The organism is Lachnoclostridium sp. Marseille-P6806 (assembly GCF_964238185.1).
GTDB lineage: Bacteria > Bacillota > Clostridia > Lachnospirales > Lachnospiraceae > Brotaphodocola.
The window spans coordinates 57,672-104,098 of record NZ_CAXSLG010000011.1 but is presented as its reverse complement, the minus strand read 5'-3'; the positions used below and the strand labels follow the sequence as shown (position 1 = coordinate 104,098).

Genomic DNA, 46,427 nt, shown 5'->3' with positions numbered 1-46,427 from the left:
GCAGAGGTGGAAGTGTGGTAACACATGGAGCTGACTGTTACTAATCGGTCGAGGGCTTAACCAATAAGGTTTAGGGAGCGGTTCAGGATTGAAAGAGAAGGCCGTCGAAAGCTTGCTTTCGTAAGGACTTATCTGAAAAGACTGAAACATTGGCGAAGCCAATGTTATGAAATAGACCGAAGGTCTATGAATAACCGCAAAAAGGAAAAGTTACAAACGGATGAAGATTCAATGTGTAGTTTTGAGAGTAAATGGAAACATAAAAAAGAAATGCAGGCTGAAACAGTTGTTTCAGTCTTTTTTGCATCATAAAAATAAGAATTTTATAGCAAATGAGGAAAATTGAAACATGAAGCAAGAAACAAACATACCCTTTTGTCTCCTTTCTGTACTGGGAATTATTTTTGTAGTAGACGGACATTTGAATCACAGCTTTTTTGACATAGAGGGGTTAATACCTTATTATGCATTTCATATGCCCCTGTTTGTTTTTATATCTGGATATTTTTTCCGTATGAAAGAGGGCGAAAGTTTGTGGAGGTTTGCAAAAAGAAAATTCCTCCGTTTGATGATTCCATATTATCTCTGGAATTTGATTTATGGGCTCCTTGCGGCATTTCTTCGAAGGAACGGTTTTCTCTTTGGGGAACCAATAACTCTGGATACTCTGCTTCTGGAACCTTTTTGTTTAGGCTATCAGTTTATTTTGAACCATGCGGCCTGGTTTGTTCCTTCCCTTTTTCTTATAGAGCTTGCTTACAGAACTCTGATCTCGAATCGGTTCTGGAAAAAGGCAGAAAAAGCATGCAGATTCCTTTTTTTCCTGACCCTTGTGGGAGGAATTGTCGGTATTTTTATGTCCAGAAATGCAGGAAATGAAGGTTTTTTCCTGACTGTAGAAAAAATGCTGTTTTTGCTTCCTTTTTATAGTGCAGGAGTTTTATATCGCAGAGAGCTGGAGGATAAGGACTGTCTGGGAAATGGACTTTATTTTTCTGCAATTTTGGGGGCAGCGGTGATTCTGTGGTTCAGCAGAAGGCCTCTGATTTATTCAGTCAGCACCTGCAGAGATTTTTCTGGTTACTTTCTTCCCTATATTACTGGATTTCTCGGAATTGCTTTCTGGCTTCGTGTCAGCAAAATACTTGCTCCTGCATTTCAGAATAGCCGGTTTCTTGAGTTTTTTGGAAGAAATACCTTCTCAATTATGATGCATCACATGATGATATTTTTCCTTTTGACAACCTGCTTTGCATTTGGGGCAAAATATATGGGGATGTTTGGAGATTTTGATTTTGCCCGGTATAAAAGTGATATTTATTATTGTTACCGGCCGGGAGGAGAAGCGCAGTGGATTGTGATTTATCTGCTGGCTGGACTTTTGGTTCCTTTGGGAATCCAGAAGATGCTGATAATATGCCGGGAAAAAGTAAAAATTACATATTTCACTCAAATAAGGCAATGGCTTCACAGAGAAAAAGCAGGTATAATCAGGCAAGAGTCGTTAAATGCTTCAGAGGAAAGCGGCAGAGAAAAGACTCTGAAATAAGAAGCTTGATGAACAGAATGAGAGAAGAGAGGATAAATGATGAACAGCAGAATACCGCAGCTGACATGGCTGGAGAATCCGGAGGTGTTTGCCGTAAATCGGCTGCCGGCACATTCAGATCACCGGTTTTATGAAAGTGAAGAAACGATGGAGCCAGGAGAGAGGGCAGGAGGAGTGATGCCTCTTCGCCAGTGCTTAAACGGAGTATGGAAGTTTTCCTATGCAGAAAATCCATCCCTTAGAAGGGCAGAATTTTATCAGGAAAACTTTGACGATACTTGCTTTGATGAGATTCAGGTGCCGGGGCATATTCAGCTTCAGGGATATGATAAATGTCAGTATATTAATACGATGTATCCATGGGACGGACATTCGGAACTGCGTCCACCCAAAATAGACTGGGATTACAATCCGGTGGGAAGCTATGTCCGGGAATTTGATCTGGAGAAGCCTCTTTCAGGAAAGCGGGTAATTCTTTCTTTCCAGGGGGTAGAGACAGCCATGTATGTATGGCTGAATGGAGCCTTTGTTGGATATGCAGAGGACAGCTTTACGCCGTCTGAGTTTGATGTGACTCCATGGATTCGGGAGAAAGGAAACCGTCTGGCTGTTGAGGTTTATAAGAGAAGCAGCGCAAGCTGGATCGAGGATCAGGACTTTTTCCGTTTTTCCGGAATTTTTCGTGATGTATATCTTTATGGGATACCTGATGTCCATCTCCAGGACTTATTTGTAAATGCAGGGCTGGAGCATGATTACCAGGATGGACGTCTGACAGCAGAGCTTTCTTTATCAGAGAAAAACTGTGAAAATCAGTTTTCTGGCTGCCGCGTGGCAGCGGTTTTAAAAGACAGAGAAGGCAGAGTGATATGGACTTGCGAAGACTGTGTTCCAGATAAAAATGGCATGATAAGAATTGAAGCATCCATTTCCTCAGTTCATGCCTGGAGCGGTGAGGATCCTTATTGTTATACGCTGTATATCGAGATAAGAGACGGAGAGAGACGCCGGACAGAGCTTGTGCCGCAGAAAGTCGGATTCCGAACTTTTGAAATGAAGAATCAAATTATGTGTCTGAACGGAAAACGTCTGGTATGGAAGGGGATTAACCGTCATGAGTTTGATGTCCGTCTGGGACGGGCAATTACAGAGAAAGAAATGCTCTGGGATATCCGTTTTTTGAAGCAGCATAATCTGAATGCCGTGCGCACCTGCCATTACCCTAATCAAAGCCGGTGGTATGAGCTGTGTGATGAGTACGGGATTTACCTGATTGATGAGGCAAATCTGGAAAGTCACGGCTCCTGGCAGAAAATGGGAGTCTGTGAGCCGTCCTGGAATGTGCCGGGAAGCCTGCCTCAGTGGAAAGCCTGTGTAATCGATCGGGCCAGATCCATGCTGGAGCGAGACAAAAATCATCCTTCTGTTCTTATTTGGTCCTGTGGAAATGAATCTTATGCAGGGGAAGATATTCTGGCGATGTCCCAGTATTTTAAAGAGCGGGACAGCTCCCGGCTGGTTCATTATGAGGGAGTCTTCTGGAACCGGGAATTTGACGAAATCAGCGATATGGAAAGCCGGATGTATGCAAAACCTCAGGAGGTGGAGGAATACCTGAAGAAGGATCCAAGAAAGCCTTTCATTCTCTGCGAATATATGCATGCCATGGGGAATTCTCTGGGAGGCATGGAGGAATACACCAGACTGGCAGATCGTTATCCCATGTATCAGGGCGGTTTTATCTGGGACTATATTGATCAGGCTCTGATAAAAAAGGACGGAGAAAAAGAGGTTTTGGGCTATGGCGGCGATTTTACCGATCGCCCGACAGATTATAATTTCTGTGGAAACGGAATTGTGTATGGAAACAGAACAGCATCTCCCAAGGCAGCTGAAGCAAAGGCCCTGTATCAGAATCTGAAGCTGACACCGGGATTGGGGCAGGTTCTTGTGAAAAATGAAAATCTGTTTACGGATACCTCTGATCGGGAGTTTGTGTACCGTATTTTGAAAAATGGACACCAGGTATATGAAACACGTTTTGATGCAGTGGTAAAAGAAGGAGAAGAGAGGCTGATTTCTGTAGATTTACCAGATGAATTTCAGGAATTGAAGGCTGTTTCTCACAGCGTGGCTCAGAAAAATGGTGTTCAGGATGAATATGTCTATCAGGTTTCTGCCCATTTAAAAGAGGATACCTTATGGGCTGAAAAGGGCTTTGAGACGGATTTTGGGGAAACTCTGGAGCTGGCAGCTTCGGAACCAGTTTCCGACTCTGGAAAAGCCTGTGAGGAGGAAATGGATTCAAAGGAAGAGAAAATCCTGCTGGCGGAGAAGGAAAAGCCTTTTACAGTGATTCACGGAGATGTGAATCTGGGAGTAAAGGGAAAGGGCTTTTCTGTTCTGTTTTCCAGAACCGAGGGGGGAATCGTTTCTCTCAGATACGGCAAAAAAGAATGGATTGCGAGAGCGCCGATGCCTGCTTACTGGAGAGCGTCTACGGACAATGACAGAGGAAATCATTTTGCGGCAGACAGCGCTGCATGGATGGCGGCAGATCAGTTCTGCCGGTATGACAATACCCGAATTCAGGTGGAGGAGTCTGAAAATCAGGTTACGGTAACCTATCGCTATGGGGTTCTGGTTCATCCGGAAACAGAAACCAGAGTAACGTATACAGTAGGAGCAGACGGAAGAATTCAGACGGAAGTTCATTTCTATGGAAAAGAAGGACTTCCCCAGCTGCCGCTGTTTGGGATGCGTTTCCGCCTTCTGCCGGATGTAAGCCGGTTTATTTATTACGGATACGGCCCGGAGGAAAGCTATCCGGATCGAAAGCATGGAGTACGTCTGGGGATTTTTGATGGAACACCGGAGGAAAATATGGCTTCGTATCTGATTCCGCAGGAATGCGGAAACAGAAGTGGAGTGAGGTGGATGAAGATTCTGGATGCACAGGGAAATGGGCTGAAATTTACTGCAGTGGGAAGGCCGCTGGATATGAATGTGCTTCCTTATACAGCGCTGGAGCTGGAACAGGCCCTTCACCGGGAGGAGCTTCCCCTGTCCCATAATACGATTGTCACAGTACTGGGAGCCCAGAGAGGCGTTGGAGGAGATGACAGCTGGGGAGCTCCTGTGCATCAGGCCTATGAAATCAGCGGGGAAGAGGATATAGAATTTCATTTTGTAATAGAAGGCTGCAGCTGATAACCGGAGCCAGTCAAACAGGACATTTGCTCAGATTTCTGACACAGGAAAGCCGGGCAAATGTCCCTGAAATGCGTTTCCAAAGTCTTTCGAAATATTTTGTAACAGTTCATCCTTGCGGGGATTCAGTCAGGAAAACTCGTTGAAAGTTTGCTTTCATAAGAGTTTTAATGCCTGAATCTACATAAGGCGAACGCCCAAGGCTTCTTGTCCGCTGTAAGCGGGCAAGAAGATGCAAGGCTGAACTGTTACAATATTTTTAAAAACTTTTTTAAAAACTTTTTGAAAAAAGTGTTGACAAACGCATAGATATATCATATAATACCCTTGTTGCTCGTTGAGAGACAGCTAATCCTCGATAGCTCAGTCGGTAGAGCACGCGGCTGTTAACCGCGCTGTCGTAGGTTCAAGTCCTACTCGGGGAGTTTAGGTCCATGGAGACCAGATTATCCGGCCCCATGGTCAAGCGGTTAAGACATCGCCCTTTCACGGCGGTAACACGAGTTCGAATCTCGTTGGGGTCATTTGTTTCACAAGCTTTTGGACCTTTAGCTCAGTTGGTTAGAGCAACCGGCTCATAACCGGTCGGTCCCGGGTTCGAGTCCCCGAAGGTCCACTCAAAACCGCAATTTACAATTTTATATCTGGCCCGGTGGCTCAGCTGGTTAGAGCGCCGCCCTGTCACGGCGGAGGTCGTGGGTTCGAATCCCATCCGGGTCGCTTCATTGATTCATAGGTATTCCTGTGAATCAATGGTTTTTAATGGGATCTTAGCTCAGCTGGGAGAGCATCTGCCTTACAAGCAGAGGGTCATAGGTTCGAGCCCTATAGGTCCCATTTTGGCAAGTTTGCCAGATGCCGCAGTGGCGGAACAGGCAGACGCACAGGACTTAAAATCCTGCGGGACTAATCTCCCGTGCCGGTTCGATTCCGGCCTGCGGCATTGAGCGAGAGTCTTAGACTTCTGAAGAGAGGTTTAGGGCTTTTTTTGTTTCATAGGAAAGTACATCCTATGAAGCAAAAACGCTCCGCGAGGATCGCCATGCGGCGGCAGGGGATTTTGTCGCAGAAGCGACCCGCCGCAGGCGGAGAAGCTCGCGAGCGAGATTCTTATTTATTACACAGGAAAATTCTGTTCAGGATAAAATAGAGAGAAAGGGAGATGGAATATGAAAAATAGAGTGTTTGAAACAGTGTTATACTATACACCAGAACCGTCAGAGAAAGCAGTGAAGCTAAAGGGTGTGCTTGTGAGAATGGGAATCCGAATTAAAAACATTTCCCCGGAACAGGCAGGAGAAACTATAGGAAGTCTTCTGGGAATTGCTGGATATGAAAAAAACAGCGAGGAGGACAGGGCGGCAGGGAACGAGGAAAAGGCTCTTCCTGTGATGGCTCAGGAAATGCTGGTAATGCACCGTTTTTCAGAGAGGCGTTTGGATGAGCTTTTGATGAATCTGCGGAAAGCCGGTGTCCCCAAAATTGCTCTGAAGGCAATTGTAACAGAAAGCAATGCAGGCTGGAGTTTTGGTCATTTATATGAGGAGCTTTTAGAGGAGCACCAGAGAATGTCCGGGATGGAACAGTAGAAAGCAGCAGAGAAGTATGAATCTCCTCAGAACGGTTATGCTTATGGTATATTCAAGTAAGCATAAAGGAGGTTTCAAAAAAGGTTATGAGTGAGATGAATATTTCTCTGAAAGGTCCGGAGGATGCGCTGGAATTTGTGCGGCGGGTGGAAAAATATCCTTATACGATGGATTTATGCTGTGGAAGTATTGTAGTAGATGCAAAATCGATTCTGGGGATTTTGTACCTGGGATTTGATCATGTGGTTCATTTGAAGGTTCATGCCGGCGAGTGCGGTGAACTGAGAAAAGACCTGGAGAAGTTTCTTGCAGCCTGAAAATGAACTGAAAAACTTTGAAAAATCTCTTGAAAAACAGGAAATCCGTATCTTTTCCTTTCTTCAAAAGTGTGATAAACTGTCCACAACATCGTTGCAGAGGCAAAAATAAAAAGACGGAGAAGATGAGGAGAATACCAATGTATAAAATAGTTTCCAGACTGCTGATTTATGGCGACATGCCAAAGGATACGATCCTGATGGAGTTAGCGGATATTGTTCGAAAAATGGACGATAAAAGCCAGACAAAGGAGGAACTTTCCACCCGTGTTTTTACACAGATGAAGCATTTGCTGCAGGTGGCTACAGATTATGGCTTTGACAGAAATCTGTGGCACAACTATCTGACGTTTCTGCTGATTACGAATGAGAATCCGTTCAGCATTACCTGTGAAAAGGTCGGGGCAAATGAGGGAAGTGTCAATTATTTTGCCAAGGGAGATTTCAGAGCTTTTCTGGATTTATTCCATTATGACTTTTCTGCTTTGGAGGAATATCTGGGGATCGACTGTTTCAGCCGGATTTCCAATTATCAGGCTATTGGAAAAAAAGAACTGATGTATAATAAAAATGTCAGCCAGAAGGTACAGGCTCTGAGCCGGAGGCTGGAGGAAGCACAGGATGAAAACGAATTCTTTGATTGTGTAACCGGATTTTACAAGGATTACGGCGTGGGAATGTTTGGACTGAATAAAGCCTTTCGCATTCAGTCAAGAAACGACGGAAGGGTTGATTTTGTGGCAATCAATAATATGGATGCCGTTATGCTGGATGATTTGATTGGATATGAGCTGCAGAAGAAAAAGCTGGTAGAGAATACACTTGCATTTGTACAGGGAAAGAAGGCCAACAATGTTCTTCTTTTTGGAGACAGTGGTACGGGAAAATCTACAAGCATCAAGGCGATTGTCAACGAATTCTACGATCAGGGACTTCGGATGATCGAGATTTATAAACACCAGTTTAAGGATTTGTCGTCTGTGATTGCCCAGATTAAGAACAGAAATTATCGTTTTATTATTTATATGGATGATCTGTCTTTTGAGGAGTTTGAGGTTGAGTATAAGTTCCTGAAGGCAGTGATTGAAGGCGGTGTGGAGACAAGACCGGATAACATTCTGATTTATGCGACCTCCAACCGACGCCACCTGATTAAGGAGAACTGGAACGACCGCAGTGATATGGAGCACGAAAATGGAATGCACCGTTCTGATACCATGGAAGAGAAGCTGTCTTTGGTCAACCGGTTTGGCGTAACCATCTGCTACTCCAAGCCGTCTCAGAAAGAATATTTCCATATTGTAGAGGGGCTGGCCCGTCGGGCAGGTATTACCATGCCGGAGGAAATGCTGCGGGCAGAGGCCAATAAATGGGAGCTGAGCCACGGCGGCATTTCCGGACGGACGGCACAGCAGTTTATTAATTATCTGCTTGGAGCCATGGAAGGTTAAATTTGGAAAGAGGTCCCAGAAGACACATGGTAAAGGATGCGTTGGCTAAGAGGGTTCCGTCCTCACTGGTGACAGTCAGACGATTGACGGCAGTGCGTTTCCCAATATGCAGCGCGTTGGCTTCTACATAGATTCTTCCTTCGGAAATTCCATGGAGGAACTGGATGCTGCTGTCCTGGGTAACGTTCATCTGCTCTAGACAGTATGCAGCCATTCCGGATACGGTATCGCACAGGGTAAAAAGAAAGCCCCCGTGTACTTTTCCATATAAGTTCAGACAGTCGGATTGGATGTCCACAGCGATTTTTGCGTGGCCTGGTCCGACTTCTATGATTTCAGCACGTTCTGTGCCGCCCAGGCGATGAATGTGGCGGCGGATTCCTTCCTGAATTTCTGGTTTGAGACTTTCCAGCTTCATATTTTCCGGATTGAGGTTTTCCCATTTTGTATTTTCTGGTTTCATAAAATCACACAGACACTCCTTTTCTTCAGGCAGAAGCAGGAATGTATTTCTCCTTTCCCACAATTTGTTGCCCTGCGAGGGCTGAACGGTTACCAGAAACCTGGTTTTACTTCGTAGGACATAATTTCCTATGGAACAAAAAAGGCAGGTCATCGACCTGCCCTTTCCATACGTGCGCGAGAAGATTCGAACTCCCGACACCTTGGTCCGTAGCCAAGTGCTCTATCCAGCTGAGCTACGCACACATATTTGATTGGCTGCTGCTTTGTTATCGCTGCAACATGTTATATATTAAATGATAACTGCAAATTTGTCAAGCATTATTTGAAAAAAATTTTAAATTTTTGATCCATTGACAAAGAGGGATATTTTGGCTACCATTTGACTGTGTGTAACAGCCATATTTCTTCTTGCCTGCTTACAGCAGACAAGAAACATTGGGCGTCTGCTTTATGAAGCTTCGCATGGCTGAACTGTTATGATTGTATTGCAGGAGAATACGGCAGGGAACTGTCAGACAGAAAAAGGAAATGGACTATGCTATATCAGATTACAGACGGCAGTATCTCGGCTGGAGGCACGCCGGTACTGTCGCATTTTAATTTTGAGATAAAGGGAAATGAAAAAGTGGCTCTGGTAGGGCGCAACGGAACAGGGAAAACAACGCTGCTGCGGCTGATTGCAGGAGAGCTGGAGCTGGATCGAGATGACAGAAGACAGGGTCCGGGGATTGTAACCTCAAGGCGGCTGACTGTGGGAATGCTGAGGCAGCAGGCCTTTGAAAACGGGGAGAGGACCGTAGAGGAGGAAATCCTGCAGGGATGTCCGGCAAAGGATCGTTTTGATCGAGAACGTTTTGAGTATGAGCTGGAGTATGACCGGCTGTTTACAGGCTTTGGATTTTCCAGAGAAGAGAAAAGAAAAAGGCTGAAAGATTTTTCCGGCGGACAGCAGACAAAAATTGCTCTGATTCGCCTTCTGCTGCAGAAGCCGGACATTCTTCTTCTGGATGAGCCGACCAATCACCTGGATATTGATTCTGCCCGGTGGCTGGAGCGGTATTTAAAGGAATACAGCCATGCAGTGGTCATGGTGTCCCATGACCGTTTTTTTCTGGATCAGACGGCAGATGCAGTGTATGAAGTGGAGGCAGGGCATCTGACGCGGTATTCGGGAAATTATACTCAGTATCGGGCAGAGAAGCGCAAGAGACTGGAGCTGCAGCGAAAGGCTTATGAACGGCAGCAGGAGGAAATCAGGCGGCTGGAGGAGGTTATCAGTCGCTTTAAAAATAAACCGGCAAAGGCGGCTTTTGCCAGAGCGAAGAAAAAGCAGATTGAGCGGATGCAGAAGGTGGAAAAACCGCTGGAGGAGGATACCTGCCTTTTTCCTGGTCCATTAGAGCCGCTGTTTCCTGGAAGCAAATGGGTGCTGGAGGCAGAGCATCTGAAAATAGGGTATGAAAGGCCTCTTATGGAGCTTTCTCTCCGAGTGCGCCGGGGGCAGAAGATTGGAATTCTGGGAGCAAATGGCGTGGGGAAGAGTACCTTTTTAAAAACAGCCGCAGGGCTTCTGGAGCCGAAGGAAGGGCGGCTCTCTCTGGGAAATCAGGTGATGATCGGATATTTTGATCAGCATTCGGCGGAAATTGAATCAGAAAAGACTGTGCTGGAGCATTTTCATGATCTGTTTCCTTCGATGACAGAAAAGGAGGTGCGCAGTACTCTGGGGGCATATCTTTTCGGCGGGCGGGAGGCAGCGAAAAAAGTAAACAGCCTGTCCGGGGGAGAACGGGCCCGCCTGGTTCTGGCAGAGCTTCTTCAGGGAAGGCCAAATCTCCTGATTTTGGATGAACCGACGAACCATATGGATGTGCAGGCAAAGGAGGTGCTGGAATCGGCCTTTCAGGCCTACCAGGGTACCATTCTTTTTGTTTCTCATGATCGATATTTTATCAGGCAGGTAGCAGAGGCTGTGCTGATTTTTGAGGAACAGGGAGCATTTTATTATCCCTTTGGATATGAACATTATCTGGAGAGACTGGAAAAATGTCAGGCAGAGGGCAATGGAGCAGCGATGGCCGGTCAGATGAAGGCTGAGGATGCGGCGCTGATTGCAGGAATGCGGGCTGTACCGAAGGCAGAACGCCACAGACTTCGTGAGCTTCCGACAGAGGAACTGTATCTGGAATGGAAGCTGGGGCTGGTGATGGAACGTCTGGAACCGGCAGGAGAGCGGTATGGGACGCTTGAGGCCCGGTGCCGGGAGCTGGAGCAGAGGCTTATGCAGTCCCGGGAGTACTGGGAGGATATAGTGGCCGGAGAATGGGGAGGCGGTCTGATATCGAAGGCAGACGACCCAGATTCGGACAGGGGAGCGGCAGAGGAATGGGAAAAACTGCGGCAGCTGAAAGCAGAGCGGGAATTGGCGTGGGAAGCATGGCACGCCTGCTGTCTGGAATGGCTGGATGTGCTGGAGGAACTCTGACTCTTTATAGGACAGACGTCAGGAACTTCTTGTCCGCTGTAAGCGGGCAGGAATCTGCATGGCTGGACGGTTGCATTCTGTCTGCTTCCGCTCAGAAAAACAGTTGAAAAACTGATAGCGGTATGGTATGATGGAAACCATTAAAGCAGAATTTTGAAAAACAGATTCCGTATGCGAAGGTGCATCCCCGCGGAGGGAATGCACCTTTTTCTATCTTAACTTACCTTGCCTGTTTCCACAAAAAATTCTATTTTGGAGAGGCTATGTAAAACGGACAGAAGAAAGAGAGAATCCTGTTTTTCAGAATGGAAGAGGAGGAGCATTATGAAAAAAAGCATCCGTTTGATAACTGCGGCAACTTTGGCTCTCGGTCTGCTGCTGACCGGCTGCGGCGGAGAAAGCAGCAGCACGCCTGAGGAAAATGCTGCGGCAGGCAGCACATCTGCAGAAGGAACCTCCGGAGAAAGCACCGGTTCGGATGCGGATACTTCCGGATATCTGGTATCTGTACTGAATGCAGATATTCAGACAGCTGATGTACAGAAGACGTCTAAGGATTACGAAATTCCATGGAATATTTATGATCGCCTGGTTGAGATTCAGGTGGCGGAGGACGGGACCTCCAGTATTCAGCCAAGTCTGGCAGAATCCTGGGAGATTTCTCCAGATGGAACCGAGTATACGTTTCATCTCCGTCAGGGAGTAAAATTTCACAATGGCAATGATTTTACAGCAGAGGATGTGGTTTATACCTTTAACCGTATGCTGACAGAAAAGGGAACCGTAAATACAGAATCAGTGGATCAGATTCTGGGAGCGGCAGAGGTGCTGGAAGGAACAGCAGAGACACTGGCCGGTGTAGAGGCGACAGATGATTATACCTTGAAGATTACCTTAAAAGAACCGTTTGCTGCTTTTCTGGCCTGTCTGTCTACTCCGGGAGCTTCCATTTATGACAGTGAGGCCACAGCGGCAGCTGGTGACCAGTTCGGCATGGATCCGTCTGTAACTGTAGGCACCGGAGCATTCCAGTTTACTTCCTGGACTCTGAATGACCGTCTGGTGCTGACCAGAAATGAGAATTACTGGAGAGGCGCTTCTAAGCTTCCCGGTGTTGTGATTCGGATTATTCCGGATACAGAGACGCAGACAATGATGTTTGAAAGCGGAGAACTGGATCTGCTTGATTTGGATTATGTAACAGATGCAGTTGACCGTTTTGAGGCCTCTTATCCAGATCGGATTGTATCCGGTCCGAGAGTAGGCATCACTTATTTGACCTTTAATTTTAATATAGAACCTTTCCAGGACGTTCGTGTACGCAAGGCTGTTCAGATGGCTATTGACAGACAGGCGATTCTGGATGCCCTTTATGGCGGCCGGGGACAGGCAGAGCATGGAATCTTCCCTCACGGACTGATTGGCTTCCAGAAGGATCAGACCCAGATCGTCTATGATCCGGAGGGAGCAAAAGCGCTTCTGGCAGAGGCCGGATACGGTGATGGATTCACTATGGAGCTGGCAGCAGACAGCTCTGCATCCGATACCATGACCATGGCTCTGGAGATTATTAAGGAGCAGCTGTCAGCAGTGGGGATTCAGGCAGAGATTCGGAATTATGACGAGTCTACCTGGCTGGAAACCAGAAAGGCCGGGGAACTTCCGTCGTTTATGTCCACATGGACGGCAGATTACAACGATCCGGATAACTTTATTTATACCTTCTTTGGAAATGAGGAGAAGACAAAGATTCGTTCCATCAATTATCCGGATACGGCAGTAATGGAGCGTGTGGCAGCAGCCCGCGCCATGGTAAATGAGGATGAGCGTCTGGCAGAGTACCAGGCACTGGAGGAAAAGCTGATTCACGAGGATGCCGCATGGGTTCCCATGTATTCCAGACTTCATCTGTTTGCTGTCAGCAAGCGGGTGCAGAACTTTAAGCCGCTTTGGAGCGGAGTCAGCGATAAGATCTATTATGAGGTTTCTTTAAGCGAATAAGAGAAAGAAGCCGGAAGAATTAAAGTGAAACGAATGCCGCAGAATGGAGCAATCGATTTTGCGGCATTTTTTAAGCAAAAGAAGGGGGAAGGGAAGCCCAGTGTTAAAAAAAGTAGTAAAACGTATTCTGATATCCATACCGGTGCTGATTGGGGTGGTGCTGGCTATTTTTGTTATGCTTCGCATTGTACCGGGAAATCCGGTTACCACTATGATGGGAGAGCATGTAAATCCGGCGGTGATTGAGAAAATCAGCAAAGAGATGGGGCTGGATCAGCCGTATTATATCCAGTTCCTGAAATACATAGCCAATGCGCTGCGGGGAGATTTTGGCACGTCCTACCGGCTGAATCGGAATGTGACTCAGATTATTATTGAGGCTTTTCCCAACACGGTAAAGCTGTCCCTTCTTGCAGCAGCAGTATCCTGGCTGATAGGGATTGTAGCCGGGATTGTGGCGGCAATCCGGCAGAACCGTCTTCTGGATCGGCTTTTTATGGGATGCGCGCTGATGGGAGTTTCCATGCCGGTATTTATGACGGCGTTGGTGCTTCAGTATGTATTTGCCTTTAAATTAAAATGGTTTCCTGTATCCGGATTTGATTCCTTCCGCGCTATGATTCTTCCGGCTATTGTGCTGGGGTGGAATTCAGCAGGAAGCATTGCCCGTATGACCCGCTCCAATCTGGTGGAGATTATGCAGGAGGATTATATCAGGACAGCCCGTGCAAAGGGGCTGCGGGAATATGCGGTGATTATTTTCCATGCGCTGAAAAATGCTATGCTGCCGGTTGTAACCATGATGGCGCTGCAGATTTCCAGTATGCTGTCCGGCGCTGTGCTGACAGAGAGTGTATTCGGCGTTCCGGGAATTGGACGCCTGGCAGTCAATGCCATTGAAACAAGAGACATGCCGCTTCTTCAGGGAACGGTTGTATTTACTACGGTTCTGATCATTGTTGGCAATCTGATAGCAGATCTGCTTTATAATGTATTGGATCCGAGAATCCGGGAGGGTGCGTAACATGAGGAATTCTGGAGAAAACGGTTCTGAGATGACGGTGAAGCATTTATGGAAAGAGGGAGCTGTGCCTGTTTCTGGCGTCAGTGATCCCATGAGCGAAATTGGAGAGTCAGATACCTGGATGGATCAGGTGAAAACTCTGATTCGCCAGAACAAGCTGGCAGCGGCTTCGGCAGTTTTGATTCTTTTGATTATTCTGGCAGCGGTATTTGCGCCACTTGTGGCGCCTTATGATCATCTGGCTCAGAGTCTGACGGATCGCCTTCAGACACCCAGTATGGCTCACTGGCTGGGAACAGACGAGCTGGGACGAGATGTGCTGAGCCGGATTATTTTCGGAGCGCGGATATCCCTTACGATCGGCCTTGTTCCTACGCTGATTTCCATGGCTATTGGTACGGTTCTGGGGCTTTGTGCAGGCGTATATGGAGGAAAGGTGGACTTTGTAATTATGCGTCTGGCTGACGTTATGCTGGCCTTTCCGTCTCTTTTGCTGGCTATGGTGGTCATGTATACCATGGGCGGAGGACTGATTAATATTTTTATTGCCCTGAGCCTGATTAACTGGGCCAGTACAGCAAGAGTGGTCCGTTCCCAGACGCTGTCTCTGAAGGAAAAGGAGTATGTGGAAGCGGCAAGATCGATTGGCGTCAGCCGGTGGAAGATTATGTTTCGTCATATTCTGCCAAACTGCCTGCCGTCTCTGATCGTTTTATTTACCCTGAATATTCCCTCTGCAATTCTGTCAGAGGCATCTTTAAGCTTTCTGGGCGTGGGAGCTCAGCCGCCCAGCGCCAGCTGGGGCCTGATGGCAGTGCGGGGGAAAAAGTATCTTTTTTCTGAGCCATGGCTGTGCATTGCGCCCAGCGTGGCAATTATGATTGTAGTGCTTGCATTTAATTTTCTGGGAGACGGTCTGCGGGATGTGCTGGATCCCTATTTGAAAGAGCAGTAAGGAGGGAATCAGAATGAGTGAATCAATCGTACTGGATATCCGGAATCTGAAATCCCATTTCTTTACAGCAAAGGGAGAGGTTCCGGCAGTGGACGGCGTAACCATTCAGGTTCCGCCAGGAAAAATTATTGGAATTGTAGGTGAATCCGGATGCGGAAAGAGTATGACAGCCATGTCGGTTATGGGACTTTTGCGGTATCCGGGACGGGTGGTAGAGGGAAGTATTACCCTGGACGGACGGGATATTACCCATTTAAGCCCCAGAGAGCTGGCAAAGGTGCGGGGAAATGAGATTTCCATGATTTTCCAGGAGCCTATGACCTCTCTGAACCCGGTTTATCCTGTGGGACGCCAGGTTCGGGAGGCAATTCTTCAGCATCAGAAGATATCAAAGGAAGAGGCCAGAAAGCGGGTGCTGGAGATTTTTCAGGCAGTGGGAATTCCGGAGCCGGAGAAGCGGTACAACAGCTATCCCCACCAGCTTTCCGGCGGACTGCGCCAGAGAGTGATGATTGGAATGGCTATGGTATGTCGGCCAAAAGTAATGATTGCTGATGAGCCGACGACAGCTCTGGATGTGACGATTGAGGCCCAGATTCTGCAGCTGATGAAAAAGCTTTGCAGAGAACAGGGAACTTCAATTATTCTGATCACCCATAATATGGGAGTTGTGGCGGAAATCTGCGATTATGTGTATGTAATGTATGCAGGAAAGGTGATGGAACAGGCAGAAACCTTTGAGCTGTTTGAACATACAGAGCATCCTTATACAGCAGGACTTTTAAAATCCATTCCCCGTCTGGATGAGAAGGTGGATCGTCTGTACACGATTGAGGGTGTGGTGCCTAATCTGCTGCATTTGCCAGCTGGATGTAATTTCTGCACCAGGTGCAAAGAGGCTTCTGAGCGGTGCTTTATGGAGAAGCCATGTCTTTATCAGACAAGGGACGGACACGGGGTTCGCTGCTTTAAGTATGAAAGCGAGGTGCAGTTAGATGGAAGATAAAAAAGTCCTTCTGGAAGCAAGGCATCTTGTAAAGGAATTTCCCATTGGAGGAACGAAGAAAAGGCCGCAGGTGGTTCATGCGGTTTCTGATGTGAATCTGGAGATTTATGGAGGAGAAACACTGGCTCTGGTTGGGGAGTCCGGATGCGGAAAGAGTACGCTGGGCCGGACATTGATCCGTCTTCTGGAGGCTACGTCAGGAGAAATCTATTTTGACGGAGAGGAAATTATCTCCATGAAGCCAGGGGAATTTGCAGCCCTCCGGCGTCAGATGCAGATTATTTTTCAGGATCCCTATGCGTCCTTGAATCCGCGGATGAGGGTTCGCGAGATTATCGGAGAGCCGCTGATTACTTACGGCATGAAGGATAAGCAGGAGCTGGAAAAAAGGGTCAGAGAGCTGATGAAGGAGGTGGGAATTCCAGATGAATTCTATAATCGTTATCCCCATCAGTTTTCCGGCGGGCAGCGTCAGCGTATCGGTATTGCCCGGGCAATTGCCTTAAATCCCAGACTGATTATCTGTGATGAGCCGGTGTCAGCTCTGGACGTTTCAATCCAGTCCCAGGTGCTGAACCTTTTGAAGGATCTGCAGGCGCAGTATCACCTGACCTACCTGTTTATTTCTCATGATTTAAGCGTAGTGAAGTTTATTGCAGATCGGGTCTGCGTGATGTTTCTGGGAACGATATGTGAATTGGGGCCTACGGAGGAGCTGTATGATAAGCCGCTCCACCCCTATACCAGATTTTTGCTGAATGCGATTCCAAAAGCAGATCCGCGGCTGCGGGGAGAAACAAAAGAACTGTTGTCGGGAGAGATTCCTTCGCCGGTAAATCCGCCGTCCGGCTGCCGTTTCCACACCCGGTGTCCTTATGCAAGAGAAATCTGCAGCCAGGAGACACCAGGGTGTACTGAGATTGGCGAGAGAAAGGTGTTCTGCCATTTTCCACTGAGATAACAGAAGCATAACTGTTCAGGACAGGACATCTTCTGGTATCTCGCGAAAACAGGTGTGAGAGTTGGTCCGGGCTGTTATCTGGCCTGGAACAGGCGATTGGCAGTCCGGTCAAACAGTCCGCCCAGAACAGCTGTATAGACGGCAGCAGCTGCATTGGTGCTGATACGCAGGATTACAGCGCCGACGGCTCCAAAGATGCCGGAGGCGTTGGAAAGGGCACCAAAGGTATTAAAGACTGTCTGCCAGGGATATTTTGCAGAATATCCTACGCCAATTCCGCCGATAATCCCAATCATGGAGTGAAGACTTTTTGGGAGTATGGTGTAAATAACCAGGAAAATCAGGCATCCTGCAATGTTATAAATACCTCTTGATTTGGCACGGACTTCCAGATCCTTTTGAAAGGGAAGACATACGGACATACAGGCAATGCCTACCCACATTACACGGGGAATTCCGAGGAGAGAGGCAAGAAGCATGGCTGTGGATACGCATACAGTCAGCTTAAAATACCACCGGTTTCGCAGGGAACGAGGATCAAATTCATGAAAGAGATCTTCAAATTTCCGTTTGTGAGGCCGGTTTTTCTGTTTTATGTAAAATACAATCATACAGAGGATCATGCCGAAAAACAGACCGGCTGTCCGCAGAGCCAGGGAACGCCCGTTTACGTCATAGCCCTGAAGAATCAAATAGGACAGTACAAAGGTAGAGTGATTGGACATAATCACATTGTGACAGCCTAAAAACATGAGAGTCAGGATACAGATAAAATTAATGATAAAACCGGAAAACGGTGATACCAGATTAGACAGATGAGGACCAGTCATCAGTATGGAAAAAATTCCCATAATACACAACAGGCCATGGGTGGTTTGAATTCCAAAATCGGCCTGACGAAGAACCAATAGGGCAAGAAGAATGGCTACGCCGGCAATGCTGTTTTCATTTCCAAAAATCAGGCTGAAAAGGGTAACAGCGGCAAAGCAGAAGGCAACCACCAGATATACCTTAAAATTGTAAATAAGCACATGGCGTTTTCGCTCTTTCTTATCTTCTGTAATTCGGATCAAAGCTTTAGAACCGGCGGCATTCAGCTGCAGTTCCTGGTAAAATGTCATAAACAATAACCTCCTGTAAATCATAGTTTGAAACCATCAGGTTCCGTGAAATAAAAAAAGCAGGTTTTTCTTTAGAGAAAAAGGCAATACAGAAGATTGTAACCTGTTTTTAGAAAGAATACAAGAGGAAAATTTACAGCGTTCCGGCGTATTTTCGGAACGCTGTATGTGATGGAAGAGATTGATTGATAGGAATCAGCTCAGATAATTCCGCATATTTTTTAATGCATTTTTTTCCAGTCTGGACACCTGTGCCTGGCTGATATGGATTTCTTCCGCCACCTCTGTCTGTGTTTTTCCTTCAAAAAAGCGAAGATCAATGATGTGGCGCTCCCTCTGAGGCAAACGGTTCATGGCTTCCCGCAGTGAGATTTCCTCCACCCAGTTTTCCTCAAGATTTTTCTTGTCGCTGATCTGATCCATGACATAAAGGGGATCTCCGCCGTCTGTGTAAATGGGTTCATACAGACTGACCGGGCTTTGAATGGCGTCTAACGCATAGGTAATGTCTTCCTTGCTGACGCCGATTTCCTCGGCAATTTCCATGAGAGTAGGTTCTCTGGAAGCAGTTCGCGTAAGTTTTTCTTTGGCGTACAGGGCTTTATAGGCCGTGTCCCTTAGAGAACGGCTGACTCGGATGGAATTATTATCTCTGAGATAGCGGCGCACTTCTCCTATAATCATAGGGACAGCATAAGTGGAAAAACGTACATTCTGGGTAATATCAAAATTATCAATGGCTTTGATCAGGCCGATGCAGCCAATCTGGAAAAGGTCATCTATATTTTCGCTGCTGCTGGAAAAACGCTGGATGACGCTGAGTACCAGCCGCAGATTTCCCCGGATGTATTCCTCTCTGGCTTCGGGATCTCCTTCCAGAATCCGTTTAAACAGGGCATCCTTCTCCTCGTTCGTAAGAAGCGGCAGCTTCGCCGTATTTACTCCGCAGATTTCAACCTTATATCCTGCCATGTTCTAACCTCCGCTTATGAATTTTCTGTGGCGCATGATACATAGAAAATGATTTACGAAAAAGGGAGGGTTTATACTTCCATTTTTTGTCACAGGGCACAAATGGAGGAGGAAGGGAAAGGAACAGGGGAAAAAGAGCAGAGGAAAAAGAGCAGAGGAAAAGAACAGAAGCCGGGAATCTTGCAGGCGGAGAAAATGGCTGTTATAATGGACAGCAGAAAATGAGAAAAAGATTTGGGAGGCAGAATACTGTATGTTATATACCATACCTCATTATTATAAAAAATTTCAGTGTATTGCAGGGGAATGTCCAGATACCTGCTGCGCCGGATGGCAGATTGTGATCGATGACCGGACCAGGGAGAAATACAGAAGGGCAGAAGGGGCTTTTGGAAACCGGCTGCATAATTCCATTGACTGGAAGGAGTCCTGCTTTCAGCAGTATGAAGGACGGTGCGCTTTTTTGAATGACGAAAATCTGTGCGATATTTACCAGGAGTCAGGAAAAGAAATGCTGTGCAGAACCTGCCGGAATTATCCGCGCCATATCGAGGAGTTTGAGGGCAGCAGGGAGATTTCCCTGTCTTTGTCCTGTCCGGAGGCGGTGCGGTTGATTCTGAGCAGCAGGGAGCCGGTACAGTTTCTGACTGCAGAAAAAGCGGGAGAAGAGGAGTATGAGGATTTTGATTTTTTCCTTTATACGAAGCTGACGGATGCCAGAGATTTGATGATTCGCCTGCTTCAGGAGAGGCGGGAGCCGGTGTCGCTGCGAATTGCCATGGTGTTGTCGCTGGGCCATGATCTGCAGAGAAGAATCCGGAGCGGGCAGCTGTTTTTGGTGGATCAGCTTCTGGAACGTTATGGGAAAGAAGACGCTTTTCGGAGGATGGAAGAGCGGATAAAGCCGTACCGGGTGGATAAGAAAAGCAGAAGCAGGCTGGTGCGGGAGCTGTTTGATATTTTCGGGGAGCTGGAACTTTTAAAAGCTGACTGGCCCCAGTATGTAAAAAGAGCGGAGCAGGGGCTGGCGCAGGAGGAGGAACAGTTTGCGGCGGGAGAAGAAGCTGCACAGGTGACGGCAGGGGAAGAAACTGCGGCAGAATGGAAGAAGGAGACTCAGGATGAGACGTCGTGGGAGATCTGGATGGAGCAGCTGATGGTATATTTTGTATTTACCTATTTCTGCGGAGCTGTGTATGATGAAAATGCCTATGGAAAGATAAAGCTGGCTGTGGTCAGTACCCTTCTGATCTGTGAGATAACCAGAGGAATTTTTGCAGATCCATCTGAGAGATCGGGAAAGAATTTGTTTTCTATACTGACAGAGTCTGCCTGGAAATACTCCAAAGAAATTGAGCATTCGGATGTAAATCTGGGGCATCTGGAAAGGCTTTTCCGGGAAAAATCCTGCTGTGGCCTGGAAAATCTTCTGCGGGTGGTGCTGTCTTAAGAAAGACGAAAAGGCAGTTGGGGGAAGACGAAAAGCAGTCGGAGAAGCGCGTTTATGAGTGTGTGGGGGGGGAGAAGCTTGTAGGGACCGGATAAATACAGTATAATAGCAAAGGATACAGAACATGAAAGAAACTGACATGAAAGCGTTAACAGGGAGGAAGCGGATTCTGGCAGGAATCACGCTTTTTTCCATGTTTTTTGGAGCGGGGAATCTGATTTTTCCGCCATTTTTGGGAGCACAGGCAGGAACTCATATCTGGCAGGCATTTGCAGGCTTTGCAGTGAGCGCCGTGTTTCTTCCGGTACTGGGGGTAGTGGCTGTTACCAAATCCGGAGGTTTGGAGACTTTGGCGTCCAGGGTGCATCCCAGATTTTCTTTTTTTTACATTCTTGTTTTATACCTGGCCATTGGGCCATGTCTTGCCATTCCAAGAACGGCAAGCACCTCTTTTTCGATTGCGGTGATGCCTTTCTGGAATCAGCCGGAAGCACTGAGGCTGGTGCAGCTTGTTTATTCCCTGGCGTTTTTTCTGCTGGCAGCTCAGGTGGCTATGCATCCGGAAAAGCTGACAGAGTATCTGGGAAAATGTCTGACGCCGATTCTTCTGAGTTTGATTGTGATTATTTTTGCGTCCTCTGTTCTGCGTCCGGCAGGACCAGCGGCAGCGCCCAATGGCGCTTATGGACAGACTGCCGTGATTCGGGGATTTTTGGACGGCTATCAGACAATGGATACCCTGGCAGCGCTGAATTTCGGAATTATTATCACAATGAATATCCGGGTCATGGGGATTTCAGAGGAATCAGGAGTAATGAAAGAAACCATTCGTGCGGGATGGACTGCAGGATCGGTGCTTTTGGCAGTTTACGGAATGCTTTCTTATGTGGGAATGGTTTCTGGAACCAGGTTTGCCGGGGCGGCCGATGGAACAGAGATACTGACCGGAGTGGTGGAATTTCTTTTTGGAAAGGCTGGGACAGTGATGCTGGCATGTATTTTTATGATTGCCTGCTTTAATACCTGTGTGGGACTTCTTGTATGCTGTGGAAATTATTTTCACAGAATTTTTTCGAAGCTGTCCTATCGTGCATGGGTGTATGTGTTTGCGGCTGTGTCCATGGCCATATCCAATGCGGGCCTGGGGGCGATTTTAAGAATTTCCAAGCCGGTGCTTAATGCCATTTATCCTCTGGCAATTCTGTTGATTTTTCTTTCCTGCCTTCACCACAGAATCAAAGATTATCCGCGGATTTATCCCTGGTCAGCATTTGTGTGCGGTTTGTTCAGCCTGCTTTTTATGCTGGACGAGAACCATATTGTGATTCCGGGTGTGACTGGACTTCTTCATGGGATTCCTGGCAGCAGACAGGGCTTTGGATGGCTGATGCCTACGGCTCTGGCTATAGGCGCCGGTTTTCTGGCAGATAAGACAGGAAAGGTTTTTCAAAAGAAGCATGATGTGAGAAAAAATAAAGGAGTATAAGAGTTATGGACGTTGCGGTTTCTCTGGAAGTTCTTCAGAAAAAGGCGGCTGAGGATATACAGCTGCGGAAACGGCTTTGGGATACAAGAAAAAGTCAGAATCCATTATCAGATTTCTGCAGAATCTGCAGGGAGCAGGGAGAGGAACTTTATGAAATGGATTTGCTTCAGGCGGGGGAGGAACTTTATGCCGCTATGAAACGCAGTACCAATGGAGGCGGAGAGAATTCTCCAGTTTTAAAAGGGGAAGATGATTTGTATGAGTTGTTTTTTGCCCAGCTGCCAAAGTAAGAGCGCGGCAGAAGTGTTACAGTGAAAATGGAATAAAAGAAAGGGGAATGTGGGATGCGAAGCTTTTATGAAGCGGTTTCCCGATGTAATCCGGAAGAACAGAATTTGGCAGTGACAGTGCTGGCGGGGCCGCATTTTGGAGAAAAGGCTCTTTTTTCAGATGGGCAGCTGATATTTGATACAGAGGAAAAAGGATACCTGAGGGAACATAAGGAAGAGGTCTGGATAGCGGTTCGAGATAAGAAACAGTGCAGGGACAGCATTGCTGAGGTGGCAGGAATACCGGTTTTCTGCGACTGGCTGGGGCAGGAAAACTGTCTGGTTATCTGCGGCGGAGGTCATGTTTCCATTCCGGTTATTGAGATTGGAAGGATGCTGGGCTTTGAAGTAATTGTGCTGGAGGATCGTCCTGTATTTGCAGACAATGCAAGACGGGCAGGGGCCAGCCAGGTGATTTGTGAACCCTTTGAAGCGGGTCTGGATCAAATACCGGGCAGCAGCAGTACCTATTTCGTTCTTGTAACCAGGGGACACGTCTACGATCAGATTTGTCTGAAGAAAATCGTAGAAAAGCCTCATGCTTATATTGGAATGCTGGGAAATCGGAAACGAGTACAGATGGTGAAAGACGCTGTTTTGGAATACGGAGCAGCGCCGCAGGTAATTGAGCGCATCCACACGCCGATAGGATTGGATATTGGCTCAGAAACTCCGGCAGAACTGGGAGTTGCGATTATGGCTGAGATTATTCAGGTGAAAAACAGAGGAATTAGACAGAACGGATATTCCAGAGATATGCTTCACGCCCTTTTGAAGACTGGAAATGGGGGAAAGGCTGGTGTGATGGCAACTATTGTTGGAAAAAAGGGATCTACGCCTCGTGAGGCGGGAACGAAAATGCTGGTACAGCCAGACGGCTATTGCATTGGAACCATAGGAGGCGGCCGTGCGGAGGCAGTTATGATGAACCGCGCGCTTGAACTTCTGAAGTCCGGAGCTGAGTACTCAATGCTGTGTTATGTGAATATGGCAGGAGAGGAGTCGGAAGAGGAAGGAAGCTGCGGAGGCGGAGTGATTTATGTGCTTTTGGAGATGGTTTTAGGGGAAAAGGAGCTTAAATGAAGACAGCAGGCATAATGCCTGCTGTCGATTATGAGGGAACAAATTCTCTTTTCTTTTTTATATATAATACACTTCCGGCTGCTATCATAACAATGATAGTAACAATTGTAGATACAGTGTCATTTTGTTCTTTTTGCAAACATAATTGAATTTCCTGAAGATCTGCAATTTCACTGGATTCGGTACGTAATTCAAGAAATATCGGGGAATTGTTTTTTGATTCAAATAATGAAAAATTAAAAATTCCGCCGATATTCCTCAAAAATGGGTGACCAGATTCTTCGAACGGTTGCCATTCACTCCAATAGTCATCTTGTTTTTCGCGGGTGCGAATATAAAATGTTGGAGTTCCAAGGCTGCTCCAGTATAGTTCAGCGCGGTCAAAATCAGGAACTTCAAGCTGCACAGAACAATAGTCTTCTTCATCAGGCTTTAGTTCGGAGGGAAGAATAGAAAATGTTATTTGATTGTCTGCCTGTGCACCTTCTACATGAAGCGGAAAGAGTACAAGAAAAAGGACAATCAGAATAGCCGATAATTTTTTATTAATATCCATAAGCCAGTGTTCCGCCATCTAAAGCATAATCCTGTCCCGTAATGTAGCATCCATTTGGACCAATCAGAAACCGTGCCATGGCTCCTAAATCTTTTGTATCTCCAAAATCATGAACAGCAATTCTGTTCAGAATTTTTTCGCGCCGCTCATTGTCCATAACATCATCCAACATTTTACTGTGGAACCAGCCAGGAGCGATACTATTGACACAAATATTATCATTGGCCCATTCAACAGCGAGTCCTCGAGTCATGCCGCAGACAGCTGCCTTACTGGTGCAATATGGAACTACCTGAGAAAAACCGAGATGAGCACTCATGCTTGAAATATTAATGATACGTCCCTTGTGCGGGCTTTTTTTCAGGTATGGATAACAAATTTGGCATAAATGAAATACACAGGTGACATTGACATTTATAATTCGATTGAATTCATCGTCAGGAAAATCCTGAGCGAGACATTTATAGGTTGCTCCTGCATTATTTACCAGGAAATCCAAGCGTCCATCGTGTTTTTGTGCAAGCTCGGAACAAATTTTGCGCATACTCTCATAGTTCGTAATATCTCCTTGAATATGAATGGTTCCTGGCACACTGTTTGGATATCCTTCTTTTACTTTTCCGGTTCTGCTGATAATATATACGGTTGCACCAGCTTCAGCCAGTGAATTGGCAATAGCTAGACCGATTCCGCTGCTTGCTCCGGTAACGATACCGACATAATCTTTTAATTCAAGCATAGTTTACTCCTTGTCTATTTATAATTCCAGTTTTTTGTGGCTGCGACAGGCCTTCTGAATTAATTCCCAATCTAATTCTGCTCCTATGCCTGGTGTATCAGGAACAGTAATAATGCCATCTTTTATTGGGAGTAATCCCTTCATGGGAAGCTGATAGTTATCTTCTGGAACAAAATATTCAAAATATTCACAATTTCGGATGGCACAGCTTACATGAAGGTTGACCAGATCCATATAGTTCATGGTAGTGGTGTGGATTTCGCAATTCATGCCAAAAGCTTCTGCCATGTGAGCGATTTTTAATGTTCCGGTAACTCCGTCTTTCCAACTGACATCAGCTCTTACAATATCAGCAGCTTTTTGAGCAATAGACTGTGCAACACCCCAATGAGCGCCTCGAGTTGTTTCTGTTGCGGCAATTGGAATATCCAGAGTACGGCATAATTCTGTATATTTGTACAGTTCAAAATCACGGAAAGGTTCTTCAAGCCATTTATAATTTAGACGTTCTAGCTGACGGCCAATGGTAACAGCATCTCCCATTGTATATTCTCCAACAGGATCGCTCATGAGTACATAATCGTTTCCAACAGCGTCGCGAAGAGCCTGATGAACCTGCATATCAAATGCTGCAGGCCCTGCAGGATGAGCTTTGTATGCAGAAATACCGAGAGATTTGTAGTAAAGTGCTTCTTCTACATATTCTTCAACAGTTGCATGAAAATTACCGCTGGCGTATACGGGAAGGCTGTTCCGATATGCACCAATATATTTATAAAGTGGGAGTTTTGCCTCTTTTGCACAGATGTCCCATAAGGCAACGTCGATAGGACCTGGCAAATAAACAGGGAAAAAGGTCAGGTGCCGGTCGATATTCCATAATTCTTGCCAGATAGCCTCTCTGTCATGAGGATCTCGTCCCATAACAACAGGAGCAATATTATCATAAAGGTAATTCTCTGTTACACCTCCGCTGCGAGCAGCGAGGCAGGTAGAAATACCGTCAATTCCAGCGTCTGTACCAACGCGAATAACCATAACATCCCAATTCATAGAAGCACCGCCCTGACGTTTTGCGTCAAAGAGGCAGTGATCTCTGCTTACCCACCATGTCTCAAATGAAGTAATTTTCATAAAAGAAATCTCCTTTCTATGAGTGATAAAACGTTTTATTAACAAACCTCTTTTTACGATAGTAACATAGAAAAAAAGAAAAGTAAACACTAAAACGTTTTTTGATACATTTTTTGAAAAAAACGTTAAAATCACTATTTTTAAAGGATGAAAAAGCGAAAATAATGCGAAAAAGAGGTGAAAACAAACAAAAAAATAAGCATTAAAGTGAAACTAAACAATGAAATATACAAAATATACAATAAAAAGAGAGGGAAATATCATTATGACATCAATAATGGTCATAATAGCTAAAAATAGTTTATAATAAAAGAAAAACTTGACAAAATATACTATTTAGTGTAATCTTTAACCAGAAACAATAAAAACGTTTTAGTGAACGAAACCGTAAAGGGATTAAAACGTTAAAATTAAGTCAGGAGGACAACATTTATGAAGAAAAAATTATTGGCGTTGACACTTGCTTCTGCTATGGCAGTGAGTCTGGTGGGATGTGGCGGAGCATCTAAAAAGGAAACAACATCATCTGCAAAAGAAGCTTCTGAAACAACAGCAGCTGTTGCTTCAGAAGAAAAAACAGAGGCAGCAGGAGAGGCAAGTGTATCAGAGCCGGAGATGGTATTTAAATATGCAGAGCTGAACAGTGATGATAATATTAACACTCGCGTAGGATATGAATTTGCAAAATATGTTGATGAGATGTCCAATGGACGTATCAAAATTGAAGTTTATTCAGCTTCCACTTTGGGCGATGAGAAAACCTGCCTGAATGCACTTCAAATGGGCGGAGGTACTGTTGATATGTACCGTGCGAACACAAACTCTCTTTCTGATTATGGATTCCAGAAATTAAATATGTTTGGCCTTCCATTTATTTTCACTGGTCGTGAAGGAATGTGGAAAGTATTAGAGGATGAACAGCTTGGACGGGCATTTCTTACAGAGGGCGCAGAAGTTGGGGCAGGTATGGTTGGTCTCTTCTATATGGATGAAGGCGCCCGCAACCTGTTTACCACAAAAGAAATTACTGGTTTAAGTGATATTAAGAGCAGAAAGATCAGAGTTCCGGAAACACAGTTAATGATGGATACGATGAAAGCGCTTGGAGCAGAGCCGACTCCGATTTCTTACAGTGAATTATACAGTTCTCTGCAGTCTGGAGTTGTTGATGGCGCTGAGAACGGATATCCGGGATATGATTCTAATAAATTCTATGAAGTAGCACCTTATTACTTATTAAGCGGCCATACCTTCAGCCCTGGCGTTGTATTAATGGCAGAGGCAAAGTGGAATGCTTTAAGTCCGGAAGATCAGAAGATTTTACTGGAGGCAGGACAGAAGGCGTCTGATTGGAATAAGGGAGAAATTGAAGCTGAGGAAGTTGCGTTGCGTGCTTCTTTAGAGGAGAAGGGTGTAACAATTATTGAAATGACACCTGAGGATACTGCAGCAGCACAGACAGCATGTGAACCGGTATGGGCAGATTATACCAAGGGAATTGAAGATCTCCTGCAGAGAATGGTTGAGATTCAGAAATAAGAGGATCCGATTACCATAAAATATTATAAAAACAGGATTTCTGCAAGAACAATGGAAACATGCAGGAGTCCTGTTTTTTCTAAGACAGGAGGGCAAAGATGAAAAAGTTTTATGATATGATCTATTGGCTGTTCATGTCATTCTGCAAATGTGTGTTTATTGCATCAATTTGTATTACCAGCTACGTTGTATTTTGCCGCTATATTCTTCATTCAACTCCAAGATGGGGAGAGCAGGCGATATTGATGTGTATGGTATATATGGCTTTGATTAGTGCATCATTGGCAGTTCGGACAGATACACATATTAGAGTTATGCTGATAGATTATTTACTTCCCAAAAAAGCAATAGAAGTGCTGAAGGCTTTAAGCCATGTAATGATTTTTGGATTTAGTTTATTTATGATTATTTATGGCGTTCAGTTTACAAAACTGATGAGTAAAAGTGTAATGTCCGGGTTAGGCTGCAAACAGAGCTTTTTGTATGCGTCAGTTCCGATTGCCGGCGTATGTATGCTTTTAATGCAGAGTGAGAAATTCATTTTGTTCTTTATGCGAATGAGAGGAAAATTGCCGGCTGGATATGAGGAGGAAGGAGGAGAGGCAAATGGTTAATGAGACAGTTGCTATTGCGATATTATTAATTACTTTTTTTGGTTTTATTGCGTTTCGTATGCCAGTTGCATATGCCATTGGTGTGTCAAGTGTTTTAACAATGGCTTATCTCCGGCTTCCGCTGATGCAGGTTGTACAGCTGATGGTAAAAGGCGTATTTTCATTCTCTCTGATGGCAGTTCCTTTTTTCATCATTGCAGGTGAAATAATGGGAAAAGGAGGTATTTCTGATAAACTGATTGAGTTGTCAGATGCCTTAGTAGGATGGATTCGCGGCGGACTGGCAATGGTAAATATTGTGGCATCTATGTTTTTTGGTGGTATTTCAGGTTCATCCGCAGCAGATACGGCATCTTTAGGAACCATTTTAATTCCTATGATGTCAGAGCAGGGATATGATACAGATTTTTCAACAGATGTTACAATGGCTAGTTCTGTACAGGGAATTTTGATTCCACCTAGCCATAACATGGTTATTTACGCCACAGTGGCAGGAACAGTTTCTATTGGACGTCTGTTTCTGGCTGGATTCGGACCGGGAATCGTTTTAGGTGTGGCTTTGATGATTTACAGCTACTACATTTCTGTAAAGAAGAATTACCCCAAGGGTTCTCCTTTCAGTCTGAAAAACCTCATTAAGTCTGCAGGCAGTGCAGTTTGGGGAATGTTTACAGTTATGATAGTTGTTGTTGGTGTAGTTATTGGTATCTTCACAGCAACAGAGTCCGCTGCAATTGCAGTTGTGTGGGCATTGTTTGTATCTATATTTGTTTATAAAAAAATGACCCTTAAGGATTTTTGGCAGGTATTGGAAAATGCATTGAATACACTGGCGATTGTGTTGATTTTGATTGCTACATCTTCTGCATTTGGATGGGTATTAACTTATTTAAAGGTTCCGTCTATTATTTCCAATGCTATTTTGGGATTTACAACAAATAAGTATCTGATTTTGATTATGATGAATATTTTGATGCTGATTTTTGGAACCATGATGGACATGAGTTGTATTATCCTGGTATTAACGCCCATTTTGCTTCCAATAGCAACTAGTATTGGAATTGATCCAGTGCATTTTGGCGTTATTATGATTGTTAACTTAGGAATCGGTTTGATAACTCCGCCAGTAGGTTCTACATTATTTATTGGTGCAGCTATTTCAAAAATTCCGATTGAGAAACTCTCCAAGAGTATGCTGCCATTTTACATGGTAATGCTGATTGTGTTGCTTATAGTAACTTATATACCGGCCTTTGTTATGTTCCTTCCAAATTTACTGATGCCGGTATAAGACAGGAAATTGCAAGAAAAAAGTGTTGCTGCAGTGCCGGTAAGGCCGGTGGCAGCACTTTTTTAACAAGAATATAAGATTTTTAGGTAAGGAGACAGAAAAAATGGCAATGTGGAAAAATTATGAAGAGATGTTTCAGTTAATGAAAGAGAAGCTTTACACTCCAGTAGTGGGTGATATTTTGGATCAGATGGGATATTGTCATCAGTTTCTTCCAGCAGAAATTCGACCATTAGCTGCTATGGTTCCGACAGAGCCATTTGTGAATAAGGAAGAGTCGGACAATCGCTTGAAAATGGCTGGTTTTGCATGTACGGTTCTTGAAAATGATGTTTTTGGAGAACAGAAAAAACCTTTTGGTTATTTAACAGAGGCATTGGATCAGTTAAAACCACATGAAATTTATGTAGCGACAGGCGCTCATAATAGTGCGCTGTGGGGAGAATTGCTGACAACGACAGCGAAAACAAGAGGTGCAGCAGGTGCTGTACTGGATGGATATACAAGAGATACACCGCAGGTGCTGGGGCTGAACTGGCCGGTATTTGCGAAGGCATGCTGGGCTCAGGATTCCAGTATTCGAACGAGCGTATGCGATTTCCGTTGCACGATTGAGATTGGACAAGTGACGATTCATGATGGAGATCTGGTATTTGGTGATGTAGATGGAGTTTTGATTATTCCAAAGGAAATATATGTAGAAGTCTTGGAAAAGGCATTAGAAAAGGCTGCTGGAGAAAAGAAGGTTCGAAAAGCGATTGAAGAAGGTATGAGTGCAACAGAAGCATTTGCAACATTTGGAATTTTATAGAAGGAAAAGAGGAAATCAGTGTGACGGCATTTCAAATTGATTTTTCAGATAATGTAGCAACGGCATTGGAACCGCTTAACAGGGGAACTGTAGTTGTACGAGGCGATGCCCTGATAAAAAATATGCAGGCAGTGACAGATGTTCCGGTGGGACATAAGATTGCATTACGGGATATTAAGGCCGGGGAAGAGATTGTAAAATATGGCGTTGTGATTGGTCGGGCTACAGAGGATATTCCCAGTGGAAGCTGGGTACATCTGCACAATATAAAAAGTATTTATGATGAACGTTCCAGTCACTTAGATGCAGTAACCGGGACACCGAAGGATACCCGGTATGAGTAAGGAGGACGGAATGGATAAGAATGAAGCGAATATGAAAACTCTTCCTGAAGAATACCGTTGGATGGGGTATAAAAGAAAAGGCGGGAAAAAAGGAATCAGGAATCGCGTTTTGGTAATTTATACGGTAAAATGCAGTGAATTTGTAGCTCGGCGCATTGCAGAACTAGCGGCAGATTCAGATGTTGAGGTTTTAGGGTTTGATGGATGTACAGATAATCAGTATGCAGTAAACCTGCTGATTAGTTTAATCCGTCATCCAAATGTAGGTGGTATTTTGGCTGTAGGCTTGGGATGTGAGTACATACAGCCAGAATGGCTGAGTAACATTGCCAAAGAAGAAGAAAAAGAATCAGCATGGCTGTTTATTCAAAATGAAGGAGGAACCAGAACTGCAATCAATAAAGGAGTGGAGGAGGTTCAGCGGATATTAAAGAAATTGAAACAGACTCCACGAGTTGAAATGGGTTTTGATGATTTAGTTATTGGTGCAGAATGCGGAGGAAGCGATTACACCAGTGGATTGGCAGGAAACGTAGTTGTTGGGCGTTTTTTTGATAAGCTGGTTGATATGGGAGGAACTGCAATTTTTGAAGAAATTGTTGAGGCAATAGGGCTTGTGGATCTTCTTACAAAAAGAGCAGTTGACCAGAAGGCGAAGGAAGAAATTCAGTATACCTATGATAAGGCTTTGGAATATTGCAAAGCTGTACGACAGTATTCGGTAAGCCCTGGAAATTTTGCAGGCGGATTATCTACTATTGAAGAAAAGAGTATGGGGGCCGTAGTAAAAAGTGGAAGCAGACCGATTCAAGGAGTATTAAAAGTATCTGTCGAAGCGAATAAGCCAGGACTGTGGCTGCTTGATTCCACGCCAGATCCGCATTGGATGCAGTTTGGTATTACTAATCCTAATGACAATGAAGGCTTAATGGATTTGATTAGTTGCGGGACACATATTGTATTTTTAGTAACAGGAAGAGGCAATGTAGTTGGCAGTGCGGTAAGCCCCTGTATAAAAATTACAGGAAATCATGATACTTTTCGGAGAATGGAAGAAGATATGGATTTTGATGCGAGTCCGGTATTGGAAGGACAATGCAGTCAGGATGAATTAGCTGAATATCTGACTCATATGGTAGCAGAAATCGCTTCCGGAAAAGAAACGAAAAGCGAAATGCTGGGACATAGGGAATATTATATTCCTTATAAGTACCAGGAAAAAGAAGTAGGACGAAAATGTGTTTGTAGATAAAATTAAAGGAGATGTTAAAAATGGCAGCTTTTACAGAACAGCAAATGAAAGAATTCAGCATGGAAAAATATTATTCTTTAAATGGACAGACAGCGGTAGTAACCGGTGGATCTACGGGACTTGGATTGGCAATTACAAGATGTCTGGTGAGCGCTGGAGCAAAGGTAATCGTGCTTAGCATGGAGACACCGGAGCAGGCAGAAATGGCTATGAAGGAATTTGGTGATAAAGTGGCGTATTACCAGTTCAATATAACAGAAACGGATAAAACACAGGCTATGGCCGATCGAATTGTAAAAGAGCATGGTCCTGTTAGTATCTTGATCAATAATGCAGGAAATCATTGCAAAAAATTTATTTGGGAGATGAGTGTAGAGGAGTATGTCAGTGTATTGAATGTACATCTTGTAGGAGCTTTTGCATTAACAAAGGCTTTTGTTCCTCAAATGAAGGAATTGGGACATGGACGTATTCTATTCCAGGCAAGTATGACAAGTTATATTGGACAGCCGCAGGTTGCGGGATACTCGACAGCCAAGGCTGGCTATCTTGGATTAATCCATACACTGACAGCAGAGCTTGCTGAATATGGAATTACAGTAAATGCGATTGCTCCCGGCTGGATAGACACTCCCATGTTCCATAAAGCAACGGATAATGATGAGCAGCGCCTCAACAAAATTATGGGAAGAATTCCGGCAAAGACGGTAGGAGATCCTATGGATGTGGGAATGTGCGCAGCTTTCCTTTGCAGCGACGCAGCACGTTATATCAGTGGGACTTGTGTACCAGTAGATGGAGGAGCTTTAATCGGATTTTAAGGAGGAATGCAGAGATGAATACAAGTTTCAGTGAGGAACTTTGTCTGACCAACGAGACGGGGCGTATGTTATATCATAAATATGCGGAATCTATGCCGATTATCGATTATCATTGCCATTTGCAGCCAAGGGATATTTGGGAAAATAAGCAGTTTGAAGATATTGGCGAAATGTGGTTGTCAGGGGATCATTATAAATGGCGGGCTATGCGTACCTTCGGAATTGATGAAAAATATATTACTGGTACAGAAACCAGCTATTACGAAAAATACCTGGCATTTGCAGAAATTGTACCGCAATTGATTGGGAATCCACTCTATATATGGTGTGCATTGGAATTAAAAAGATTTTTTGATATAGATGAGCCATTATGTAAAGAGAATGCGGAAGATATTTATGTAAGGACAAAGGCGTTAATTGCCGAGAAGAATATTACACCTAGATGGTGCATGGAACATTCACATGTAGAACTGGTTAGCACAACGGAGGATCCTGTAGATGATTTAAAATATCATATTGCCATGAACGAGGATCCGACTTTGAAAACGAAAATAATTACCGCTTTCCGACCAGATAAGGCTATGTTTGCGGCAAAACCAGGATTTGCAGAATACATGAAGGCTTTGGAAAATGCGGCAGATATGAAAGTGACAACATTTCGCGAGATGATAACAGCGTTAGAACGAAGGTTGATTTATTTTCAAAAGATTACAGGAACGACAGTTTCTGATAATGGTATTCCGGATTTTACCTGGGTAGATGCAACAGAGGAAGAAATTGAATTTATTTTTCAAAAAGCTTTGAGGGGAGAAAAGCTTACCAAAAAAGAAGATGATCAGTATCGCAGTGCGTTTCTTTATGAAATGGGAAAGCTGTATTGTATACATGATTATGTTATGCAGCTTCATATCGGTACATATCTGGATGCAAACCGAAAATATGTAAAACGAATCGGGCAGAGCACAGGATTTGATTGTGCTGATGATTCTACCCGCGTACAGAGTGTGGGAGAACTTTTAAATCGATTGACATTGGAGGATAGACTTCCCAAGACAATTTTATATTGTCTAGACGGGACAAATACGGAAAATTATGCTATATTAGCAGCAGGGTTCTGTGAAAAAGCGACTCGGGCAAAAGTCCAGCTGGGAGCACCCTGGTGGTTCCATGATCAAATTTATGGGATTGATAAACAATTTCGGTCTGTGTCCAATTTATATCCGATAAGTTTATCGGTAGGAATGTTGACAGATAGCAGAAGTTTTTTGTCATATCCGCGTCACGAACTGTATCGTAGAGTCTTATGTAATTTTTTAGGTGAGTTAGTGGAGCGAGGGGAATATTTTTCTGGTGAGTCAGAGTTAGGAAAAACGGTACAGAATATTTGTTATAACAATGTAAAGGAATATTTTGGATTTAAATAATAATGCAATAACAAAATTTTATCATCCAACAGTAACCCATATTATTGAATTTTGGGGTAGATATTATGAATCGTAGAGTTACAATTAAGGATGTTGCTGCGGCGGCGGGAGTATCATTAGGAACTGTACATTTGGCATTGAGTGATAAAACCGGCGTTAGCCAAGAAACCAGAGCAAGAATTAAGGCATTGGCAAAGGAGATGGATTATCATCCCAATGTAGCAGCAGCATCTTTAAAACGAAAAACAGTCCGGCTTGCAGTATGTTTTCCAAGTACAGAGGGTGATAATCAGTATTATTATCCCCAAATGTGGAGTGGATTTCGAGCTTATCAGGATAGCATACGAGATCTGAATGTTTCTATTCAGGAGTTTGCATATCCAGAGAATGACAGTGTCGATAAGTTGAAATTGTGGAAGAGACAGAATCAGGTGTTGGAGGGATTGAAACATCTTTTGGATAACGATGAGTTGGATGGTCTTGTTATTCATGGAAATAGATGTCCAATTCCTGCGCATGTGCTGCGAGGATATGTAGAGGAGGGTCTGGCATTGGCTTTGGTGGATACAGATATGCCGGAAAGTGGGAGACTTTTTTGCGTAAGAGCAGATTACGACTGTATTGGCAGAACCATGGCAGAAATAATAATGGATCGCATCCCTTCCTGTGGAAGTGTTTTTATATGTGCAGGCATACAGGAATATCCATCACATCATCGCATTGAACAGGGATTTACTTCATATATGCGGGAAAATGGTTATGAAAATATTATTTATAGGGATCATTCAAATCAAATTTGTGAAGAAAACTATAACAATATACTGTCCTATGTTAAACGTCCGGATGTGGCTGCAGTGTGCAGTGTTTCTTCTCGTGCCAGCATAATGCTGGCGCGGGCATTGCAGGAAAGCGGAAAAGCTGGAAAACTGGTAGCTGTGGGAAGTGACCTTTTTGAGGAAAATAAGCAGGCACTGCGTTCTGGAGTATTTCAGAATCTGATTCAAAAAAATCCGTTCGCACAGGCTTTTATGGCGACTCGAATGTTAGTAGATTATTTGTTGAAGGATGTAAAACCAGAGGAGAGTTTTGTTGTTGGAAGCCAGGTGGTATTTCGCAGCAATTTGTGTTTATTTGAAAAAAATTCGGTTCGTTTTCTAGAATAATAATACGGATTCTGTATATCAGAAAGGAGCTGTGATTTGTGAAGGAGACACCATTAAACGGACGGATGCTGGCAGGCGGCTGTCTGGATGGACAGGAATATAATACTCAGCTTTTGTATTTTACCTGCTCGTCTCTTGGGGAGAGCGGAGACAGAGTTTATATGATAAGTGATCAGGGGGGAAGCCCCAATGTGATAGTAAAGGATCTGTTTACCGGAAAAGAGAAGGTTCTTACACAGAATCAGGCAGGTACTTTAAAAAGCTACGTTTACTTTGACGGAGAGAAGAATCGGGGGCTGGGGAAGGCCAGTGTCTGTCTCGATTATGTAAGGGAAATCATTTATTTTATTCAGGATGATAAAATATGCAGGGCAGACCGGGAGGGAAGGATTACTGTGCTGAACCGGATACCGGAGGAGCGAATGACAGCATTTACTCATGTCAGTGCAGATGGAAAGCGACTTTGTGTCCCTATGACAGACGGCAGATGCCTGGATTTTGATCCGGAAACAGAGGGAGCCGGGCTTGACCGGCGTCCGGTTTATGATATTGACGGACGGGTGCAGGAGGAAAATTTAAACAGCTATCTCTGTGTTTATGATACAGAAACAGGAGAGCTGCTGTTTGAAAAAACAGTTCCGAAATGCTGGATTACCCATGTGCAGTTTCATCCAATCAATCCGGAAATTATTATGTATAACCATGAGTGGCCCAGCTTTGACTGCGGGATCCGGCGTATCTGGATGTATGACCATGAAACGGATTCTCTGATTCGTGTCCGCACCGAGGGAAGCGATACTCTGGGGAATCCAAGGGGCTTTGCACGAAGAGCGGAGGATTGGGTCTGCCATGAGATGTGGAGTGATGACGGAACTCAGATTATTTATCATGGCGGCTATGCAGGCGGTCCGGCTATGGTTGGCCGGTATGAGCTGGCTACAAAAAGGTACTGGGAAATTGCTTTGCCGGATGATTACAATGCCTATGGCCATTTTACTATGGATCACAGGGGAAACCTGGTGTGCGACGGGTATTTTAAATATCCCTGGGAGGTAAAGCAGGTTCGGGAAAACAGTACAGATAACGGGCCGGATCCACATAAAAAGGATGCGGAGTATATCTGCAAGGTCATTCCGGACTGGGAAAAGGGAACTCTGACCTGGATTCCTCTTTGCAAACACGAAAGTGACTGGCTGGGGCAGGATGCCCACCCTCATCCCATATACAGTCATACGGGAGACAGGATCTTCTTTAACAGCCGGATGGAACGCTCGGTAAAGGTTTACTGTGTTTCAGCAAGAACGCCTCAGAAGGCTGAGGAAGAATAGAATAGAAGTTTGAGCGGCGGCAGTTTGAAGCATTTGCTTGGAACTGCCGCATTGTTGTATTTGCAGAAAAGAGATTTCTGTGGGGGAATAATTTCTATAGGGGACTCTTGAGCCATGATGCAGATTTTGCATTTATGGAGGGAAAGGGCGAATTCTGCACAATTCATGGCGAAGATTTTGCATTTAAGGAGAAAAAGAACTGCTTCCTGCACAAATCAGAGGAGAAATTTTGCATTTACGGTGGGAAAAGAGGAATTCTATATAAAACTCAGAGGTATGATATACACAGAGTGTTGACTGTCGAAACCTTAAAAAATAGATGTTCAAACATCTGTATTTTGAGGGCATACGGAGAGAACACGTGCCAGGGGCCTTTATTTGGTGGAAACAAGAAAAGAAATAGGAAAACTTCTGAAGCACAAACAAAAGGAATAAATTTATGATACAATCGAAAACAGGAATGCCATCAGAGTATGTAATGGTTTGACGAAATATAAGGCTCGAAAAAAAGAGAGACCTGGAAAGATAGAGGAATTGAAGACAAGAGCACAGAACAGAAGCTGGAGCTGGTAAGTACACAAAATTATAATGGAATTGTGGATCTGGTTTATAAAAGAAGAGCGAATTCCACGGGTGCGTAATGGTTCCTATTTTACATTCCGTGCAAAACGTGTATAATAAAGATCACGGGAAAAATTTATAACGGAGAGAATGAAATGAGAAGAACCTATTTAATCGACAGCGAGAATATCAACGATGTGTGGGTGGAGCTTCTGCAGGTACTGGAGGATGGGGATGAGATTCTGGTATTTTATACAGATAAAAGCGCACACATGGGCTATGATAGAATCGTTTGTCTGATGGAACAAAAGCGAGGGGCGGTTCACTGGATCAAGTGTTTTGAAGGGCAGAATGCCCTGGATTTTCAGCTGGTGACAGAGCTGGGAAGCTGTCTGTCTCAGAATGGCAGCCGGGAATATATCATTGTTTCCAATGATACCGGATATGACGCTGTAGTTCGTTACTGGCAGCAGAAGGGATGCTCTGTGCGGAGAATTAAGGGTACAGATTGTGAGAAGGGAGCGCCGGAGGAAAGACGCCAGGAAGAGAAGGCAGAGAAAGCCGTATCAGAAAAGAAGGGCCGAAACAATAAGTCTGAAAAGGCTGGAGCTGCAGCGCGTGTTCACGGAGAGGAGCCGGCCGCTCAAAAATCCTGTGCAGAAAAAAATTGCGGAGAGGAGCCGATTCTCCAAGAATCCTGCGCAGCAGGAAATCACAGGAAAGGACAGGAGAAATCGGAATCCTGTGCAGCTGGAAACCGCAGAGAAGAACAGGAAAAATCAGAATCCTGCGCAGTGGAAAATCACGGAGAAAAGCCGGGAAAATCAGCATCTTCTGCAAAGAAGGTTCGTAGGAAAAAGTCTCCGAAGGCAGTATCTGCAGAGAACGGGCGCGGAGAAATGAGAGAAGCGGAAGCTTGTGCAGAGGACATCTGCGGAGAAATGAGAAAAGTGGAAGCTTGTGCAGAGAACAGCTGCGAAGAAATGTCCCCAAAGGAAGTGTCAGCGGGAAAGGATGAAGCAGAAGGCGAGGGAAGCTGCGGGCAGACCACTTCTGAGGGAAACGGCAGAAAAAAGAGAAAAAACAGACGAAAAAAAACACAAAAAGAGAAGAAGGAAGAATGCCGGGAGTTCGCTGAGGAGGATACCCTGGTTTTTACGGAGAAACCAGAGCCGTTCGAAGACGACGAAGCTGTTTTAGAGCAGGAGCTCTTTGGAGACGGAGAGGAAGACAGGGAAAACGGCGAAGCAGAAACAGAAGAAAAACACAATGGCGGCGGCGCTGACTGGAGGGAAGAGCTTTTGAAGATTTTCCGTCGAACAGGAAGCCGGGAGCCGGAGGAGGATCGGAGATTTCTCCTGGAGCTTTGCAAAACCCTGAAGCTTTCGAATATGTCTCTGGTTCACAATGTGATGGAGTATCATTTTGGTCTGGCAACTGGAAACGGAATTTATCGTTTTATTCGAGAAAATCCTGGCTGCCGGGGAGAACTTTCCGCCGGATACAGCAACAACAAAAAGGAAAGAGAACGCCGGTATCTGGAACTGATTCTGGCACGCAGTGAAATGAGCCTGCAGGAAGGAGATGTGGATCAAATTCTGAAGATTCTTAACGGGGTACCCAAGAAGAATCTGAATGGGATTCATTCAGCCTTGCTGCGCCGGTTTGGGCAGGAGGATGGAGGAAGCTTTTATGCGGTTCTCCGAAATCATGTAAAGATTATCCGGGCACTGTAGAGTTGTGGGAGATTTTGCAGAGTGAATGATTCAACAATAACACGTCTGGATAGATGCGGAACTATTATAGAAAGAAAAAGGTTCGCAGGAGAGACTGGGAGAACGCCGGTAAAGGCTCAGAAAAAGAATAAAATATAAAGAATAAACGCAAAAGGCCAGAGGCCGCTGCAGATGATACTTGTCTTAGCTGCAGCGGCGCTGGCCTTTATTTTTCTTTATTTCAGAGGAAAATCTCTTGCTCTGACTACAGATTCTTATTCTTTTCAAAAAGAATCAGCAGCCCCTTTAACATCAGAGCCTCATCATACTGGATTTGATGGCGGCACAGAGGCATAATAAAGCGGGACAGTCCTCCGGTGGCAACCAGAGAAGCAGGCTGCCCCAGTTCTTCTTCAATCCGGTCAATCAGGCCGTCGATCATGCCGGCATTGCCGTACATAATTCCGCTTCTCATACAGTCAATGGTATTTTTTCCGATGACCTTTTTGGGAATATCCAGGCTGATAGAGGGAAGCTGGGCGGTTTTGCTGCTTAAGGTATCTAGGGAAATACGAAGTCCAGGCAGAATGGTTCCTCCGATATAATTGCCGGCCGGATCTACCACAGACATAGTGGTGGCAGTTCCCATATCAATGACGATGATGGGGCAGGGATAATCCCGAATAGCAGCGACAGCATCAACAATCAGATCGCTGCCGACGGTTTTCGGGTTGTCCATAAGAATATTCATGCCGGTTTTGATGCCGGATCCAACCAGCATGGGGTGATGGCCCAGGATTTTCTTTACGGCTGAGGAAATGGCGGCATTCAGAGGAGGCACAACAGAAGAAAGAATAGAGCCCTCAATATCAGCTGTGCAAATGCCGTGAATTTCCAGAATATTTTTAATATTTATGGCATATTCTGTGCTTGTTTTATTGTGATTGGTGGTCAGGCGTTCAACAAAATATGTTTTTTCTGAGTCAATGCAGCCTACCACAATATTGGTGTTTCCCATATCCAGTGCTAAAATCATTGGAAAAGCTCCTTTCCCGATTCCTGAAGGGAACCGGCAGAATCTGTGTATTTTCAGGCAGAAAACGAACCGCAAAAAGCAGTTGTTTTGCACACTCATCCTATCATATTTTACAGGGAAACACAATCGGAATCCCTTTTAAATACGCAATTTTTGTGCTATACTGATTCCATTGCAAATGTTTGCCGGGGCAGGCTCCGGCGATAAAATCAGGAGGGACTAATGCTGAAAGGAAAGACAGTAGTTCTTGGCGTAACAGGCGGAATTGCCGCCTACAAAATAGCCAGCCTGGCAAGTATGCTGGTAAAGCAGCATGCAGATGTGCAGGTGATTATGACAGAAAATGCAACGAATTTTATTACTCCTACTACCTTTGAAACATTGACAGGGAACAAATGTCTGGTTGATACCTTTGACAGAAATTTTCAGTTCCAGGTGGAACATGTAGCTCTGGCCAAGCGGGCGGATATTTTCATGATTGCCCCGGCGACAGCCAATGTGATTGCAAAGGTGGCCCACGGGCTGGCAGATGATATGCTGACAACTACATTTTTGGCTTGCAAAAAACCGAAATACATTGTTCCGGCCATGAATACCCAGATGTATGAAAATCCCATCACTCAGGATAATCTGGATATCTGCCGCAGATATGGGATGCATGTGGTGGAACCGGCCAGCGGATATCTGGCCTGTGGGGATACAGGAGCAGGAAAGATGCCGGAGCCGGAGCTTTTGATGGAATATATTATGCAGGAGCTGGCTTTTGAAAAGGATATGGCGGGGAAAAAAGTCCTGGTGACAGCCGGTCCCACCAGGGAAGCCATTGATCCGGTTCGTTATATTACCAATCACTCCACCGGGAAAATGGGCTATGCCATTGCGCAGGCAGCTGCCAGACGGGGCGCGGAAGTGACTCTGGTAAGCGGGCCGGTCAATTTAAAGGCCCCTCTTGGTGTGAATCTGGTGCCGGTGACAAGCGCCGGGGAAATGTTTCAGGCAGTAACTGAAGCAAGCAGCAGTCAGGATGTGATTATTAAGGCGGCAGCTGTGGCTGATTACCGCCCCAAATATGTGGGAACAGAGAAAACAAAGAAAAAAGACGGGGATATGAATCTGGAAATGGAACGGACAGATGATATTCTTGCATGGCTGGGGAACCACAGACAGACGGGCCAGGTACTCTGCGGATTTTCCATGGAGACAGAAAATATGCTGGAAAATTCTCAGGCAAAACTGGAGAAGAAGCATGTAGATATGATTGTTGCCAATAATTTAAAGACAGCCGGGGCAGGCTTTGGAACAGATACGAACGTTGTGACCATAATTACTAAAGAAGGGGCAGAGGAGCTGGCTATGATGACAAAGGAACAGGTGGCTCATCAGCTTTTGAACCGGATTATGGACAGATTCTGAGGCTGAAAGGCAAGAAACTTCAGGAAGTGATCATTATGCCCTGGAACCCTGTTGCCAGAGCTGGATTTCTCTGGTACAATCATGGATTGAAGAGAAATTTGCGCAGCAATCGATCTGTGCAGCAGAGCTTTAATCAGAAGATTTGGAGGACAGACTTTTGTCAAATATAGCAGAAGAGATAAAAAAACGAAGAACATTTGCCATTATTTCCCATCCGGATGCAGGTAAAACCACATTAACGGAGAAATTCCTGCTTTACGGAGGCGCCATTAACCTGGCAGGAACCGTAAAGGGAAGAAAAGCTGCCAAGCATGCAGTTTCTGACTGGATGGAGATTGAGAAGGAGAGAGGAATTTCTGTTACCTCGTCTGTAATGCAGTTTGAATATGACGGATACTGCATTAATATTCTGGACACACCGGGACATCAGGATTTCTCAGAGGATACCTACCGTACCCTGATGGCAGCAGACAGTGCCGTCATGGTAATCGACGGCTCCAAGGGTGTTGAGGCGCAGACCATTAAGCTGTTTAAGGTTTGTGTGCTGAGAGGAATTCCGATTTTTACTTTTATCAATAAAATGGACCGGGAAGCGAGAGATCCCTTTGAGCTGATGGATGAAATTGAAAATGTCCTGGGAATCCGCACCTGCCCCATTAACTGGCCGATTGGATGCGGAAAGAATTTTAAGGGCGTTTACGATCGCCATACCAAGGAAATTACCACCTTTACAGCAGCTATGGGAGGCGCGAAGGAGGTAGCGACTCAGAACTATGGTCTGGATGCGCCGAATCTGGATGATGTGATTGGATATTCCTACCATGAACAGCTTTTGGATGAGATTGAGCTGTTAGACGGCGCTGCAGATGAGTTTGATATGGAGCGGGTAAGCAGAGGAAACCTGTCTCCGGTATTTTTTGGTTCTGCCCTGACTAACTTTGGTGTGGAAACCTTCCTGCAGCATTTCCTGAAGATGACATCTTCCCCCCTGCCGAGAAGAACTCTGACCGGGGAGATTGATCCGTTTAAAGAGGATTTTTCCGCCTTTGTATTTAAGATTCAGGCCAATATGAACAAGGCCCACAGAGACAGAATTGCTTTTATGCGGATTGTTTCCGGAAAGTTTGAAGCAGGCATGGAGGTGAATCACGTCCAGGGCGGCAAGAAGCTGCGCCTGTCCCAGCCGCAGCAGATGATGGCTCAGGACAGAAAGATTGTAGAAGAGGCCTATGCCGGAGATATTATCGGTGTATTTGATCCTGGTATTTTTTCCATTGGAGATACCCTCTGCAAATCCAGTGAAAAGTTTGAATTTGAGGGAATCCCCACCTTTGCGCCAGAGCATTTTGCAAGGGTGCGCCAGATTGACACCATGAAGAGAAAGCAGTTCTTAAAGGGCGTCAGCCAGATTGCCCAGGAGGGTGCGATTCAGATCTTCCAGGAGTTTAATACTGGTATGGAGGAGATTATTGTAGGCGTAGTTGGTGAACTGCAGTTTGAGGTTTTAACCTATCGTCTGGAAAATGAATACAACGTAGAGGTAAAGCTGGAAAAGCTGCCTTATGAATATATCCGCTGGATTGAGAATAAAGAAGAAGTGGATGTGGCAAGAATTCAGGGTACCTCCGATATGAAACGGATCAAGGATCTGAAGGATAATCCGCTGCTTCTGTTTGTCAACAGCTGGAGCGTGGGTATGGTAGAAGAGAGAAATCCGGGACTGAAGCTGTCTGAGTTTGGAAGAAGCTAAGAGGCTTTGGAAGACAGGTATTTCCGTATAGTGAGACAACAGATCATTGGCATCATGAAAGGAGACAAAGATTATGAGCAAGATTGATGAAGTAAGAGCTGCTATGGTAGCAGCCATGAAGGCAAAGGATAAAGTGAGAAAGGATTCTCTTTCTATGCTGCTGTCTGCTTTAAAGAACGCGGAGATTGACAAGCGTTCTCCCCTGACAGAGGAAGAGGAAAATGCTGTAGTGAAAAAGGAACTGCGTCAGAGTAAGGAAACCTATGATCTGGCTCCTGAGGAACGCCAGGATATCAGAGAGGAAATGGCAGCAAGAATCGCTGTTTACAAGGAGTTTGCACCGGAGGATATGAGTGCGGAGCAGATTGCCCAGGTGATTCAGGAGGTGCTGGCAGAGCTGGGAATTGAAAAGCCCGTTGGCGCAGATAAGGGAAAAATCATGAAGGTTCTGATGCCCAGAGTAAAGGGGAAAGCAGACGGAAAGCTGGTGAATGAGACACTGGCTGGCATGATGAAATAAAAAGAAAGGGGTTTTTACAATGTACAGAGAAAAAATTGATGCGTTTATTGATGCCCACCGTCAGGAGCTGGTGGAGGACGTCTGCGAACTGTGCAGAATTAACAGCGAAAAAATGCCTGCTGAGGAGGATATGCCATTTGGTCCTGGGGCGGCTGAATGCCTGGACGCAGCGCTGGATATGGCAGAGGGATATGGCTTTGATACCACCGATTATGACGGATATGTAGGCTGCATTGATTTAAATGACAAGCCCCGCCACCTGGATATTCTGGCTCATCTGGATGTAGTTCCTGCCGGAGAGGGCTGGACTGTGACAGCGCCGTTTGAGCCTGTTGAAAAAGACGGAAAGATCTACGGACGGGGAACTGCCGATGACAAGGGTCCGGCGATTGCTGCTCTTTATGCTATGCGTGCGGTAAAAGAGCTGGGGATTCCCTTAAAGAAGAATGTCCGTCTGATCCTGGGTACCGATGAGGAATGCGGAAGCTCTGACATTGAATACTATTACAGCAAAGAACCAGAGGCTCCCATGACCTTTTCTCCGGATATTGAATACCCGGTTGTAAATGTGGAAAAGGGACGTCTTCCAGGACATTTCACAATGAATTTTGAGGTTTCTGAGGCTCTTCCGAGACTGGTAAGCCTTAAGTGCGGAACTAAGATTAATGTGGTTCCCGGAAAAGCGAAGGCAGTGGTAGAGGGCTTTGAGGACGGCGTTTTGGAGGCTGCGGCAAAGGCGGCAGAAGAAAAGACAGGCGTTCATTTTACCATGGAAGCCAAAGACGGAGCAGTGGAGATTACCGCAGAAGGAAAGGGAGCTCATGCATCTACGCCTCAGGAGGGAGTTAATGCTTTGACCGGACTTCTGGAGCTGCTGACCGGACTTCCCTTTGCTGCCTGCCCGCAGGTGGATGGCCTGAAGAAGATTGCAGCCCTGATGCCTCACGGGGACTTCTACGGAAAGGGACTGGGCGTGGATATGGAGGACGAGCTGTCAGGACGTCTGACTCTGGCATTTACTATGCTGACTGTTGACGCAGCTTCCCTGGATGGAGAGTTTGACAGCCGTGTTCCGGTATGCGGAAACGAAGACAATGTTCTGAAGGTGATTCAGGAAAAGATGAAAGAGAACGGAGGCGTTCTTCTGAACGAAACCATGACTCCTCCTCATCATGTAGACGGCGATTCTGATTTTGTCAGAACACTCTTAAAGGCATTTGAGGATTATACAGGAATCAAGAGTGAATGTCAGTCTACCGGAGGCGGTACCTACGTTCATCACCTGAAAAACGGCGTTGCATTTGGCGCTGCCATGCCGGGCAGAGACAACAATATGCATGGAGCAAATGAGTTTGCGCAGACAGACGATCTGGTAATCAGCGCAAAGATTTTTGCTCAGGTTATTGTAGATTTGTGCAGCTAAGGCGAACAAGCTTATAGGGAAATCCAAGGATGCGGAGGATCAGATTCTTCCTACAGCTGTAGGAAGGCTGCTTTTCCGCATCCTTTTTATAAAAACAAGGAAACAGCAAATGAGGTGCAGTGAATGAACAGTCTGAAAAAACTATTTGCCCAGGTGGATATGACAGAAGGGCGTCCCTGGGAAAAAATTGTACTATTTACGATTCCTATGATTATCGGCAATGTGGCTCAGCAGCTCTACAATACCGTAGACAGTATTGTTGTAGGCCGGTATGTGGGAGATAATGCTCTGGCAGCAGTGGGAAGCGCCAGCCCGATTTTGAATCTGCTGCTGGTGCTGTTTATCGGAATTTCTATGGGAGCCAGCATCATGGTTTCCCAGTATTTCGGATCACGGGACAGAGAAAATCTTTCCCGCACAATTGGAAGCGTGCTGACTTTAACAGCAGCCTCTTCCATATTTTTGGTGATTGCAGGTTCTGTGGCGATTCGGCCGATTCTGGAACTTTTAAACACGCCTGCCAGCATCATAGACTGGTGCTCTGATTATCTTTTTATTATGATGTATGGAATTGCCGGAGTCGCATACTATAATATTCTCTGCGGCGTTTTAAGAGGTCTGGGCGATTCTTTTTCTGCTTTGGTTTATCTGGTGGTCGCTACAGTGATCAATATTATTCTGGATCTGTGGTTTGTAGCAGGATTAAATATGGGTGTGCCAGGGGTAGCTCTGGCTACGGTGATTGCTCAGATGATTTCTGCAGTTCTGTGTTTTTTGAAGCTTCGGAAAATGAAGCATTTATTTGATTTAAAGGCATGCTATTTAAAGCCTCACCGGGAAAATATTGCAACGGTAGTACGGCTGGGCGTTCCCAGCGGAATTACCCAGGCCATTTTTTCTCTGGCTATGGTTGTAGTGCAGTCTCTGACTAACAGCTTTGGAGAAATGGTGATTGCCGCCAATGTTATTATTATGAGAGTGGACGGATTCGCCATGATGCCTAACTTCTCCTTTGGTACAGCAATGACTACCTATTCTGGACAGAACGTAGGCGCGAAAAAGCTGGATCGGGTGAAGACGGGAGCAAAACAGGGTACTCTGATTGCAGTGGGAACCTCTGCTGCCATTACAGCGGTTATTCTGCTTTTCGGCCGTCATCTGATGGCGATTTTTACCTCCACCTCGGAGCTGGTTACGTTAAGCAACAACATGATGCGGGTTCTTGCTCTGGGATATCTTGCCATGGCAGTGACCCAGAGTCTGTCCGGCGTTATGCGGGGAGCCGGAGATACCATGACGCCTATGTGGATTTCTCTGATTACGACGGTAGCCATCCGGGTGCCTCTGGCTTACGGAATTGCCTGGATGACCAGAACGCCTGAAATGCCGGGAGGCTGGTACGCCTGCATCTGGATATCTCTTCTGGTTTCTTGGGTTCTGGGCGCTGTGATTACGGCTGTGTTCTATCGCTGGGGAAAGTGGAAGGAAAAGGCGCTGGAGTAAGAATTTAGAATAACCAGAATTGACACAGGGCAGAAA

The 46,427-nt window shown here is 45.3% G+C and carries 39 protein-coding genes and 7 tRNA genes; 38 read left to right on the top strand and 8 right to left on the bottom strand.

Features of this window, described 5'->3' with window-relative positions:
* Positions 1-349: 349 nt before the first annotated feature.
* From ACESON_RS14000 to ACESON_RS13950, 11 genes are all read left to right on the top strand, one after another.
* Complete coding sequence (locus tag ACESON_RS14000; RefSeq protein WP_373110528.1) at positions 350-1,549, top strand: acyltransferase family protein; 1,200 nt, start codon at positions 350-352, stop codon at positions 1,547-1,549.
* 36 nt (positions 1,550-1,585) lie between these two features.
* The gene (locus ACESON_RS13995) at positions 1,586-4,759 is read left to right on the top strand and encodes a glycoside hydrolase family 2 TIM barrel-domain containing protein (RefSeq protein WP_373110527.1); all 3,174 of its coding nucleotides are present in this window, start codon (positions 1,586-1,588) and stop codon (positions 4,757-4,759) included.
* Positions 4,760-5,111: 352 nt separating this feature from the next.
* Positions 5,112-5,184: transfer RNA gene (locus ACESON_RS13990), tRNA-Asn, on the top strand.
* A gap of 27 nt (positions 5,185-5,211) precedes the next feature.
* Positions 5,212-5,283, top strand: a tRNA-Glu gene (locus ACESON_RS13985).
* A gap of 18 nt (positions 5,284-5,301) precedes the next feature.
* Positions 5,302-5,375, top strand: a tRNA-Ile gene (locus tag ACESON_RS13980).
* 30 nt (positions 5,376-5,405) lie between these two features.
* Positions 5,406-5,479 (top strand) — tRNA-Asp (locus ACESON_RS13975).
* 44 nt (positions 5,480-5,523) lie between these two features.
* Positions 5,524-5,596: transfer RNA gene (locus ACESON_RS13970), tRNA-Val, on the top strand.
* Positions 5,597-5,616: 20 nt separating this feature from the next.
* Positions 5,617-5,702 (top strand) — tRNA-Leu (locus ACESON_RS13965).
* Positions 5,703-5,928: 226 nt separating this feature from the next.
* Positions 5,929-6,348 carry a DUF3783 domain-containing protein gene (locus ACESON_RS13960; RefSeq protein WP_177960185.1) on the top strand — a complete coding sequence of 140 codons (420 nt, stop codon included), beginning with the start codon at positions 5,929-5,931 and terminating at the stop codon, positions 6,346-6,348.
* 86 nt (positions 6,349-6,434) lie between these two features.
* On the top strand, positions 6,435-6,665 hold the full coding sequence (locus ACESON_RS13955) for an HPr family phosphocarrier protein (protein WP_177960186.1): 231 nt from the start codon (positions 6,435-6,437) through the stop codon (positions 6,663-6,665).
* Between the two features lie 140 nt (positions 6,666-6,805).
* Positions 6,806-8,116: a DUF815 domain-containing protein gene (locus tag ACESON_RS13950; protein WP_177960187.1), complete on the top strand. Its 1,311-nt coding sequence runs from the start codon at positions 6,806-6,808 to the stop codon at positions 8,114-8,116.
* On the opposite strand, the gene ACESON_RS13945 is transcribed toward ACESON_RS13950, so the two are convergent.
* The gene (locus tag ACESON_RS13945) at positions 8,085-8,579 is read right to left on the bottom strand and encodes a PaaI family thioesterase (RefSeq protein WP_373110526.1); all 495 of its coding nucleotides are present in this window, start codon (positions 8,577-8,579) and stop codon (positions 8,085-8,087) included. The two genes, ACESON_RS13950 and ACESON_RS13945, sit on opposite strands and share 32 nt — an antisense overlap.
* Positions 8,580-8,750: 171 nt before the next feature.
* A tRNA-Arg gene (locus ACESON_RS13940) sits at positions 8,751-8,824 on the bottom strand.
* Between the two features lie 292 nt (positions 8,825-9,116).
* Here ACESON_RS13940 and ACESON_RS13935 point away from each other — a divergent pair.
* From ACESON_RS13935 to ACESON_RS13910, 6 genes are all read left to right on the top strand, one after another.
* Complete coding sequence (locus ACESON_RS13935; protein ID WP_373110524.1) at positions 9,117-11,066, top strand: ABC-F family ATP-binding cassette domain-containing protein; 1,950 nt, start codon at positions 9,117-9,119, stop codon at positions 11,064-11,066.
* A gap of 324 nt (positions 11,067-11,390) precedes the next feature.
* Positions 11,391-13,067, top strand: coding sequence for an ABC transporter substrate-binding protein (locus tag ACESON_RS13930; protein WP_177960189.1), 1,677 nt, complete (start codon positions 11,391-11,393; stop codon positions 13,065-13,067).
* A gap of 100 nt (positions 13,068-13,167) precedes the next feature.
* A complete protein-coding gene (locus ACESON_RS13925) occupies positions 13,168-14,091 on the top strand; it encodes an ABC transporter permease subunit (protein ID WP_177274624.1) in 924 nt (307 codons plus the stop codon).
* A gap of 91 nt (positions 14,092-14,182) precedes the next feature.
* On the top strand, positions 14,183-15,046 hold the full coding sequence (locus tag ACESON_RS13920; protein ID WP_177274666.1) for an ABC transporter permease subunit: 864 nt from the start codon (positions 14,183-14,185) through the stop codon (positions 15,044-15,046).
* A 13-nt stretch (positions 15,047-15,059) separates the two neighbouring features.
* Positions 15,060-16,052 carry an oligopeptide/dipeptide ABC transporter ATP-binding protein gene (locus ACESON_RS13915; RefSeq protein WP_177274626.1) on the top strand — a complete coding sequence of 331 codons (993 nt, stop codon included), beginning with the start codon at positions 15,060-15,062 and terminating at the stop codon, positions 16,050-16,052.
* Positions 16,042-17,013, top strand: a complete 972-nt coding sequence (locus tag ACESON_RS13910; protein ID WP_177960190.1) for an oligopeptide/dipeptide ABC transporter ATP-binding protein — start codon at positions 16,042-16,044, stop codon at positions 17,011-17,013. The genes ACESON_RS13915 and ACESON_RS13910 overlap by 11 nt, the downstream gene beginning before the upstream one ends.
* A gap of 74 nt (positions 17,014-17,087) precedes the next feature.
* Here ACESON_RS13910 and ACESON_RS13905 read toward each other — a convergent pair whose 3' ends face one another.
* The gene (locus tag ACESON_RS13905; protein WP_373110521.1) at positions 17,088-18,134 is read right to left on the bottom strand and encodes an FUSC family protein; all 1,047 of its coding nucleotides are present in this window, start codon (positions 18,132-18,134) and stop codon (positions 17,088-17,090) included.
* 195 nt (positions 18,135-18,329) lie between these two features.
* Complete coding sequence (gene sigG, locus ACESON_RS13900) at positions 18,330-19,106, bottom strand: RNA polymerase sporulation sigma factor SigG (protein ID WP_177274632.1); 777 nt, start codon at positions 19,104-19,106, stop codon at positions 18,330-18,332.
* Positions 19,107-19,359: 253 nt separating this feature from the next.
* Between sigG and fliB the strand changes: the two genes are divergently transcribed.
* The 4 genes from fliB to ACESON_RS13880 all read left to right on the top strand — a co-directional run bounded on the left by fliB (position 19,360) and on the right by ACESON_RS13880 (position 23,454).
* Positions 19,360-20,556 (top strand): flagellin lysine-N-methylase, encoded by a 1,197-nt coding sequence (gene fliB / locus ACESON_RS13895; RefSeq protein WP_373110520.1) that lies wholly within the window; start codon positions 19,360-19,362, stop codon positions 20,554-20,556.
* Positions 20,557-20,680: 124 nt separating this feature from the next.
* Complete coding sequence (gene brnQ, locus ACESON_RS13890) at positions 20,681-22,042, top strand: branched-chain amino acid transport system II carrier protein (RefSeq protein ID WP_373110518.1); 1,362 nt, start codon at positions 20,681-20,683, stop codon at positions 22,040-22,042.
* 5 nt (positions 22,043-22,047) lie between these two features.
* Complete coding sequence (locus ACESON_RS13885) at positions 22,048-22,332, top strand: hypothetical protein (protein WP_177274637.1); 285 nt, start codon at positions 22,048-22,050, stop codon at positions 22,330-22,332.
* 54 nt (positions 22,333-22,386) lie between these two features.
* Positions 22,387-23,454, top strand: coding sequence for an XdhC family protein (locus ACESON_RS13880; protein WP_373110517.1), 1,068 nt, complete (start codon positions 22,387-22,389; stop codon positions 23,452-23,454).
* A 28-nt stretch (positions 23,455-23,482) separates the two neighbouring features.
* On the opposite strand, the gene ACESON_RS13875 is transcribed toward ACESON_RS13880, so the two are convergent.
* The 3 genes from ACESON_RS13875 to ACESON_RS13865 are packed head-to-tail and all read right to left on the bottom strand — an operon-like array spanning position 23,483 to position 25,883.
* Entirely contained in the window at positions 23,483-24,010 is a 528-nt protein-coding gene (locus ACESON_RS13875) for a hypothetical protein (protein ID WP_373110516.1), read from the bottom strand.
* Positions 24,000-24,749 carry an SDR family NAD(P)-dependent oxidoreductase gene (locus ACESON_RS13870; RefSeq protein WP_373110514.1) on the bottom strand — a complete coding sequence of 250 codons (750 nt, stop codon included), beginning with the start codon at positions 24,747-24,749 and terminating at the stop codon, positions 24,000-24,002. The genes ACESON_RS13875 and ACESON_RS13870 overlap by 11 nt, the downstream gene beginning before the upstream one ends.
* 18 nt (positions 24,750-24,767) lie before the next feature.
* Positions 24,768-25,883 (bottom strand): enolase C-terminal domain-like protein, encoded by a 1,116-nt coding sequence (locus ACESON_RS13865; protein ID WP_373110534.1) that lies wholly within the window; start codon positions 25,881-25,883, stop codon positions 24,768-24,770.
* A 432-nt stretch (positions 25,884-26,315) separates the two neighbouring features.
* Here ACESON_RS13865 and ACESON_RS13860 point away from each other — a divergent pair, with 432 nt between their 5' ends.
* From ACESON_RS13860 to ACESON_RS13805, 12 genes are all read left to right on the top strand, one after another.
* Positions 26,316-27,422: a TRAP transporter substrate-binding protein gene (locus ACESON_RS13860; RefSeq protein WP_373110512.1), complete on the top strand. Its 1,107-nt coding sequence runs from the start codon at positions 26,316-26,318 to the stop codon at positions 27,420-27,422.
* A gap of 98 nt (positions 27,423-27,520) precedes the next feature.
* Complete coding sequence (locus tag ACESON_RS13855; protein WP_373110510.1) at positions 27,521-28,036, top strand: TRAP transporter small permease; 516 nt, start codon at positions 27,521-27,523, stop codon at positions 28,034-28,036.
* Complete coding sequence (locus tag ACESON_RS13850) at positions 28,029-29,327, top strand: TRAP transporter large permease (protein WP_373110508.1); 1,299 nt, start codon at positions 28,029-28,031, stop codon at positions 29,325-29,327. Before ACESON_RS13855 ends, ACESON_RS13850 begins: the two co-directional genes overlap by 8 nt.
* Before the next feature lie 103 nt (positions 29,328-29,430).
* Positions 29,431-30,138, top strand: coding sequence for an RraA family protein (locus ACESON_RS13845; RefSeq protein ID WP_373110507.1), 708 nt, complete (start codon positions 29,431-29,433; stop codon positions 30,136-30,138).
* 20 nt (positions 30,139-30,158) lie between these two features.
* The gene (locus tag ACESON_RS13840) at positions 30,159-30,482 is read left to right on the top strand and encodes a UxaA family hydrolase (protein ID WP_373110505.1); all 324 of its coding nucleotides are present in this window, start codon (positions 30,159-30,161) and stop codon (positions 30,480-30,482) included.
* Positions 30,483-30,513: 31 nt separating this feature from the next.
* Positions 30,514-31,734: a UxaA family hydrolase gene (locus tag ACESON_RS13835; RefSeq protein ID WP_373110533.1), complete on the top strand. Its 1,221-nt coding sequence runs from the start codon at positions 30,514-30,516 to the stop codon at positions 31,732-31,734.
* Positions 31,735-31,754: 20 nt separating this feature from the next.
* Entirely contained in the window at positions 31,755-32,555 is an 801-nt protein-coding gene (locus ACESON_RS13830; protein ID WP_177274660.1) for an SDR family oxidoreductase, read from the top strand.
* 14 nt (positions 32,556-32,569) lie between these two features.
* Positions 32,570-33,979, top strand: a complete 1,410-nt coding sequence (gene uxaC, locus ACESON_RS13825) for a glucuronate isomerase (protein ID WP_373110503.1) — start codon at positions 32,570-32,572, stop codon at positions 33,977-33,979.
* 65 nt (positions 33,980-34,044) lie between these two features.
* Positions 34,045-35,142, top strand: coding sequence for a substrate-binding domain-containing protein (locus tag ACESON_RS13820; RefSeq protein ID WP_373110502.1), 1,098 nt, complete (start codon positions 34,045-34,047; stop codon positions 35,140-35,142).
* A 38-nt stretch (positions 35,143-35,180) separates the two neighbouring features.
* Positions 35,181-36,470 (top strand): hypothetical protein, encoded by a 1,290-nt coding sequence (locus tag ACESON_RS13815; RefSeq protein ID WP_373110500.1) that lies wholly within the window; start codon positions 35,181-35,183, stop codon positions 36,468-36,470.
* 107 nt (positions 36,471-36,577) lie between these two features.
* The gene (locus tag ACESON_RS13810; RefSeq protein WP_373110499.1) at positions 36,578-36,913 is read left to right on the top strand and encodes a hypothetical protein; all 336 of its coding nucleotides are present in this window, start codon (positions 36,578-36,580) and stop codon (positions 36,911-36,913) included.
* A 273-nt stretch (positions 36,914-37,186) separates the two neighbouring features.
* Positions 37,187-38,767, top strand: a complete 1,581-nt coding sequence (locus ACESON_RS13805; protein ID WP_373110497.1) for a PIN domain-containing protein — start codon at positions 37,187-37,189, stop codon at positions 38,765-38,767.
* Between the two features lie 244 nt (positions 38,768-39,011).
* Here the strand turns inward: ACESON_RS13805 and ACESON_RS13800 are convergent, their stop codons facing one another.
* A complete protein-coding gene (locus ACESON_RS13800; protein WP_177958051.1) occupies positions 39,012-39,782 on the bottom strand; it encodes a type III pantothenate kinase in 771 nt (256 codons plus the stop codon).
* A gap of 222 nt (positions 39,783-40,004) precedes the next feature.
* Between ACESON_RS13800 and coaBC the strand changes: the two genes are divergently transcribed.
* The 5 genes from coaBC (at position 40,005) to ACESON_RS13775 (ending at position 46,391) form a co-directional block, all read left to right on the top strand.
* A complete protein-coding gene (coaBC, locus tag ACESON_RS13795) occupies positions 40,005-41,195 on the top strand; it encodes a bifunctional phosphopantothenoylcysteine decarboxylase/phosphopantothenate--cysteine ligase CoaBC (RefSeq protein ID WP_373110495.1) in 1,191 nt (396 codons plus the stop codon).
* Between the two features lie 157 nt (positions 41,196-41,352).
* On the top strand, positions 41,353-42,945 hold the full coding sequence (locus tag ACESON_RS13790) for a peptide chain release factor 3 (RefSeq protein WP_373110493.1): 1,593 nt from the start codon (positions 41,353-41,355) through the stop codon (positions 42,943-42,945).
* Positions 42,946-43,018: 73 nt separating this feature from the next.
* On the top strand, positions 43,019-43,465 hold the full coding sequence (locus ACESON_RS13785) for a GatB/YqeY domain-containing protein (RefSeq protein ID WP_177959683.1): 447 nt from the start codon (positions 43,019-43,021) through the stop codon (positions 43,463-43,465).
* A gap of 19 nt (positions 43,466-43,484) precedes the next feature.
* Positions 43,485-44,888, top strand: a complete 1,404-nt coding sequence (gene pepV, locus ACESON_RS13780; protein ID WP_373110491.1) for a dipeptidase PepV — start codon at positions 43,485-43,487, stop codon at positions 44,886-44,888.
* 123 nt (positions 44,889-45,011) lie between these two features.
* Positions 45,012-46,391, top strand: coding sequence for an MATE family efflux transporter (locus ACESON_RS13775; protein WP_177959685.1), 1,380 nt, complete (start codon positions 45,012-45,014; stop codon positions 46,389-46,391).
* Positions 46,392-46,427: the final 36 nt, after the last annotated feature.

Bases quoted from the DNA above. Each gene is read 5' to 3' on its own strand.
- ACESON_RS14000 (WP_373110528.1), top strand. From the start codon at position 350: ATGAAGCAAGAAACAAACATACCCTTTTGTCTCCTTTCTGTACTGGGA.
- ACESON_RS13995 (WP_373110527.1), top strand. From the start codon at position 1,586: ATGATGAACAGCAGAATACCGCAGCTGACATGGCTGGAGAATCCGGAG.
- ACESON_RS13960 (WP_177960185.1), top strand. From the start codon at position 5,929: ATGAAAAATAGAGTGTTTGAAACAGTGTTATACTATACACCAGAACCG.
- ACESON_RS13955 (WP_177960186.1), top strand. From the start codon at position 6,435: ATGAGTGAGATGAATATTTCTCTGAAAGGTCCGGAGGATGCGCTGGAA.
- ACESON_RS13950 (WP_177960187.1), top strand. From the start codon at position 6,806: ATGTATAAAATAGTTTCCAGACTGCTGATTTATGGCGACATGCCAAAG.
- ACESON_RS13945 (WP_373110526.1), bottom strand. From the start codon at position 8,579: ATGAAACCAGAAAATACAAAATGGGAAAACCTCAATCCGGAAAATATG.
- ACESON_RS13935 (WP_373110524.1), top strand. From the start codon at position 9,117: ATGCTATATCAGATTACAGACGGCAGTATCTCGGCTGGAGGCACGCCG.
- ACESON_RS13930 (WP_177960189.1), top strand. From the start codon at position 11,391: ATGAAAAAAAGCATCCGTTTGATAACTGCGGCAACTTTGGCTCTCGGT.
- ACESON_RS13920 (WP_177274666.1), top strand. From the start codon at position 14,183: ATGAGCGAAATTGGAGAGTCAGATACCTGGATGGATCAGGTGAAAACT.
- ACESON_RS13915 (WP_177274626.1), top strand. From the start codon at position 15,060: ATGAGTGAATCAATCGTACTGGATATCCGGAATCTGAAATCCCATTTC.
- ACESON_RS13910 (WP_177960190.1), top strand. From the start codon at position 16,042: ATGGAAGATAAAAAAGTCCTTCTGGAAGCAAGGCATCTTGTAAAGGAA.
- ACESON_RS13905 (WP_373110521.1), bottom strand. From the start codon at position 18,134: ATGACATTTTACCAGGAACTGCAGCTGAATGCCGCCGGTTCTAAAGCT.
- sigG (WP_177274632.1), bottom strand. From the start codon at position 19,106: ATGGCAGGATATAAGGTTGAAATCTGCGGAGTAAATACGGCGAAGCTG.
- fliB (WP_373110520.1), top strand. From the start codon at position 19,360: ATGTTATATACCATACCTCATTATTATAAAAAATTTCAGTGTATTGCA.
- brnQ (WP_373110518.1), top strand. From the start codon at position 20,681: ATGAAAGAAACTGACATGAAAGCGTTAACAGGGAGGAAGCGGATTCTG.
- ACESON_RS13885 (WP_177274637.1), top strand. From the start codon at position 22,048: ATGGACGTTGCGGTTTCTCTGGAAGTTCTTCAGAAAAAGGCGGCTGAG.
- ACESON_RS13880 (WP_373110517.1), top strand. From the start codon at position 22,387: ATGCGAAGCTTTTATGAAGCGGTTTCCCGATGTAATCCGGAAGAACAG.
- ACESON_RS13875 (WP_373110516.1), bottom strand. From the start codon at position 24,010: ATGGATATTAATAAAAAATTATCGGCTATTCTGATTGTCCTTTTTCTT.
- ACESON_RS13870 (WP_373110514.1), bottom strand. From the start codon at position 24,749: ATGCTTGAATTAAAAGATTATGTCGGTATCGTTACCGGAGCAAGCAGC.
- ACESON_RS13865 (WP_373110534.1), bottom strand. From the start codon at position 25,883: ATGAAAATTACTTCATTTGAGACATGGTGGGTAAGCAGAGATCACTGC.
- ACESON_RS13860 (WP_373110512.1), top strand. From the start codon at position 26,316: ATGAAGAAAAAATTATTGGCGTTGACACTTGCTTCTGCTATGGCAGTG.
- ACESON_RS13855 (WP_373110510.1), top strand. From the start codon at position 27,521: ATGAAAAAGTTTTATGATATGATCTATTGGCTGTTCATGTCATTCTGC.
- ACESON_RS13850 (WP_373110508.1), top strand. From the start codon at position 28,029: ATGGTTAATGAGACAGTTGCTATTGCGATATTATTAATTACTTTTTTT.
- ACESON_RS13845 (WP_373110507.1), top strand. From the start codon at position 29,431: ATGGCAATGTGGAAAAATTATGAAGAGATGTTTCAGTTAATGAAAGAG.
- ACESON_RS13835 (WP_373110533.1), top strand. From the start codon at position 30,514: ATGAAAACTCTTCCTGAAGAATACCGTTGGATGGGGTATAAAAGAAAA.
- ACESON_RS13830 (WP_177274660.1), top strand. From the start codon at position 31,755: ATGGCAGCTTTTACAGAACAGCAAATGAAAGAATTCAGCATGGAAAAA.
- uxaC (WP_373110503.1), top strand. From the start codon at position 32,570: ATGAATACAAGTTTCAGTGAGGAACTTTGTCTGACCAACGAGACGGGG.
- ACESON_RS13820 (WP_373110502.1), top strand. From the start codon at position 34,045: ATGAATCGTAGAGTTACAATTAAGGATGTTGCTGCGGCGGCGGGAGTA.
- ACESON_RS13805 (WP_373110497.1), top strand. From the start codon at position 37,187: ATGAGAAGAACCTATTTAATCGACAGCGAGAATATCAACGATGTGTGG.
- ACESON_RS13800 (WP_177958051.1), bottom strand. From the start codon at position 39,782: ATGATTTTAGCACTGGATATGGGAAACACCAATATTGTGGTAGGCTGC.
- coaBC (WP_373110495.1), top strand. From the start codon at position 40,005: ATGCTGAAAGGAAAGACAGTAGTTCTTGGCGTAACAGGCGGAATTGCC.
- ACESON_RS13785 (WP_177959683.1), top strand. From the start codon at position 43,019: ATGAGCAAGATTGATGAAGTAAGAGCTGCTATGGTAGCAGCCATGAAG.
- pepV (WP_373110491.1), top strand. From the start codon at position 43,485: ATGTACAGAGAAAAAATTGATGCGTTTATTGATGCCCACCGTCAGGAG.
- ACESON_RS13775 (WP_177959685.1), top strand. From the start codon at position 45,012: ATGAACAGTCTGAAAAAACTATTTGCCCAGGTGGATATGACAGAAGGG.